Source organism: Leptospira brenneri, assembly GCF_002812125.1.
GTDB lineage: Bacteria > Spirochaetota > Leptospiria > Leptospirales > Leptospiraceae > Leptospira_A > Leptospira_A brenneri.
Genome location: NZ_NPDQ01000001.1, coordinates 57672 through 115124, shown reverse-complemented (window position 1 = coordinate 115124; position 57453 = coordinate 57672). Strand labels below are relative to the sequence as shown.

The 57453-nt window shown below is 37.4% G+C and carries 60 protein-coding genes (2 of these 60 running past the window's edge); 31 read left to right on the top strand and 29 right to left on the bottom strand.

Features of this window, described 5'->3' with window-relative positions; all coding sequences use genetic code 11:
* On the top strand, positions 1-23 hold the 3' portion of the coding sequence (locus CH361_RS00585) for a PilZ domain-containing protein (RefSeq protein ID WP_100788894.1). 361 nt of this gene lie to the left of the window's left edge; only the last 23 of its 384 coding nucleotides appear in the window; its start codon lies beyond the left edge, outside the window; the stop codon is at positions 21-23.
* A gap of 73 nt (positions 24-96) precedes the next feature.
* Here CH361_RS00585 and CH361_RS00580 read toward each other — a convergent pair whose 3' ends face one another.
* Entirely contained in the window at positions 97-678 is a 582-nt protein-coding gene (locus CH361_RS00580; RefSeq protein WP_100788893.1) for a lipoprotein LipL21, read from the bottom strand.
* Positions 679-807: 129 nt separating this feature from the next.
* Between CH361_RS00580 and CH361_RS00575 the strand changes: the two genes are divergently transcribed.
* Both CH361_RS00575 and CH361_RS00570 read left to right on the top strand, forming a co-directional pair.
* Positions 808-2385 carry an LIC10012 family protein gene (locus tag CH361_RS00575; protein ID WP_100788892.1) on the top strand — a complete coding sequence of 526 codons (1578 nt, stop codon included), beginning with the start codon at positions 808-810 and terminating at the stop codon, positions 2383-2385.
* The gene (locus CH361_RS00570; protein ID WP_100788891.1) at positions 2366-3253 is read left to right on the top strand and encodes a helix-turn-helix domain-containing protein; all 888 of its coding nucleotides are present in this window, start codon (positions 2366-2368) and stop codon (positions 3251-3253) included. The genes CH361_RS00575 and CH361_RS00570 overlap by 20 nt, the downstream gene beginning before the upstream one ends.
* On the opposite strand, the gene holA is transcribed toward CH361_RS00570, so the two are convergent.
* A complete protein-coding gene (gene holA / locus CH361_RS00565) occupies positions 3232-4341 on the bottom strand; it encodes a DNA polymerase III subunit delta (RefSeq protein ID WP_100788890.1) in 1110 nt (369 codons plus the stop codon). The two genes, CH361_RS00570 and holA, sit on opposite strands and share 22 nt — an antisense overlap.
* A 51-nt stretch (positions 4342-4392) precedes the next feature.
* On the opposite strand from holA, the gene CH361_RS00560 reads away from it, so the two are divergent.
* The gene (locus CH361_RS00560) at positions 4393-4623 is read left to right on the top strand and encodes a hypothetical protein (RefSeq protein ID WP_100788889.1); all 231 of its coding nucleotides are present in this window, start codon (positions 4393-4395) and stop codon (positions 4621-4623) included.
* Here the strand turns inward: CH361_RS00560 and CH361_RS00555 are convergent.
* Positions 4607-5182, bottom strand: a complete 576-nt coding sequence (locus tag CH361_RS00555; protein ID WP_100788888.1) for a Maf family protein — start codon at positions 5180-5182, stop codon at positions 4607-4609. The two genes, CH361_RS00560 and CH361_RS00555, sit on opposite strands and share 17 nt — an antisense overlap.
* A 39-nt stretch (positions 5183-5221) precedes the next feature.
* Here CH361_RS00555 and CH361_RS00550 point away from each other — a divergent pair, with 39 nt between their 5' ends.
* From CH361_RS00550 to CH361_RS00540, 3 genes are read left to right on the top strand one after another with little or no spacing between them, the layout of a single operon-like run.
* Positions 5222-5464: a hypothetical protein gene (locus CH361_RS00550; RefSeq protein WP_208861357.1), complete on the top strand. Its 243-nt coding sequence runs from the start codon at positions 5222-5224 to the stop codon at positions 5462-5464.
* Positions 5461-6198: an SDR family NAD(P)-dependent oxidoreductase gene (locus CH361_RS00545; RefSeq protein ID WP_100788887.1), complete on the top strand. Its 738-nt coding sequence runs from the start codon at positions 5461-5463 to the stop codon at positions 6196-6198. The genes CH361_RS00550 and CH361_RS00545 overlap by 4 nt, the downstream gene beginning before the upstream one ends.
* Before the next feature lie 15 nt (positions 6199-6213).
* Entirely contained in the window at positions 6214-6840 is a 627-nt protein-coding gene (locus tag CH361_RS00540) for an L-threonylcarbamoyladenylate synthase (protein ID WP_100788886.1), read from the top strand.
* A 69-nt stretch (positions 6841-6909) separates the two neighbouring features.
* On the opposite strand, the gene CH361_RS00535 is transcribed toward CH361_RS00540, so the two are convergent.
* Positions 6910-7998: a CapA family protein gene (locus CH361_RS00535; protein ID WP_100788885.1), complete on the bottom strand. Its 1089-nt coding sequence runs from the start codon at positions 7996-7998 to the stop codon at positions 6910-6912.
* On the opposite strand from CH361_RS00535, the gene CH361_RS00530 reads away from it, so the two are divergent.
* The gene (locus CH361_RS00530; RefSeq protein WP_208861355.1) at positions 7958-9664 is read left to right on the top strand and encodes an alkaline phosphatase family protein; all 1707 of its coding nucleotides are present in this window, start codon (positions 7958-7960) and stop codon (positions 9662-9664) included. The genes CH361_RS00535 and CH361_RS00530 overlap by 41 nt on opposite strands.
* Before the next feature lie 20 nt (positions 9665-9684).
* On the opposite strand, the gene CH361_RS00525 is transcribed toward CH361_RS00530, so the two are convergent.
* From CH361_RS00525 to CH361_RS00510, 4 genes are read right to left on the bottom strand one after another with little or no spacing between them, the layout of a single operon-like run.
* Complete coding sequence (locus tag CH361_RS00525; RefSeq protein ID WP_100788884.1) at positions 9685-11877, bottom strand: ribonuclease R family protein; 2193 nt, start codon at positions 11875-11877, stop codon at positions 9685-9687.
* Between the two features lie 4 nt (positions 11878-11881).
* Positions 11882-12553, bottom strand: a complete 672-nt coding sequence (gene tsaB / locus CH361_RS00520) for a tRNA (adenosine(37)-N6)-threonylcarbamoyltransferase complex dimerization subunit type 1 TsaB (protein WP_100788883.1) — start codon at positions 12551-12553, stop codon at positions 11882-11884.
* Positions 12550-13008: a tRNA (adenosine(37)-N6)-threonylcarbamoyltransferase complex ATPase subunit type 1 TsaE gene (gene tsaE, locus CH361_RS00515; RefSeq protein ID WP_100788882.1), complete on the bottom strand. Its 459-nt coding sequence runs from the start codon at positions 13006-13008 to the stop codon at positions 12550-12552. Before tsaE ends, tsaB begins: the two co-directional genes overlap by 4 nt.
* Positions 13005-13859, bottom strand: a complete 855-nt coding sequence (locus CH361_RS00510; protein WP_100788881.1) for an Hsp33 family molecular chaperone HslO — start codon at positions 13857-13859, stop codon at positions 13005-13007. The genes tsaE and CH361_RS00510 overlap by 4 nt, the downstream gene beginning before the upstream one ends.
* Before the next feature lie 75 nt (positions 13860-13934).
* Between CH361_RS00510 and CH361_RS00505 the strand changes: the two genes are divergently transcribed.
* The 6 genes from CH361_RS00505 (at position 13935) to CH361_RS00480 (ending at position 20516) form a co-directional block, all read left to right on the top strand.
* Positions 13935-15917 (top strand): beta-galactosidase, encoded by a 1983-nt coding sequence (locus CH361_RS00505; RefSeq protein ID WP_100788880.1) that lies wholly within the window; start codon positions 13935-13937, stop codon positions 15915-15917.
* Between the two features lie 23 nt (positions 15918-15940).
* Positions 15941-16831, top strand: coding sequence for an LIC_10030 family protein (locus CH361_RS00500; RefSeq protein ID WP_100788879.1), 891 nt, complete (start codon positions 15941-15943; stop codon positions 16829-16831).
* Between the two features lie 12 nt (positions 16832-16843).
* Positions 16844-17686, top strand: a complete 843-nt coding sequence (locus CH361_RS00495; RefSeq protein WP_100788878.1) for an inositol monophosphatase family protein — start codon at positions 16844-16846, stop codon at positions 17684-17686.
* A gap of 108 nt (positions 17687-17794) precedes the next feature.
* Positions 17795-18370 carry a superoxide dismutase gene (locus tag CH361_RS00490; protein ID WP_100788877.1) on the top strand — a complete coding sequence of 192 codons (576 nt, stop codon included), beginning with the start codon at positions 17795-17797 and terminating at the stop codon, positions 18368-18370.
* A 112-nt stretch (positions 18371-18482) separates the two neighbouring features.
* A complete protein-coding gene (locus tag CH361_RS00485) occupies positions 18483-19865 on the top strand; it encodes an anthranilate synthase component I family protein (RefSeq protein ID WP_100788876.1) in 1383 nt (460 codons plus the stop codon).
* A gap of 45 nt (positions 19866-19910) precedes the next feature.
* Complete coding sequence (locus tag CH361_RS00480) at positions 19911-20516, top strand: anthranilate synthase component II (RefSeq protein ID WP_100788875.1); 606 nt, start codon at positions 19911-19913, stop codon at positions 20514-20516.
* Positions 20517-20579: 63 nt separating this feature from the next.
* Here CH361_RS00480 and CH361_RS00475 read toward each other — a convergent pair whose 3' ends face one another.
* Positions 20580-21803, bottom strand: a complete 1224-nt coding sequence (locus CH361_RS00475) for an LIC10025 family lipoprotein (protein WP_100788874.1) — start codon at positions 21801-21803, stop codon at positions 20580-20582.
* Complete coding sequence (locus CH361_RS00470) at positions 21778-22206, bottom strand: hypothetical protein (protein WP_100788873.1); 429 nt, start codon at positions 22204-22206, stop codon at positions 21778-21780. Before CH361_RS00470 ends, CH361_RS00475 begins: the two co-directional genes overlap by 26 nt.
* Here CH361_RS00470 and CH361_RS00465 point away from each other — a divergent pair.
* Positions 22205-23116 (top strand): SHOCT domain-containing protein, encoded by a 912-nt coding sequence (locus CH361_RS00465; RefSeq protein WP_244279439.1) that lies wholly within the window; start codon positions 22205-22207, stop codon positions 23114-23116. The genes CH361_RS00470 and CH361_RS00465 overlap by 2 nt on opposite strands.
* Here the strand turns inward: CH361_RS00465 and cysE are convergent.
* Positions 23113-23829 (bottom strand): serine O-acetyltransferase, encoded by a 717-nt coding sequence (cysE, locus tag CH361_RS00460; protein WP_100788872.1) that lies wholly within the window; start codon positions 23827-23829, stop codon positions 23113-23115. The two genes, CH361_RS00465 and cysE, sit on opposite strands and share 4 nt — an antisense overlap.
* A 362-nt stretch (positions 23830-24191) precedes the next feature.
* On the opposite strand from cysE, the gene CH361_RS00455 reads away from it, so the two are divergent.
* The 3 genes from CH361_RS00455 (at position 24192) to CH361_RS00445 (ending at position 27290) form a co-directional block, all read left to right on the top strand.
* A complete protein-coding gene (locus CH361_RS00455) occupies positions 24192-25121 on the top strand; it encodes a site-2 protease family protein (protein ID WP_208861354.1) in 930 nt (309 codons plus the stop codon).
* A complete protein-coding gene (locus CH361_RS00450; RefSeq protein ID WP_100788871.1) occupies positions 25118-26515 on the top strand; it encodes an NHL repeat-containing protein in 1398 nt (465 codons plus the stop codon). The genes CH361_RS00455 and CH361_RS00450 overlap by 4 nt, the downstream gene beginning before the upstream one ends.
* Positions 26516-26738: 223 nt before the next feature.
* Positions 26739-27290 carry a hypothetical protein gene (locus tag CH361_RS00445; RefSeq protein WP_244279437.1) on the top strand — a complete coding sequence of 184 codons (552 nt, stop codon included), beginning with the start codon at positions 26739-26741 and terminating at the stop codon, positions 27288-27290.
* Positions 27291-27297: 7 nt separating this feature from the next.
* Here the strand turns inward: CH361_RS00445 and CH361_RS00440 are convergent, their stop codons facing one another.
* Positions 27298-28491: a DegT/DnrJ/EryC1/StrS family aminotransferase gene (locus CH361_RS00440; protein ID WP_100788870.1), complete on the bottom strand. Its 1194-nt coding sequence runs from the start codon at positions 28489-28491 to the stop codon at positions 27298-27300.
* A 156-nt stretch (positions 28492-28647) separates the two neighbouring features.
* Here CH361_RS00440 and add point away from each other — a divergent pair, with 156 nt between their 5' ends.
* Positions 28648-30000 (top strand): adenosine deaminase, encoded by a 1353-nt coding sequence (add, locus tag CH361_RS00435; protein WP_100788869.1) that lies wholly within the window; start codon positions 28648-28650, stop codon positions 29998-30000.
* The gene (locus tag CH361_RS19645) at positions 29997-31079 is read left to right on the top strand and encodes a hypothetical protein (RefSeq protein WP_244279435.1); all 1083 of its coding nucleotides are present in this window, start codon (positions 29997-29999) and stop codon (positions 31077-31079) included. Before add ends, CH361_RS19645 begins: the two co-directional genes overlap by 4 nt.
* Positions 31080-31114: 35 nt before the next feature.
* On the opposite strand, the gene CH361_RS00425 is transcribed toward CH361_RS19645, so the two are convergent.
* The 5 genes from CH361_RS00425 to CH361_RS00405 form a co-directional block, all read right to left on the bottom strand.
* A complete protein-coding gene (locus CH361_RS00425) occupies positions 31115-31630 on the bottom strand; it encodes a VOC family protein (protein WP_100788868.1) in 516 nt (171 codons plus the stop codon).
* Positions 31631-31829: 199 nt separating this feature from the next.
* Positions 31830-32189 (bottom strand): nuclear transport factor 2 family protein, encoded by a 360-nt coding sequence (locus tag CH361_RS00420; RefSeq protein ID WP_100788867.1) that lies wholly within the window; start codon positions 32187-32189, stop codon positions 31830-31832.
* A 32-nt stretch (positions 32190-32221) separates the two neighbouring features.
* The gene (locus CH361_RS00415) at positions 32222-32818 is read right to left on the bottom strand and encodes a dihydrofolate reductase family protein (RefSeq protein WP_100788866.1); all 597 of its coding nucleotides are present in this window, start codon (positions 32816-32818) and stop codon (positions 32222-32224) included.
* A 70-nt stretch (positions 32819-32888) separates the two neighbouring features.
* Positions 32889-33749 carry a nucleotidyltransferase domain-containing protein gene (locus tag CH361_RS00410; RefSeq protein ID WP_100788865.1) on the bottom strand — a complete coding sequence of 287 codons (861 nt, stop codon included), beginning with the start codon at positions 33747-33749 and terminating at the stop codon, positions 32889-32891.
* Between the two features lie 32 nt (positions 33750-33781).
* Positions 33782-34165 carry a hypothetical protein gene (locus tag CH361_RS00405; RefSeq protein ID WP_100788864.1) on the bottom strand — a complete coding sequence of 128 codons (384 nt, stop codon included), beginning with the start codon at positions 34163-34165 and terminating at the stop codon, positions 33782-33784.
* A 165-nt stretch (positions 34166-34330) separates the two neighbouring features.
* Here CH361_RS00405 and ygiD point away from each other — a divergent pair, with 165 nt between their 5' ends.
* Positions 34331-35164, top strand: a complete 834-nt coding sequence (gene ygiD / locus CH361_RS00400; RefSeq protein WP_100788863.1) for a 4,5-DOPA-extradiol-dioxygenase — start codon at positions 34331-34333, stop codon at positions 35162-35164.
* A gap of 13 nt (positions 35165-35177) precedes the next feature.
* Positions 35178-35834 (top strand): alpha/beta hydrolase, encoded by a 657-nt coding sequence (locus tag CH361_RS00395; RefSeq protein WP_100788862.1) that lies wholly within the window; start codon positions 35178-35180, stop codon positions 35832-35834.
* 382 nt (positions 35835-36216) lie between these two features.
* Here the strand turns inward: CH361_RS00395 and purB are convergent, their stop codons facing one another.
* Positions 36217-37521 carry an adenylosuccinate lyase gene (gene purB / locus CH361_RS00390; RefSeq protein WP_100788861.1) on the bottom strand — a complete coding sequence of 435 codons (1305 nt, stop codon included), beginning with the start codon at positions 37519-37521 and terminating at the stop codon, positions 36217-36219.
* 108 nt (positions 37522-37629) lie between these two features.
* Between purB and CH361_RS00385 the strand changes: the two genes are divergently transcribed.
* Entirely contained in the window at positions 37630-38397 is a 768-nt protein-coding gene (locus tag CH361_RS00385; protein WP_002972927.1) for a glucose 1-dehydrogenase, read from the top strand.
* Here CH361_RS00385 and CH361_RS00380 read toward each other — a convergent pair.
* From CH361_RS00380 to CH361_RS00365, 4 genes are all read right to left on the bottom strand, one after another.
* Positions 38384-40348: a M23 family metallopeptidase gene (locus CH361_RS00380; RefSeq protein WP_100788860.1), complete on the bottom strand. Its 1965-nt coding sequence runs from the start codon at positions 40346-40348 to the stop codon at positions 38384-38386. The two genes, CH361_RS00385 and CH361_RS00380, sit on opposite strands and share 14 nt — an antisense overlap.
* Before the next feature lie 90 nt (positions 40349-40438).
* Positions 40439-41221, bottom strand: coding sequence for an enoyl-CoA hydratase/isomerase family protein (locus CH361_RS00375; protein ID WP_100788859.1), 783 nt, complete (start codon positions 41219-41221; stop codon positions 40439-40441).
* Between the two features lie 31 nt (positions 41222-41252).
* Positions 41253-42209 carry a response regulator gene (locus CH361_RS00370; RefSeq protein WP_100789393.1) on the bottom strand — a complete coding sequence of 319 codons (957 nt, stop codon included), beginning with the start codon at positions 42207-42209 and terminating at the stop codon, positions 41253-41255.
* 20 nt (positions 42210-42229) lie between these two features.
* Positions 42230-43579 (bottom strand): EAL domain-containing protein, encoded by a 1350-nt coding sequence (locus CH361_RS00365; RefSeq protein ID WP_100788858.1) that lies wholly within the window; start codon positions 43577-43579, stop codon positions 42230-42232.
* An 88-nt stretch (positions 43580-43667) separates the two neighbouring features.
* Here CH361_RS00365 and CH361_RS00360 point away from each other — a divergent pair, with 88 nt between their 5' ends.
* A complete protein-coding gene (locus CH361_RS00360) occupies positions 43668-43913 on the top strand; it encodes a GlsB/YeaQ/YmgE family stress response membrane protein (RefSeq protein ID WP_100788857.1) in 246 nt (81 codons plus the stop codon).
* A gap of 102 nt (positions 43914-44015) precedes the next feature.
* Here CH361_RS00360 and CH361_RS00355 read toward each other — a convergent pair whose 3' ends face one another.
* Complete coding sequence (locus CH361_RS00355) at positions 44016-44759, bottom strand: YebC/PmpR family DNA-binding transcriptional regulator (protein ID WP_100788856.1); 744 nt, start codon at positions 44757-44759, stop codon at positions 44016-44018.
* Positions 44760-44882: 123 nt separating this feature from the next.
* Between CH361_RS00355 and CH361_RS00350 the strand changes: the two genes are divergently transcribed.
* The 4 genes from CH361_RS00350 to CH361_RS00335 are packed head-to-tail and all read left to right on the top strand — an operon-like array spanning position 44883 to position 48964.
* Positions 44883-46049, top strand: coding sequence for an acyl-CoA dehydrogenase family protein (locus tag CH361_RS00350; protein WP_100788855.1), 1167 nt, complete (start codon positions 44883-44885; stop codon positions 46047-46049).
* Positions 46050-46104: 55 nt separating this feature from the next.
* Positions 46105-46674 carry an anthranilate synthase component II gene (locus CH361_RS00345; protein ID WP_100789392.1) on the top strand — a complete coding sequence of 190 codons (570 nt, stop codon included), beginning with the start codon at positions 46105-46107 and terminating at the stop codon, positions 46672-46674.
* Entirely contained in the window at positions 46671-48560 is a 1890-nt protein-coding gene (locus tag CH361_RS00340) for an ABC transporter ATP-binding protein (RefSeq protein WP_100788854.1), read from the top strand. Before CH361_RS00345 ends, CH361_RS00340 begins: the two co-directional genes overlap by 4 nt.
* 2 nt (positions 48561-48562) lie before the next feature.
* The gene (locus CH361_RS00335) at positions 48563-48964 is read left to right on the top strand and encodes a response regulator (protein WP_100788853.1); all 402 of its coding nucleotides are present in this window, start codon (positions 48563-48565) and stop codon (positions 48962-48964) included.
* Here the strand turns inward: CH361_RS00335 and CH361_RS00330 are convergent.
* Positions 48951-50828 (bottom strand): HEAT repeat domain-containing protein, encoded by a 1878-nt coding sequence (locus CH361_RS00330; RefSeq protein ID WP_208861371.1) that lies wholly within the window; start codon positions 50826-50828, stop codon positions 48951-48953. The genes CH361_RS00335 and CH361_RS00330 overlap by 14 nt on opposite strands.
* 143 nt (positions 50829-50971) lie before the next feature.
* Between CH361_RS00330 and hflX the strand changes: the two genes are divergently transcribed.
* Positions 50972-52534 carry a GTPase HflX gene (hflX, locus tag CH361_RS00325; protein WP_100788852.1) on the top strand — a complete coding sequence of 521 codons (1563 nt, stop codon included), beginning with the start codon at positions 50972-50974 and terminating at the stop codon, positions 52532-52534.
* Here hflX and CH361_RS00320 read toward each other — a convergent pair.
* Positions 52518-52889 (bottom strand): STAS domain-containing protein, encoded by a 372-nt coding sequence (locus CH361_RS00320; protein WP_100788851.1) that lies wholly within the window; start codon positions 52887-52889, stop codon positions 52518-52520. The two genes, hflX and CH361_RS00320, sit on opposite strands and share 17 nt — an antisense overlap.
* Positions 52890-52892: 3 nt before the next feature.
* Positions 52893-54176 (bottom strand): homoserine dehydrogenase, encoded by a 1284-nt coding sequence (locus tag CH361_RS00315; RefSeq protein WP_100788850.1) that lies wholly within the window; start codon positions 54174-54176, stop codon positions 52893-52895.
* Between the two features lie 144 nt (positions 54177-54320).
* Here CH361_RS00315 and CH361_RS00310 point away from each other — a divergent pair, with 144 nt between their 5' ends.
* A complete protein-coding gene (locus CH361_RS00310; protein WP_100788849.1) occupies positions 54321-54965 on the top strand; it encodes a hypothetical protein in 645 nt (214 codons plus the stop codon).
* A 3-nt stretch (positions 54966-54968) separates the two neighbouring features.
* On the opposite strand, the gene CH361_RS00305 is transcribed toward CH361_RS00310, so the two are convergent.
* Positions 54969-55580, bottom strand: a complete 612-nt coding sequence (locus tag CH361_RS00305; protein ID WP_100789390.1) for a hypothetical protein — start codon at positions 55578-55580, stop codon at positions 54969-54971.
* Positions 55581-55674: 94 nt separating this feature from the next.
* Here CH361_RS00305 and CH361_RS00300 point away from each other — a divergent pair, with 94 nt between their 5' ends.
* On the top strand, positions 55675-56943 hold the full coding sequence (locus tag CH361_RS00300) for a formylglycine-generating enzyme family protein (RefSeq protein ID WP_100788848.1): 1269 nt from the start codon (positions 55675-55677) through the stop codon (positions 56941-56943).
* A 1-nt stretch (position 56944) separates the two neighbouring features.
* Here CH361_RS00300 and CH361_RS00295 read toward each other — a convergent pair whose 3' ends face one another.
* Both CH361_RS00295 and CH361_RS00290 read right to left on the bottom strand, forming a co-directional pair.
* Positions 56945-57406 (bottom strand): MarR family winged helix-turn-helix transcriptional regulator, encoded by a 462-nt coding sequence (locus CH361_RS00295; RefSeq protein ID WP_100788847.1) that lies wholly within the window; start codon positions 57404-57406, stop codon positions 56945-56947.
* 37 nt (positions 57407-57443) lie between these two features.
* On the bottom strand, positions 57444-57453 hold the 3' portion of the coding sequence (locus tag CH361_RS00290) for a phytoene desaturase family protein (RefSeq protein WP_100788846.1). Its footprint extends 1577 nt past the window's final position; 10 of the gene's 1587 nt are visible here — the last part of the coding sequence; the start codon falls outside the window, past its right edge; it ends in the stop codon at positions 57444-57446.

The window sequence follows — 57453 nt, the reverse complement described above, 5'->3', positions numbered from 1 at the left end:
TTGATCCTAAGTTAAAAAAGTAAATTTGTCATTAGGACAAAAAAAAGCCCCCTGAAAAAGGAGGCTTTTTTTGAAGTTAAAGTTTAAACAGTCAGATTACTGAGCTGCAGTTGCTTTTGCTTCAAGAGCTTTTTGTCCACCCGCATAACGCAAGTATCCAACACACTGACATTCTTCCCAAGTCTCAGGTTCGCCAACATTTGCACAAATTCCTGTATCGTTGTTAAGTGAGCAGCAGTCATAAACTCCAACTCCTTTGATGATACCTTTTGATTCAGAAACAATTACGGAACCTGTGGATTGACCATCAGATACACCTGAAGCTTGTTCTAAGTATTCACCTAAGATTTTTTTCAAACCATCACCAGCAACTTGAAGACGAGCTGCTTCACGGCAAGTGGATTGTTTCATAGCAACTGAGTTAGCTTTGATTGCTTTGTCAGAAGCACGTGCAGAAAATTTCATGTAAAGATAATCGAATTCTTTCTCTTTCCCTTTGCAATATTCAGCAGGGCTTTCACCACGTTTTGCAGCAGCTGCATCAGGTGCACAAGCCCAACCTTCAAAAATCCAACCATTTTTACCTACGGTCGTAGCGTCTCTTCTGCCTCCATCATTGGATCCGCAAGATACAACAAATGCGATTAGAGAGGCACATACGATAAGCGATTTCTTCATAAAGAATCTACTCCTTTTCGGAAGAATTTGATCCCATAAAAACCCCTTGTCAATCTTTTCTCAAAGAAAACGAAGGATGATTGTAGGATAAAGATTTACATTTTCTCTCAGTGGACCGATTTTAATTTTATGTCTCGCCGACCATTCCGAATTCCCTATTTATGGGTTCTCCTTATATTTGCGTTCTTTCCCGAATTTATTTTTGCGAAAGAAATTTCTATCCTACCTGCTTATATTTCTGGCGAAGTTCCAGCGGTTCTAGGAACAAGGCGTGAGGCTGGATTTGAGTTGTCCCGCCTTTCACGACACTACCTAAAAAGAAATTTTTTTACTGAAATCACAGACCCAAAGGTTGTAGAAAATTTATTAAATGAATCAGAGTGGAACGAAGAGGGCGAACTAAAAGACCAAGATTTGTATTCTTATTGTAATGAATGGGATTCGCATTTTGTAGTACAGGACCAAATTGATTTCGGAAATCCAATTCTTGTAAAAACAATTATTTTCAATTGTAAAAATCAAACGAGACAAACAATCCAATCAAAACTTATTTCAAACTTTGTTTTGGCTTATGAAAAACATAATGAAAAAAGTTTCCGATTTTTGCCACCAAGGTTTTACGAAAAGAAAAACAAAGTAGCTCCTAATTATGAAATCAATGTTTTCATAGATATTAATTCTTCTTATGCTTACTACAAAAAAGATGTTTTAAAGAGCCTTAACTCTTTGTATGACCAAGATGGTTTGTTTTTAGGTGTGACTCTTATCAAAAAAGATAAAACCATTACGATCCCACCAACAAAAGATCATATTGAAATTAAAAAGTTAATGGAAGAGACCGGTTGGCAAGGTAACAACCAATCGGAATCAATTGTATCCGCTTTGCAAGGATTAAGATCAAAAATTGCTTCCGGAAAAAAAGAATCCAGAAAACTATTTTTACTTCTTTCTCCTAACACTAAAGACAAATCTGGGTCGATCATTATGGCGCTTAATGATCTAAGGCATATGGAAATTGAACCAGTGTTGTTGGTTCCTAACCATTCAGAACTGACAACGATTAGAGAATTACAACGTATTGGAAAAGCAAGTAATAGTCGAGTGGTAGGAATTACAGAATACCAGAAGATCGGTACTTCAGAAGGATATGAATACCTTTACCTAAATCAGTTTAATGTTTATTCCTCGATAGATGAGTTAGCAATGCCTTTCAATTGGAACCAGAACCAAGTTAAAAAATACGATGCATCCCTAGTGCGTGCAGCTGTGGATGTAATTACACCGTATAATCTTTATCTTGCTTATGAAAAGATTTCTGACAAACGTGTTTTGGAAAAAGAAGAAATCAAAACAGATTTGGAATATATATTACGAACAGAATCGAATACTGATCAAACGGAAAAAGATAGATTTCAAACGGTTCTTGTTGAATCAAAAGGCGAAGCTATTTGGATTCAACTACCTTATGATGTAGTCGTGACCAAGGGAAAAGAATATTTGATCCAAACTACATTTGTTTTAGATCCTCTCTCAACTTGGGGGGTTAAAAATGCACCGGCGGAGACAAACCTTCTAAAGATCAATACTACATATCCTAAAACATTAATGGTGAAACCTTCCCAGGCTAAAAAGTTTTTAGATATGAATAAGATTAGAGAGTTCAACGGTTATCTACAAGGGACAGTGAGTGTCATTAAAAAGAAATAAATCCGCTGTAGAATGGATTTGTAGCGGATCCGATATACAAAAGATTCGCAACCAATGGATAGAAACTTCCAACTCTCATTTACCAATGTTAATCATTGGGGAAAGAGGTGTTGGAAAAAGTTTTTGGATCCAAAGAAGTTTAGAACAAAGAAACGTCTCTCCAAATTCTATAATCAGTTTGGATTTTTCTTATCCGCTTTCACTTATTGATTCCTTAGAAAAAATTAAATCTTCAAAACAAATTGTTACCATATTAATTGATCGAATTACAAAGGCAAAACCTGAAGAGGTGTTGTTATTACAACAATGGTGGAAATCAGAAAAATACGAAGAAAAATCAAAAATATATTTATACTGGGAAATTCATTCTGATGAACTTGAAATTCTAAATCAAAAGAATGTGTATTCCGAGTTTTATGATCAATTAAAGTCTTTTCGTTTTGAACTTCCAAATTTTAAAAAAAGAATTTCTGAATTACCACAGTTTGTTTCTCAATTTATAGAAGAAGCAAATACAGAACTCGGTAAAAAGATTACGAACATTGAGGAAGATTTTTTTATCTTCTTTAAGAATAAAACATTTATTAGAAATCTTTCCGAATTACGAGATACGATCTTTGCGTTGGTTGGTTTCTCTTCTGGAAAACAACTACATTGGAAACAGATTCCGACTCATTTTTTTGATAACCAACTAAGTGAATTAGAGGTTAAACCCGGAATCAGTTTGGAAACTTATGAAAAAGAAATCATCAAGGCAAATTTGATTTATACAAAAGGAAATAGAGAAAAGGCCGCCAAGTTACTTGGCATTTCTGAAAGAAATTTGTATCGCAAATTACACGAATATCATTTGGAAGACCTTTCTTGAAGTAAGGAAAAGAGGTGCATAATTTTTTGTAAAAAATAATTTCTCCCTTCTTCATCCCGAAGACCTGATTTAAATTTGATATTCATTTCAATCACTTGGTCATAAAACAGATCTAATACTTTATCTGTAAATAAAGCAGAATCAGATATCAATTGCCTTCTCACAAAATTTTTTCTAGCATCAGAATAACTTCCGGTTTTTAAAAGTTCATCCATAATGGGTATGGGAACTTCGCCGTTGTGGCGCGCTCGAATGACTTTGATTTTACGAATTTCATCGAGTTTATAACTGAGTCTGGTTAAAAAACTGAGTATTTCAGAGTTTTGGTCGTTGAACTTTGTGAACTCTTTAAAAAAATCTATTTTTCGTTTTTGAACCAAAGTCTCTACAAGAACATTGGTATTCAGTTCATTTTGACTGAATAAAACAGAATTTACATCATCAATTGTGAATTTAGAACGATGGAGGTATTGTTTTAATTTTTTTACACTCTTAAGATATGCTCCCACATTTGCTGGAATTCGATGAATGAATTCATCTGCAGCATTTGGTTCAAAATGAACCTGCTCTTGGTCACAAACTTCTTTAAATACTTTTGGATAATCGCTCGGATAAAGAAACTTTGTTTTATAATAGTTTAAGGTTCCTTGAAAGAGTTGGACCAAACTTTGAGGGATGTCTTTTCCATCGTAATGAATTAAAAGAAATATTTCATCAGATACTGAAGTAATATTTTTGCGAAATCCGGATGCAAAGTCTTTCCATTCTTGTGTCGCTTTAGTATCCAGGATTGGTTTAAAAAGGGCGGCGGCCTGTTTCACAATGATTAACTTTCTTGGATAAAACATATCCGGAGTGAATAATTCTGCAAAAAGTTTTGCCTGTTCTCCAGATTCGGAAACAATCAAAATGATTTCATAAGCCCCTGATGATTTTGAAAGTGCTTCTTTGTAATGTTCGATGATCAGTTCAAACTCATAGGAGTCTTCACCAGAATAGGCAAAAAATTGAGGAAGGGTACTAGTCTGGGTTTTGAATAGTTGGAAAAGAGAGCTAAATTCTCTAGCTTGTGATTTTTTTGTTTCCATTTTCCTTAAACCGGTCTAATCTTTCGTTAGGATCGAGGCGATATTCATAGTATGGAAATCTCAAGTAATGTGGCAAGAGTTTCAGGACTAGGCGAACCGTATATGTATGTGTCTCCCGCATACAATACCCAAGCGGTAGAACAGGTGGAAGCGATCCAATCTCGTTCTTACCAGCCGAAGTATGTTTCAGGGGATACCGAAAAAAAAGCAGCCGAAGTCCAAACAAATCCAGAAGCAAAAGCGGCTTACAAACCTGGAAATTTAGTCAGCCTATACGCTTAAAAGACCTTTCCCAGAACGGCAACCACACGGAGGAACGAGCAAAAAAACTTCGAAGTGGAAATCCCATCACATTTGTATATGACCCAATTCGCGTCTGAACGGGTCCATCTTGGTCCTGAATTCCATAGGATCCAGCTTTATCAAAAGGTTTGTATTTTAGAATATAATCTTTGATTTCTAATTCGCTCCAGTTTTTAAATTGGATTACGGTTTCTTCATAAAAAAAATCGATTCCCGTTCCCAAACGGATCCCCGCACCCGAAAAAACCGAATGTTTCTTCCCTGAAAGAGTTTTTAGAATGCGAAAAGCATCTTCCAAATCCACAGGTTTGTGTAAAATTTCTTTCTCAAAAACGACAATGGTGTCGGCAGCCAAATAAAGATTCTTAACATCCCCGTCGGTTCCTAACTTTGAGTGGACCATTCGTTCTAAATAATGCAACGCCGACTCGTGATCGTTTTCAGACTCATCGATGTTTGCTGGTTCGACTTGGAATTGGAATCCAAGGTCGGTAAGGATTTGGATTCGTCTTGGTGAGGTCGATTTGAGTATAAACAAATTCTTGCTATTCCTTACGGGATATTGTTTCTTTTCATAATGATGAGTCCTCGACTTTTGGCTATTTTTTTATGGGCATTCGTTTTTGTTTTTGGATGTAAACGAGGTTATTCGGAAGACATTCAAGATTGTAATCCTGTAGCGGATTACTATGAAAAAGGAACACACTACATAAGAAGAGATTTGGTTCGGGACGATAACACTTTAGATTATAAAAAACTTTTGGAAGACACAAAACCTCAAGCTAGCGATTGTTATCCTTCCAATCACGAGGTAAAATGAGTTTATTTGACGTAAAAGGAAAATCGATTTTAATCACTGGTGCCAGCCGAGGTATCGGTAAAACCTTGGCTCTCGGATTCAGAGATGCAGGTGCCATTGTTTATGGAGCTGGTTCTAGACCAGAATCTATTGAATGGATGTCCAAAGAAGGAATCAACGGAGTGGTTCTGGATGTTCGTAACGAAGGGGCAGCCTATGAAGTCATTGGTCAAATCAAAGCAAAACATGGGAGACTTGATACACTCATCAATAATGCAGGAATTGCAACGAACACTCCGGCTTCTGGATTTAAAGAAGAGGAATTACAAAATATAGTCCAAACAAATTATGTGGGTGTGTTTCGTAACTGCCAGGCATATTATAAACATCATAAAAAGGATGGTGGAAACATTATTAATATTGCTTCGGTTTTAGGAATGGTAGGAAGTAAACTTGCTTCAGTATATTCCGGTACAAAAGGAGCTGTGATCACTTTATCTAAAGCACTCGCGATTGAGTGGTGTAATAATGGTTACCGAGTGAATGTAATCTGCCCTGGACTTATCGATACAGAAATGACCGATATGATCAAAGATAAAGAGTTTATCATGAAACAGGTGCTTGCTGGTATTCCGATGGGACGACTGGGAAAACCAGAAGAATTACTTGGAGCAGCGATTTATTTGGCTTCCGATACTTCTTCTTATATGACAGGACAATGTATTGTTTTAGATGGGGGACTCACGGCTCAGTAGTAGCAGTGAAAGTGTATGATTTTATACCTCCATCCAGAAAATCCAGAAATTCGAAAACTCAAACAGATTTCTGAAAAGTTGAAGGATGGAGCTGTTTATATTTTTCCGACAGACACAGTGTACGCGATTGTTGCCGACTCAAATTCTAAACTAGGAGTGGAAAAAATCTATTCCATTCGAAAACTTCCTAAAGACAAACCACTCTCTCTTATGTGTAAAGATATTTCAATGGCATCCAATTTTATTGAATACTTACCAAATTCGGCCTATCGTTTGATGAAACGAGTGACACCAGGTCCTTTCACTTTTGTCCTCAAAGCCAATAAAAATTTACCAAAACCATCAGTAGTTCATCATAAAGATAAACATATAGGAATTCGTATTCCAGATCATATTTACCTAACTGAACTTTTAAAAATTCACGATTCTCCCCTGACTTCCACTTCTGCATTTTGTGATGATGAGTTTATCATCGATATTGATGATTTAGAATCCATTTACGGAAATCAGGTGGATGGGATTATAGATGGTGGGATTGTAAAAATGGAACTTTCTACTATCTTACAAATCAATGATGATTCGGTTGATTTGATTCGCGAAGGGAAAGGATATGAACTTATCGCTGGCGAAATTTCAAATTAAAAATCTAAATTTTAAATTCTTCAAAAAACTATAGAATACTACTTAAAGTTTTCATTCGAAGAAGATCCATTAAAGGTTTAAACCCGGAATTTTTTTCAAATGTGCCTCGTATTGAAACATTCTTTTTTCTGAATGTTTAGGAATCTTTAACGAGATTTCGTTCCTTTTGTAGATCTGGATGGGAATAATTTTATAACCATGTGAGTACACCCAAACAGGATCGGTTGTGACATTTTTAATTCGTTTTCTATTTTCTGAATCCAATTCTAGTTCGAAGGTAAGGATGATTCCGCCATCGGTATTTTCTCTATTTTGTGCTGATAAAAAATTACCAAGAGAATAAGCAACAAGTTTATCCTCCCAATTTTTCTCTTCTTGGAATCGATCGATTCGTTGTACAACATGTGGATGTCCACCAATGATAATATCAGCACCAGCATCAATTCCGATGTTGACCCATTTCGTCTGGGAATTGTCAGGTTTTTCTTCGTACTCAGATCCGTAGTGATACCAAAGAATTACAAAGTGAATTCCATTTTCTTTTGCAAAACTTACATCTTCCTTAATTTGTTTTTCATTTAACAAACGAACCATTCTATCATTTTTTACAGGAATTCCGTTAGTTGAGTAAGTGTAGTTATAAATGGCAATTTTGATTCCGTTCAGTTCTAAAAAAAAATCTTTTCTCTCTAAATAGTCAGCATTCGTTTTGAAAGTACCGATGGGAACCATTCCATTTTTTATTACGGAATCAATGGTATTGTCGATTCCAAAAGGCCCTTTGTCAGCAGAATGATTGTTAGCTGTTGATAAAATATCAAATCCCGCATTTTTAATTCCTGTTAAATAACCGATTGGTGATCCAAATCTTGGGTAACCAGTAAATTCATTTGGGTCATTTGCAATGGTTGTTTCTAGATTTCCTAATGTTAAATCCGCATCTTGTAACAAATTTGAAACGTATTCGAAACTGCCACTGGAATCATAATCTTTTGTTTTTGGTCGATAATAAGTGGAGATTTGCGAGTTATGGCACATGAGATCTCCAACAACTCGAATTCGCACTTGCCTATTAAAGTAAACATTAGGTAAAGTGTAGCAAGACAGGAAGGAAATCGTGATAAACCAAAAAAATAATAAACGAATAAATATACTCATACTTGGTTTGTTGGTGCTTCTTTTTAATTGTGGTTGGGAAAAGGATTATAAACGAGCTGCATTTTTATCCATGCAGCCCGATACAGATTTAATATTAGCCCCATTTCCATTCAATATTTTTGATAGAGAGGCAAGGGACGCAATCACTCTTTCCCATTATTCAAAGGAAGAGATTAAAAATATTTTAGAAGACCATGATTTGTCTTGGGATGAGTTAAGGGACCAGTGGCAATTAGACGCTGAGGAAGAAAATTTTTCCAAAGAAGTAAATTATACATCTCACTATACACAATATTTTTATGATACTGAAATTCCCATTTGGATTTATGGCCCAAAATGGATCCGTAACGGTCAGTATTCTGATGAAATCAACCAACAACATATCCCATCTATTTATGGAGAAATTTTAGATTTTAAATTTAAAAATTCTATCGATGTAACTTATTTAAAAAAGATATTTCAAAACCAGGTTCAAAAACCAGAAATCATTGTAACAGTTGTGGTAGATCAAGGCGGAAGACAATTATATAAAGCTCACAAAGGTTCTTATCCATTTTTAGAAAATCTGAAAAACAACACTGCTTATTTTAAAAAAGCAAAAGTAGGCCATTTAGAATCACATACAGCTGTAGGCCATATGGCAATCGGTACAGGTGCCTTTCCCAAAGATTCAAAAATTTTCTCCAATGAAATTTATACCTATGTTGATGGGAAGGTTCTTCATAGACCTGTGTACCAAGGTGCCAATAAAGATTGGGATTTGAGTGAATTAGCGGTTCCCAGTTTTTCCGATGAATGGGATCTATTCAAAAATAACGAACCTGTAATTGTTAGTCAGTGTTATGCGGCAAGAGCTGCTGTTGGTATGGCTGGTCATGGAAAACAATTTAATTTAAAGACATCAGATAAAAATCCAATTTTATCAGACGCTGATTATGTGTATTGGCAAGATGTTAAAAATTTATCTTGGTCTTCCTATTCCAATGCCTTTCTTACACCAAAATCTGTACAAAACTATAATCTTTATCAATTCTATGTTGATAACAAAAAACAAATCTCAACACATTTTGAAGCGAAAGATCCTTTAGACTTGATAGCAAAAATTCACCATTTTCAAGGATCTGAATTTCAAGTCAAAATGGACGGGGGATTGTTTCGAGACACCATTACAGAAACCATTTTGAAAACGAATAAAGCTCAAGATGGAATTACAGATCTTGCTTACGTAACCTTAAAAGCAACAGATGCTGTTGGGCATTTGTATGGTTGGGAATCCAAAGAGGCTGAACAGGTTTTAAGAGCTACAGACAAAGAAATAGAAACTATCTTCGAATTTTTAAAAACCAATTTTGGAGATAACTTTATCATGGTGGTTACTGCTGATCATGGTGCAGCCCCTATGCCAGAAATCTCCAATGGTCTATTTCTAAGCCATGAAGAATTTTTTGCTAAGGTAAATGAATTGTTACCAGAAGAGGAGCGTAACAAACATTCTCTTGTGAAATGGGTGGCTCATTCTCAAGTATCATTAAATCGGGATTTAATGAAAACTTTTCAAATTTCGGAAGAAGAGATTATCAAAAAGCTCATGTCGATTCAAATAAATGATCGGCAATTTTTTAGAAAAATTTGGAAACGGGAAGAGATTCCGAATCTATCTTTATAAAATAGATTCGGAAGTTTAGTTTATTTTTTCTTAGTTGTCGGTTCGTCTTTTTTAAAATCAGTCAGTTTTAGAAAGACTTTGATTTCTTCAAAATCAATACGATCAAGACTTACGGATACTGGATCTCCAATAAAAAAGATTTTGGAATATTTTTTAGAATAAAAAGAGAAGTCGTTTTTAATCACAACTTCAAACTCATCCGTAAATTCTGATTTATCCAAAACCCCTTCCAAATTGGAAATGTCCAACTCGACAAAAATTTGTGAAGGCCTAATCCCAACAATAAAACCTTTGAACTCTTTAATTCCAGTAGATTCCAAATACCGAAACGATTTGATTTTGACAATATCTCGTTCAGCATCTGCGGCTCTTCTTTCTTCCTCGGAACAATGAAGACCCATTACTGCAATTTCATTTTCTGAGTAAACTCTCTCTGTTTCCAAAAGAGTCGCTTGCAAAACTCGGTGAACAATTAAATCCGGATAACGTCTGATTGGTGAAGTAAAGTGACAATAGTCTTTAAATCCAAGTCCCCAGTGGCCGAGTGGATCGGCTCCATAGTAAGCTTGCATAAAACTTCGCAACAGTAAATAATTGAAAATTTTTCCTACGGAATTGTCTTCAATTTCTTTTACTGCCTTCATAATCTCTGCATACGTTGTATCTTTGATTTGGATATTGTATCCGTTCAGTTGAAGAAAATGATTTAAGGTTTCTAATTTTTCTTCGTCCATGGCTTCGTGGATACGATGTAAGGAAGGAACTTTTTTCTTTCGTAAAAATTCATCTACTTTCAAATTTGCAGATAACATTAATTCCTCAATTAAGAGGTGGCTTGTTAGGCGTTCTCGGTTTTCAATTCCAACCGGTTCCTTTTGCTGGTTCCAAGTGATTGTTGTCTCTCGTAAATTTAAATCAATTCTTCCAGCTTCCATTCTACGTTTGCGTAAAGCTTCCGTGAATAAAGAAACTTGATACATCCAATTCTTTGGATCTTTGGCTTTGATTTCTTCTTCGGCCATTTCATAAGTGTAACGAGTATTGACTTTGATGACTGATTTGTAAAACTTAGCATTGTATATTTCGCCTGTTTTACTAGCTTCCATTTCAACGGTGAAGGCAAGTCGATTGGTATTCGCAACTAGACTACAGAGACTTTCGGATAGAATGGGTGGTAACATAGGAACCACTCGGTTTGCTAAATATACGGATGTAGCTCTTTCGTAGGCTTCCTTATCTAAGGCAGAACCTTTTTCTACATAGTAAGAAACATCAGCGATATGTATCCATATTCTTAATCTGTTTCCTTCATCAACAAAACTGATGGCATCATCAAAGTCTTTTGCGGTAATTCCATCAATCGTTACAGCATACAGATCACGTAAGTCAGTTCTTTGGTTCCAGTCACTGACAGTTTTTTCAGAAACTTCGTCAGGAAAATCTAAAGGAATAAAATCGGGATGCACCGGATCATAATTGTATTTCATTAAAATCCGTTGTAAGTCGCTGTCTTCTTTGGTATCCGATTCAAATCGAATGAAACTCACATCATATAAATTATCTTGTGGAGGCGCTCCCTCTTTGAATTTTACGATGAGAATATCGTTTATGTTAATCGAATCAAAAGTATCTTTTAAAATGGATTTAACATGAAGAACACCTTCCTTGTTATCTCCCAGCATATCCAAAAAATTTCCAAAAACAAATTTGTTCGTTTTCTCTTTCACCCGCATTCGGTAAAGAACACGGCCTCTTTTGAGGAGATTGGTCACTTCTGCTTCGAGCCGATCTTTTTTTCCAATTCCTAAGGGAATGACTTCTACTTTATCACCAGTGATGGCGGAATTAGTCATCGGTCCAGGGACGAAGATTTCGTTTTTAGAAGGTAGGGAGATAAACCCATCTCCCCTTCTAGAAATTGAGATTCTGCCTGTTAGGCGAAAGGGACTAGCTACAGTTAAGTACTTTTTATTTGGTATTAACAATCCTTCTGCTTCCAACAAATTGATAAGTTGGTCGATAAGGAATTCGATTTCTTTTCTAGGAACTTTTTCCTTTCGTTTAAAGGATTTTACCTTTTTTGTTTTTGGGTCGGGTCGTTTGAATTCACTTGATTCGGTAAATTTTTTTTTGATCTCTTGTCTTGTGATGTCCTTTCCAGACTTTTGATCCAGAAATTCTATGATTTTTCTTTGTATTTTATAGGTATCCATAAATTCATTTTTGATCTACGTAGGTCCCGCGGATGTAATTGGGCAGGAGAGATAAATAGTCGTTTTTATTCTGTTCGGTATTGAAGTATTGTTCCAAACTATACTGTAGTATAGACGAAAGATTAAGCTTTGTCGCTTCAATTTTTATAGCTGTCTCTGGATAAAACTTAGGCAAAGCTCCAGTATAGTACCAATTGTTAGGTGTCCATTCATTGGATTTGATTTTTGATTCAATCGATTCTGGGGTAAGGTCAAAAGATTCGGAAAAACCAATCGGTGTAGAATATTTTGTATAATATTTTCCTTGTTTTCCATCTAAACAGAGAAGGGAAGAACCTGGACTACTATTCTTTTCCTCTAAACCAATCAAATAGGCTTCCAAACTATCGATTCCAAAAACAGGAATTTGCCAAAGTTGTGATAAGTCTCTCGCAGTCGTCACTGTTATGCGAATACCTGTAAAAGATCCGGGTCCATTGGCTACCACGATCAAATCAGGTTTTGTGATATTTGCCTTTTCTAAGGAAATTCGAATCAGTTCTACAAGTTTGTAAGAAGACTCTTTAGGAGTGGTTTCTGTTAGTTCTGATAAAGTTTTTAAACCCAATTCTTTAGAATGACTGGCTACTAAAACCTGAATCCAATCTTGCGTGGTATCAAAATATAGAAGATTCATAAGACCTCAGTTTCTGACCATTCCAAGGTATAGGATCGAAACTCGATGGAGTCAGATTCAATGGATAATAAAATGCGATTGGTTTTCGGTAGATAGGAATCGGCAATCTGCCACCATTCAATCGCTGAAACTCCCTCTTTTCCCCAAATTTCTTCAAATCCTAACTCATCCAGTTCTTGAGCTAATTTGATTCGATATAAGTCAAAATGATACAAGCGAAAGTTAGGCGAATCGTAAATATTGTATAAAGAAAATGTAGGTGAGTTGATGGAACTTTCTGTTCCCATGCGGCTAAACCATTCACGGATAAAGGTGGTTTTACCTGCTCCCATTTCCCCGGATACTAGGATCATAGGGAATTGTTTTTTTTTTAAGAAAGCATTTACCAACTGATCTAAACTTATAAAAACTGGGCCTAACTCGGATTCTCTCAGGGATAGAAAATTTGCCTTCATTGGTTAAAGAATTTCTCCACATCAAAGGAATCAAATTGGTATGCGGTTCGGCAAAACTCACAAGTAATTTCAATTTTTCCAAACTCATCGATGATAGAATCTGCTTCTTGTTTTCCAAGAGAAGCAATGATATCTGCAACTTTATGTCTGGAACAATCACATAAAAATTCTGGGGATTCGTTACTTAAAATTTCTAATTCCGATCCAATTTCTGTTTGTAAGGATTGAAACATTTCATCCAATCCCAAAGCCCAAAACGCTTCCTTTTTCACTAAGGATTGAATTTTAGAATTTAGAAATTGAAAACTTTCCTCTGGTGCATCTGGTAGAGCTTCAAAGAAAATACCTTTCGCAGAAAAATCATTTCCGGGAAAATCAAAAGGAAACACTTCCATACCAACGATCGCTTTAATTTGTTCCGATTCTGTTAGGTATTTGATAAAATTTACTTCAAAGGTATCTTCGACAAGATTGGTATAAGACTGGTAAGTATCAGAATCATAATCCCAACGAATCACTTTCATGATTCCTTGGCCGAGAATGAATTCGTTTCGGATATCTCCTTCTTCAAGGTTTGCAGAATATGCAACTGACTTCATTTTACCATAACGATCACTATAGGCTAATGCTTGTTTATTGGAATCGTCCTTCCATTGGATGCTAACCTTTTGTTGGTTTTTCGTCATCTCTGCAAGAAATAACGAACCCATCATGGTTTTGGAAAGGAATACAGACATTTCTTTATTAAGAGAATGCAGAAACATCGCTTCTTTGGCGGTTTCTGTAAGATCGACTAGAGTAAATCGATAGTGGTGGGTGTTGGATATACCTAAAATAACTTTGTCAGACATTATTTGATTGAAAGGGGTGTTTTCTGATTCAGTCTGTGTCACAAACTAGATTCTGCAATCGCAAAAAGGAAAAATATGATCTTTGGTGCCTGTTATTACCCCGAACATTGGAACCCTGAGGACTGGGATGAAGACCTAAAAATTATGAAAGAAATGGGTCTTTCTTCAGTAAGGCTTGCAGAGTTTGCTTGGGGGATCATGGAACCGAAAGAAGGAAAGTTCGACTTTTCTTTGTTCGATGCTGTTTTGAAGAAAGTCCAGGAACATGGGATGACCGCCATTTTGGGAACTCCCACAGCCACTTTCCCACCTTGGTTGTACAAAAAATTTCCAGAAATTGTTCAGGTTTCCAAAGACGGAATCATTCGAGGGATTGGAACAAGACGCCAAGCTTGTTTCTCTTCCCCTGCTTATAAAAAGGCAACAGAACGAATCGTTACCGCAATGGCCAAACATTTTGGCAATCACCCAGCGGTTGTGGGTTGGCAGATCGACAACGAACCGGGGCATGAAGGGTCGGATTTGGATTATTCACCTCTTGCCTTAAAAAATTTTCGTGTTTGGCTGAAAAACAAATACAAAACATTAGATTCGCTTAACAAACGTTGGGGGAATGTATTTTGGGGAGTTATCTATTCCGACTGGAATGAAATTCCAGTACCAGCAGCCCATGTATCCAGTGATTTTAATCCGGCAATGATCCAGGATTATTATAGATTCCAATCAGATGAGTTAGTTTCCTACATCCATTTCCAAGCAGACATTTTACGTAAATATAGTAAAAACAAACCTCTGACAACAAACCTCTATCCTTCTCCATTTTTACCGGTGACAGATATGTCTGAATTATTTTCCAAATTGGATTATGTGTCTTGGGACAATTATCCTGTTTGGGGGAACCAACAAGAACCATACCCTCATCCTTTGGTTTCTGCGACCCAACAATACTCGCGTGGTTTAAAAAACAAACCTTACACGGTAATGGAACAATTCTCAGGAGTACAGGGACATACTACTTTAGGTTATCTTCCACCCCCTGGTCAAATTGGACTTTGGTTGACCCAAGCCATTGTGAATGGAGCCGATCAAATTTATTTCTTTCGTTACCGCACAGCTCGTTTTGGCCAGGAACAACTTTGTTACGGAATTTTGGATCATGGAAAAAGAAAAACCGCCAAATACTTTGAATTACAAAAAACCATTCAAGATATCAGTGAGTTTGCGAACGATGTAGCAGATTCGCCTTACAAAGCAGAGGTGGCAATTCTCCATGATATTGACAATTCTAGAAATTATAAACACCAGCCGTTAAGTGATGGTTTAAAATTCGAACCGGTACCTTTTGCACAAGTCGGTTATGATATTGAGGTTGCTACTTGGTTTGCCGGAACCAATGTTTTAAATGTAAATACACATTCCTTATCTGTGAATGCAAATAATGATTGGTCGGACTATAAAGTTCTTACCCTTCCTTTATATACAATGTTCGATCCCAAAATCGTAGATAAACTAAAGTCTTATGTGGCAAATGGCGGAACTTTGGTTTTGGGATATCGGGCTGGAATTAAAGACAAAGACCACTGGATGGTAGAAGAGCCAGTTCCTGGCGTGTTTGGAGAACTCGCTGGGGTGGAGGTGTTTCAGTTTGAAGCGCCGGCAACAGATAAGGTCGGAATTCGTATGGGAATTTTACCACTCAAAGGTTCCAAATTTTGCGAAATTCTAGAACCGACCACAGCTAAGGTTGTGGCAAAATATAATGATTCCAAAAAGTTTTACTCGGGAAAAGCAGCGGTTACGGTGAATTCCTATGGAAAAGGAAAAGTTTATTATGTGGGAACTTCTTTAACTCCTGAAAGTTTTATCCTTTTGTACCGAAAGATATTAAAAGAGGCCGGTGTAAAATTTGGTTTTCTTGGCGGAACGATAGAACGCCATTATCGCGAAGGAAAACAGTTTAATTACGAAATTACAATGAACCACTCTCCGAAACATAAATTGGCAGGACTTTCGATTTTAAAACCTTTTGGTTATAAAATCAAAAGAATACAAAAATAGAATTTCTTATTTGAAAATCAAAAATGAAAGTACAAGATTATCAATCAATCAATCGGATTCTGAACGAAACATCCGCCAAAAATAAACCAGGTGAAATTTATGTGGATAACTTACATTCACCATACATCCAGTTTCCAGATCGATTTGTAATCCCGGGGTCTTCTGTCACACAACCAGAGTTTGGTGATATTAAAGACTTTGTGCAAACAGTTCTCAAATATATTCCAGAAGCCATAGAGGGAACTTGTCTGTTACCGGAACCGAGACCGAAAAGAGAAACAGGAAAATTGTTTTTTGTAAGGCCTATGATTTTTGGGTCTTCTCGGTTTTTATATGTTTTTTCAGTAGATATGTTGTATTTGGGTGGGGCCAAGTCAGAAGAAATCAAAAAACCTGGTTCCCAAAATATGACACCGTCTATCATTACGGATCGTTTGTATTTCCAAGTCAAAATCATCCATCTTCATTCCACTTTGGAAGAGGGGGAGAATATCACAGACTTTCAAGCAAAACGATTCCAAGGCGGAATTTTTCGTGTTGAATCGGAGAAGGATTCAAACAAACCCATTCGTAGGTTTTCTGAAATTTTTGATGAAATTGATTTTTCAGAAACGGAATCTAAAATCCGAGAGGAACTGGGAATCACTCCTGAAATTTGGAAATTGGGAAGAATTTATAGTCCGATTGGTATTGATTATTTGTCTTTATCTTTGCGGTTTTTAATTCCTAGTCTGCCAAAAACCATTAAGCAGTTTCGAAACTTTTATCCCATTCTCACGGAAACTGACGCGGGAATTCCAGAGGAAACTTTAAATAAGTATCACGAGTATCTTTCCTCATTTGAAGTGGAAAGAACACAGTCGAAGTCCGGAAATATTTTATGGAAAATCATTCAAAAATCTTCTGACAATTAAAAAGTAGGTAATATGGGCATATCTTCACCAACCATTAGTTTCCCCATTGATGAAACCATCAAACGGATCGAATACGTAAAAGCCAATGCTATGGGAATCATCCATGAAGCAAAAAAAATCCAAAGGGAAGTATCTTCCGTTCGTTCGGAAACAGATGCTGATGAAAAAGAAAGGATCGATTCTGCCGATGGTAAGTTAGGTGACATACTCATTCGATTTTTGCAAAAGTCTTTTCCAAAAGACGGGATTATTTGCGAAGACAAACCAACCATTGACGGTGGAGATTTTAAATGGGTTTTGGATCCAGTGGATGGGTCTATGAATTTTGTGCGCGGCCTTCCTTTGTATGCCATTTCCTTTGGATTAGAACACAGGGAAACACCGGTGGGCGGAGTTGTCATCGTCCCCCCACAAGAGTCTGTTTATTCTGCTGTGATGGGCGAAGGTGCTTATAAAAACGGAGAACAAATCCGAACTTCTCGAATTTCGGAACTCAATCGTGCGATCTTTTCACCGAACCTTCCCACAAAACGAGCTCATATGATCCAAGAAATTATGGCAGACCTTTCTGGATTTTTAACTTATGCAAGATCCTTTCGCAGAACTGGCTCCTTTGTTTTGGATGCTTGTTTCATTGCGGAAGGTGTGATGGATGCCATTTGGGAGAAAACTGTCAAACATTGGGACGTTTCAGCCATTTCTGTGATTTTAACGGAAGCGGGTGGGAAATTGACTGATTTAAATGGAGTTCATTATTATACAGGACTTCCGGAGTTAGTGGCTTCTAACGGAGTTTTACATTCGGAAATTTTAAATTTATTAAAGACAGTTCGTTCTACAGTCAGTCGAAATTAATAGAGGGGAACGGTTAGAATCGTTCTACTTTTTTAGTTTACGATTTGCTTTTGCGATCCATACTAGATAGAAAATACAATTACACTGAAATCCATCAGGAGACCAACCATGGAACATAAACTCCCAGAACTTCCTTATGCAAAGGATGCACTTCTTCCCCATATTTCACCGGAAACTTTAGAGTTTCATTATGGAAAGCACCACCAAACTTACGTTACAAACTTAAATAACCTAATCAAAGGTACTGAGTTTGAAAACTCTAGCTTAGAAGAAATTGTAAAAAAATCTTCCGGCGGGATTTTTAACAATGCGGCACAAATTTGGAACCATACTTTCTACTGGCATTCCCTTTCCCCAAAAGGTGGCGGGGCTCCTACTGGTGCTGTGGCTGATCTCATCACAAAGTCTTTTGGATCTTTTGATGCTTTTAAGGAAAAATTTTCGCAATCGGCAATTACCAATTTTGGATCTGGATGGACTTGGCTTGTCAAAAAAGGTGACGGTGTTGAAATCGTGAACACAAGCAATGCTGGAAGCCCTTTAAAAGACGGACTCCAATCTTTGTTAACGATTGATGTGTGGGAACATGCTTATTATATCGATTTCCGTAATGCTCGACCAAAATATGTAGAAGCATTCTGGAATTTAGTAAACTGGGATTTCGCAAATCAAAATCTAAAGTAATTACGGATCCAAAACGGGTACCACGAAAGGCAGGCTCCGGAATCCGGTCCCTGCCTTTTTTATTTCATTAAAAGATTCAAAATGAATCTTGGTAACTAATACAGAGTTTTTTATGAGCCAAACACTTCCGAAAATCAAGATCCCGAAAAAACCCAATTACACTTCCTTAGTTTTGCCAGAAGGAGTAGAGTTTTGGGAGCTCTTTCGGGTCATTGAGGCAAAATACGAAAACTGTTTTTTACTCGAATCCGCTGGTGATAACCAATACGATTCGCGGTATTCCGTGATCGGTTTCCAACCTTCCCATCTCATTTTGGGAGAACCGGGTGTTTTAGAAATTGATGGAAAAAAATATTCCGTTGAGAATCCATATTTTGCTTTAAGAGAACTTACTGATTACAATTCGCTAAGCATTAGTTATGCGGGTGGATTTGTAGGATACTTGGGGTATCAAAGTATGCAATTCTTTGAACCCAAATTGAAACTAGAACCCCATCCTGATTTTCCGGCAATGATTTTCGGACTGTATTTGGATGGACTCATTTACGATAAATTTACAGGTGAATTGATTTATTTTGATAACGGAACCAATCGTAGCGAAGAAGTGAATCAAATCTTAAGTCTTGCACAAGGCCAAAAATCAGAGAAACCAAAAGTAAAGGTTTCTTTATTACAAGCAGGGTTATCCAAAGAAGTTCATAAACAAATGGTGGAAGAGGCTTTGGAAGAAGTCAAAGCAGGAAATACCTTCCAATGCCAAATTGGATTTGAAGAAGTTTACAGTGTAGACGGAAACCCACTAGCCATTTACGAAACTTTACGAGAAATCAATCCATCGCCTCATATGTATTATGTGAAGTTTGGAACTCGAGCCATTTTGGGTGCAAGTCCAGAGTTACTCTTTCGATTGCGACAAGGAGAAATGGAATCTTTTCCATTGGCTGGAACTACAAGACGAGGAGCAGATGCAAAAGAAGATACACTCCTTGCTCGTAAATTATTAACAGATCCCAAAGAAATTGCGGAACACAATATGCTCATAGATCTTCATCGCAATGATGTGGGACGAGTTGCAAAATTTGGAACAGTCAAAGTAAGAAGACGTTTTGATGTAAAAAGATTTTCACATGTCCAACATATCTCCAGTGAAGTGGTGGGAATTCTTTCTTCCAAAGAAGATATGTTTTCGGGACTTGCTTCTTCCTTTCCTGCGGGAACCCTTTCTGGGGCACCAAAAATTGAATCGATGAAAATCATTGAACGAATCGAGAAATCACCACGTGGTCCTTATGGGGGAGCTGTGGGGAGTTTTGGTTTGAATGGTGATTGTACTTTTGCAATTCCCATTCGTAGTTTTTTTGTAAATGGAAACAAAGGTTTTGTTCGAGCTTCTGGCGGGATTGTTTTTGATTCCAAACCAGAGGATGAATACCAAGAAATCATCAACAAAATGGCATCTGTTCGCAAAGCATTGGATTTACACCAATCATCCTAACGGATTGGAAACAAAACATTCACCGAAAAAGGAGACCAAAACATTATGAAAGTTCTCATCTTAGATAATTATGATTCATTTACCTTCAATCTGTACCAAATTGTGGGAGAAATTTTAGAGGAAAGGGAAGAACCATTCCAATTAGATGTCATCCGAAATGATGAAAAATCTTTTGAAGTCATCAAATCAGCTAACTATGATAAGATTATTATTTCTCCAGGTCCTGGTCATCCGGCAGATCCTGCTTATTTTGGAGTGAGTGCTGATATTCTAAAAGAACTTGGTAAAACGACTCCGGTGCTTGGAATCTGTCTTGGTATGCAAGGAATGGCAACAGTGTTTGGTGGGGAAGTGGTTCGTGCGAATGTTGCCATGCACGGAAAACTCTCTCCTATCGAACATGATGGAAAAGGTGTTTTTCAAGGTCTCACTCAAGGAATTGAAATTATGCGATACCATTCACTTGTGGCAAAAGAAAGTTCTCTTCCCAAAGACTTAGAAATTACGGCACGAGTTTTCTCGGGAGAAGGGAAGGGAGAAATTATGGGACTACGACATAAAACCTTCAAAATTGAAGGGGTCCAGTTTCATCCTGAATCTTTTGGATCAGAAGAGGGGAAAGATCTACTTAGAAATTTTATTAATTCCTAATCCAATTCTGTTTATCGTTGCAATCAATCCAACCTAGATCAGAAAAATCTAGGTTTTTGCACATTATTTTAAATCTCTTAACATAGCCTCTTCCCAAGAGGCAAAAAAATCAAAGTCGTTACTGGCTTTTTGAGAATCATCACCACCAAACAGAGAAAAACGTTTTCTTTTGGTTTCGTTATAGGTGGTGATTGTATTGATTTGTCCGTTTGCTTTTTTTTTAAAAGTAGCGTGAATTTGGGAACCACCTCTACCTTGTGTTCCTTGGATGAGTAAGATAAAAAACTCATTAAAGTATTCATCCATATTACCTGGAATAAAAAAGTTTACAAAACCTTGTGGAATGACATAGAAAAAATTTCCATTAATTTCTTTTTTTCCAATCCGTACAAATTGTCCGTCGAGTGTATCTGTTTGTTTTTCAAAGTTTGTTTTTAGTTTATATTCTAGGTTTTGGATTTTTACGGTGATTCCAAATGATCTGATTTCAACATCTCCTAAGAATCGAATTTCTTTCGGTGATTGAAAGTAATCTATTGGAGGATTCACAGGAAAATGAAATTGGATGGTTTTTCCTTGGTTTGTGATTTTTAATTTATGAGTTGGATTGAATTTATCCCAGATTTCCAGATTTAGTTTGGTTTTTTCTAAACGAGAACCTGTTCGTTGGTAAAAACCTGGAAATTTTGTTTTTGTGTCTTCATTGATCGTAAATTCTAAAGTATGCCATTCTGCATTTTCAGTCACATGGCATTGCATCGCAGCACAGAGAAATTGTAGATTTTCAGAAGATGATTTTAATGATTGATAGGCATTATGATCATTGATAGCTAAAGCAAAATCATGGAACCACTTAAAAAAGTCTCTCGGTTGGTAACCATTGAGTTTATGAATGATTTTTCTTTCCACTGCATAGATCTCACGTTCTTCCCAAAGTTTAGGAGTAAATGTTACTTTGGCTAAGTAATCATATTTGGTTGGGTCGGATTCGTTCCAATGAAGGTTCCAATTCTGTTGGTTGTCAATGTTACCTGATAGAGAAAGGAAGGGATAACCTTCTGGTGTTTTTTGTAATAGTGATTCGTTTTCTTCACTAAGACTTCCGGCAAGCGCTGAAAAATAAACGTCATTTTTGGAAGTGGATTTAATCGAACGTTGGAGGTGGTCGTAACCTTTCCAAAATTGATAATAATTTTCATTTTTCTGAAAACAATTAGAAATGCTAATAAAGATAAATGTAAAAAAGAAAATTCTTTCTAACTTATAATTCTTTTTTAAGAATGCCATATATTTCTTGGATGAGATCTTCATTCATTTCTTCCTGATAGGATGAAGAAATCATTTTGCCTGATTTGTTAAATATTCGTAAATAAGACTCGCCTTTGTTTAGACCTAGGGATAGGTTCCCTTTGCGGTCTAAAAGAATACTTTCGTATTGTTTTGTTTTGGATTCTTCCAAATAATCTTCTACGAGTTTGTTTGTTTCACGAAAATCTAGATACAGAAGGAAATGGACTTTGGAACTGTCTTTCCAGAGCAAATTTTGCATTTTCCAATAAAGTTTTCGGCCCTGTTTGCGGCAAAGTTCTAGGTCACGAAGAAAACAACCCATAAGCACAACAGGTTTTCCTTTGACCGACTCATCAGAATACGATTGCCCATATTGATCCTTCATGTGAAACTGTGGCATGGACTCTGCTTTCCACTCTTCTGTGGATAAAAAGACTAATGCCACTAGAAAGAATACTACTGGGTACACGTTTTTTAACGTATTCATAATTTCATTAACGGCAATTTCGAAATATTCCTTTCTTCTCATTCTCTTTTTTATTTCTAATTGTGGCAGTTTTACTAACAAAATCAAACTCATTGATTCTTCTGCATCACTAGCATTTTTTGAAGTGGAGGAAGAGGAGTGGAGAACAATTTTTCCAAATGAAATTTCCAAACTTACTATCAATTCAAAAAATTTTATAGAACTACCAAATGTTTTAAAATCCATTCAATACAAACGAGGTGTCCTTGCTTATGAAGATTGGGACGTTCTTGTTCCTGATTCTTATCTTCCAGAAATAGAAAAGTTTGCCGAAAAGGTCAGTATAAGCAAAGAATCTAAAGTTTATCTTTGTATCTTTAAGTTGGATGATATTCTGTCCCCAAATGTCAAAATTTTAAAAACTAGTTTTTACATTTTAAGCACTGAAGATGGTTTGGTTTTATTATTTCATGAGATAAATACAAACATCAGTTTTCAAACGCAGTATTCTTTTGAAGACTGGGTGATTTTTCATCCTACAGCGATTAAACCGATTTATAGGCCTGAACTTTTGCTGAGAGACAAACAACATACGAGTTTGTTTAAAGATAAATTGGCAACGAAGAATATTATTTATGGCAATGTGGTTGTGTTTGATATTCCTAGTTTGATTCCAAACCCTCCATTATTTCGATACCCTAAAGAGGATGAAATTTCTGCGCCAACCGAACAGTGGAAATCAGTTCCAGAAAAATTAAAAGCTTTAGAAGAAATGCGGAAAAACAAACTGATCACCGATGAAGAATACAATCGGAAAAAAACAGAACTACTGAAAGAATTTTAAATTCCATCTCCGTGGATGAATTCCTGGATGAAACGATCATCTTCGGGAATGTCCGTTGAAGATTTTTCCATCAGTTGTTGTTTCTCATATAGTTTGTTTATGAGCTGTTGTTGGGTTTCCACCTTCTCTAACAATACAGAAAAAACTTTCGCAATTGGATCTGGCATTTGGTTGTGTTCTAACATTTGTTCCATACTGTCCGAAGCCACATCACCTGCTTTGACCACTTTACCAGGAATTCCAACAACTGTACAACCAGCGGGAACGTTTCGCATAACAACGGATCCAGCTCCAACTCGAACATGATCCTCAACGGTGATGTTTCCAAGAATTTTTGCACCGGCTCCAATCACCACATTTTTGCCGATCGTTGGGTGGCGTTTGCCTGATTCCTTTCCGGTTCCGCCAAGGGTGACTCCTTGAAAGATAAGAGAACCAGATCCTACAATGGCTGTTTCTCCAATCACAACCCCCGATCCATGATCAATAAAAACACCTGGAGCAATTTTGGCACCCGGATGGATGTCGATTCCTGTTAAAAATCGGCTAATGTAATTCACAAGCCTAGGGATGATAGGTAATCTAAGTTTATAGAGTAAATGTGCGAATTTATGAAGCCATAATGCATGCAAACCAGGATAACAAAGAATAATTTCCAAATAGGATTTGGCTGCTGGGTCAAACTTTTTGATGATTTTAATATTTTCGAACATTGATTAGCTGGTTTTCTGTTTAATGATTAGACGAGTTAATTTTTCTAAGAGTTAGGAAAGATGCAAAGGGAAATGAGACAATTTCTCCGTACAAAAAATCCACTTGTTCAATGGATTCTGAAGACCGATTCCAAAGGAAGAAAATTTTAATCAATCGACCTTTCTAAATAGATATGATCTTGGCTAAAATGATCGGAAATGACACAGAATTTCCAAAGGAAATTCAGGAAGGAACGAGTGTCTGAATGAAGTTCAGATGTTATGAACGAATCAAATTTCCTTTCAGGACTTACTTTCTAATTGATCCCAAAGTTAGGTTCCATAATCTTTCAAGTAGAAATAAATTTCTAGGCTCTCCTACTTTGGAATCAAAAAAAAAAATACATATCTTATTATTCCTTCTTACTTTTTTTACTTTAACATATTCGGATATATTTTTGAATCCGCAAGTTCCACAGACATTAGAGAATTATAAACTAATGTTTTTTGAAAACTGGCCCTATTCTACTTCTTTGTTATTCATTCTTTTGGCCCATGAAATGGGGCATTATTTGCCTGCTAGGTACTATGGAGTCAGAGCTACTTTGCCTTATTTCATTCCGTTGCCAGTGGGTCCCATTGGAACTATGGGTGCGGTCATTCAAATCAAAGAACCAATTCCAGATAAAAAGATACTTTTTGACATTGGTGTTGGGGGCCCTGCAGCAAGTTTGTTTTTGTCTGTAATTGCTTGGTTAGTGGGAATTAGTCTTTCGAAAGTAATGGAAATACCTCCTGGTTTTGACCGGTCAGGTTTTTTGTTTTTTGGAGACAGTCTTTTTACATACCTTACCACTCAATGGATTCATGGACCCATTGATTTTTCTACTATGGATATCCAAGCTCATCCGCTTGCGAAAGCTGGTTGGGTAGGACTACTCATTACTGCAGTAAATTTATTACCTTTTGGTCAATTGGATGGTGGCCATGTCATTTATTCTATGTTTGGTGAAGGTTATAGAAAGTGGATCCATCGTTTGTTTGTATTGTTTTTAATATTCACCTTGATTCATTTTACATGGTTACTTTGGGGTTTTATCATTTACTTTGTGGTTAAGGTAGAACATCCATTTATACGAGATTCTATTTCAGGAATTGGAAAATTTCGTTTTTATTTTGGGCTTTCGATGTTAGTAACATTCCTAATTATTTTTGTTCCAAAGCCAATTATCTTGGGCTCAGAATTGAATGATTCCTCTTTACTGACGGATATTTTTCGTCTGATATCAGATAACATTAGGTTGGATTTATGATTCGTTTTTTAATTTTATTATTATTTTTATTATGTGGTTTGAGCGCGCAAGAGAGCAAAGAATACAAACTCACTGACAAAGCCTATGGTCTTGCTTGGGACGGAGTCAATTTCTGGTACATTGATACCAATCGCCGTGCTATCATCAAAATCAATGAAATTGGTGAGCAGGAAATATTTAACTTAGGTTTGGCGAATCTTCGTGGAATCAGTTTTGATTCTAGGGAAGGGAAACTCCTTGTTGTGGCCCCAAAACAAATTTTAAAATTGGATCCCAATTCTGGTGGTATCACTGACAAAATTCAAATTCCACTTTCGAATGTGGCTGGGATTGCCAGTGTCGGGAATTACTACTATATCCTGGATTTAGATTCAGGTAAGGTTCAAATTTACGACCAGTCTTCCTCTCTTTTGATCGGTGGTTTTTTTACTGATAGAACTCGTCCACGGGATATCTGTTATGGAAGGGACTCCTTATGGATTTCAGATTCAGCTGACAATAGTATCTATCGTTATGATACAAAAACAGGAAAAATTACCGGATCCATCAAAACAAATCTTCGTTCCGTGCGCGGAGTTTTACTGAGTGGCTCCAAACTGTGGGTAGTCGATCGCGAAAATAAAGAAATCAAAAATATTCCCTTCATTGAAACGGAACGTTTTATTGCTTCTGGTGAAGAAGAATATAATTTAGAAGTTTCTTTAAAATTTAAATTGGATTCAGTTTCTTTATCTAAAGCACAGATTGCCATCCTTCATCCCCCATCCAACGAACAACAGAGGATTCGATCGGTTAAATTTTCCGATACAGCCTACCAACCTTCCTTCATCCAAAGGAATCGAGTGCATTTAAAGAAATTATCCATTGAGGATTTACCGGGAGAACAAATTGTTAAGTATAAGTTTTCCTCGAAAAATCAATTTATTAAATATTATGTAAACGATGAATATCTAGATAAGGATGCAGTCTATCCGGGAGATGTAACTCCTTACTACGAAAAAGCTAATGAAGAATTAAAACTTCTACCTAGAGATTATTTGGATGCAATTTATCAGGGAAGACAAACAAGCATTAGTATTAACGATTTTAAAGATAAAATGAAAGAAATTGGTGTTCCGACCCAACCCTTCCGAATGATTCGTTTTGAAAAGGGAAAACCAAAATCCATTCAAGACTCTTTATCCATTTTTCTTTTGAGTTATGGCTGGATTCCTATTGCTGACTTGGGTCTTGGAACTAATACAGACAAACGGTATTTTGAAAAAAAAGAGTCAGATCTAATTTTATACCAAAGTTTAAACTTTAAATCTTCGGTTTCTCCGGTATACTTCCGTAAGGATGTTAATTCGGAATGGGAAAATTTACCTGCAGAAATTACTTATAAAATTAAGTAGAGTTTCGTTTCTATTTTTAATTGCTTGTTCGGCGTTTGATTATCAAACCCATTCTTGGATTGGTAACAAAACGATCGAACGAGAGAATAAACTGAAAAAATTGGTAGATTCTACTTGGGTCCATTTTCCAAAAATAGGATTGCACTGCGAAAATAAAATTTCTTATCATAGATTCTTTTGTAAAATTCAAACCATTTTAAGTTTTCGAAAACTTTCCGAGTATTTGGGTATTGAGATTTTTTTATCTGGTCCACACTCAAAATATTATTTAGAATTGAACTCTCAGTCTGAGTTCGGCCATTACAATCCAGAATTCCCCTTGAAACTACGAGAGTATCTTTTACCAGCCAAAACAAATCCATCGTTATATAAATTAACTTTACCAATTTATGAAAGTTTTATTCGGAACACAGCGCGTGAATTTTTTATTATTTATCAAAAACTGGATTCTAATCCAAAATTCTTTAGGAAAGAAGCAGATCGTTATTTATTGTTAGTGGAAGAAAATAGATTAGATCCTTATTATTTAGATCGATTTATTTTGTTTTTATATCCTGCTTTTACTGATAACGAAGATCCCGAGGAAGCTTCTCGATTTGTTTATAAAAAAGGAGATGAAACCATTGATGCACAGGTGGTGAAAGAACTTGTGGGTTTTTGGATTCGTAGAAAAGCAGACGGTACGGATACCGAATTTGTTTTGGGACTTGTTGAGTTGTTAAAATTATACGATTCGGAATTTTATCAAAACCGAATCGTTTCCAGATCGAATTAGTTAAGAGTTAACCAAGAATTTCTTTAACAGCATCAATTACATCTTTTTCATCGGATTTTGTCATACCGGCAAATAGAGGTAATGAAACCGACCTGTCATACATAGAACAAGCATTTGGATATTCCTTTCTATTGTATTGGAATGTCTTTTTGTAATAAGGATGTTCGAAGATAGGGATGAAATGAAGGCTTGTTCCTATGTTTCTTTCCTTTAATTCTTCTACTAAACTATCACGCCCGACTTTTGCAATTTTTGGATCCACTTCAATGCGATAGAGATGCCAACTATGGATTCCGTTTGTATCTTCTTTGGGAAGTTTGATTCCTTTGATAGGACTAAACTCTTGGTTGTAATGTTTGGCAATTTCTGTTCTGCGTTCCCAAAATCCATGAGATTCTTTTAATTGAACGACACCCAAAGCTGCAGCGATGTCTGTCATATTGTATTTATAACCTGCATCAACGACTTCATAGTACCAACCAGGTCGGTTAAACGCATCACGGTTAATTCCATGGAGTCGCATTTTTCGAATTCGTTCTGCGGCCTCTTTATGAGCAGTGGTGACCATCCCCCCTTCTCCTGTGGTAATTCCTTTTGTTGCGTAGAAACTAAATACGGTAAAATCACCCCAAGTTCCGATCATTTTGTTTTTATGAACTGCGGGGAATGCATGGGCGGCATCTTCAATTACATATAAATTGTATTCTTTCGCAATTGCCATCAGACCTTCCATATCACAAGTATAACCAGCTAAGTGAACCGGAAGGATGGCTTTGATTTGTTTGCCTGTTTTTTTACTTCTTAGTTCTTTCCCGTTCCATTTGCATTTGGATTCGATGGTTTGACGCAAGGTTTCCGGAGTCATCAAATTGTGAATGGGATCTACATCTGTAAGAATGGGTTCGGCCCCAAAATAACAAATCACTTCCGTGGTCGCGGTAAAGGTAATGGAACTGGTGATGGCGGCATCATTTGCAGTCATTCCAATTGCTTCTAAAGCTAAATGTAAGCCTGCCGTTGCTGAATTGACAGCAATGGTTTCTTTACTTCCCACAAAGTCACCAAACTCCATCTCGAATTGTTTGACTTTTGGGCCTGAGGTGACCCAGCCTGAGCGGAGGACTTGGGCTACTTCTTCAATCGCATCTTCCGAAATGGAAGGAAGCGCAAATGGTAGGAAAGTTTTGCGAGATGTGAGCATATTCATTTATACGACATAATTCGGAAAATATTTCCAGTCTTTTCCGCTCCCAAACTTCCTATCGACGGGATTTTTGAAAGCTGAATAGGGATTTTCACCAAAGCCTTAAAAATCTACTTGTAGACCCTTACGAAATTTTGCATCCTTTCCTGGAACATGGAAGTTCCTTTTTCTGAGATTTTAAATCGTATCGCTGTCATTGATCGCGACATTGCAGAGCTCAATCGATTGAAGAGCCGTCTGCCAGCTGACAGACCGTACTCGCCCACCATCCAACTTACTTTTGATAAACAAATCAATACTCTGTTAAACGAGAGAGTTTCTCTCATGGAGTTGCCGATCCTACACCCGCCACTTTGGTTGCTTTCCAAAGACGGATTAGAACCGGCTACCGAAACCCCTCTTCTCAAAGAAAGGAAATCCTTACTCGCTGGGGATTTATCGGTCCCTCATCCCAATGAGCAAGATGTCATTAATTTCATTCGAGAAATTCCAAAAACAGAAGTACATTTACACTTAGAAGCCTGTGTGAATAAAGAAACTCTCAAATTTTTGTACAAAAAGAACGGAATCGAAGTTACAGATAAAGAATTTGAAGATAAATACAATTTTAAAGATCTAAATGGTTTCATTCAGGTGTTTTTCTTTGTGCAAGGAGCTGTTAAGGAAGCTTCGGATCTCGGATATTTTATCGATAGTTTAGCGGATTATTTACGATCGAATAATATCATTTATTGTGAAGCCTTCTTTGCTCCTTCAAAGTTCATTCAAAATGGATTGGATTTTGATGAAATGGTGGAAGTGATGGTAAATCGAATTCGCCAAATTGAAGTTAAAGATGGAATTACTATCCGATTGTTAGTGGATGTATCTCGTTCCTTCGGCCCTGAGAATGCAATGAACAATCTCAAACGAGTTTTGGGATTAAAACATAAAGAAGTGATTGGGATTGGACTTGGTGGTGCTGAACTTATGGGCCCTGCAAAGGATTATTCTGAAGTTTTCAAAGTAGCACGAGAGTCTGGTTTAAGATGTGTAGCTCACTCTGGAGAAGATGATGGTCCTTGGGCCATTTGGGATGCGGTAAATCTTTGTAAGGCGGAAAGGATCGGTCACGGAACTTCTGCAATTCAAGATCCAGAACTTGTTCGTTACATGAAAGAAAACAGAATCCCAATTGAGATTTGTGTGACTTCGAATGTCTTTACAGGAAAGTATGTTCGCAAAGAACAAAACCATCCTGTGCGTTATTATTATGACCAAGGTCTCATGTTATGTATCAACACAGATGATCCTGATATTTTTAACGTGAATCTTACTTATGAATTCTTTAAACTCTATCGCTTTTTGGATTTTTCAATTGATGAGATCATTGATTTGGTAAGACAAGGTGTGCTTTGTACCTTTCATCCAGAAAAAGATTCTTTATGGAAGGCGATGGAAGAAAAAATCGATTTAATCAAATTAAAATATAACTTGGTTCCTGAAAAACAAGTAGCTGCTGTTTGAGAATTCGGTCTCATAAGTTTACAGTATCGTTAAAAATATTTTTTTCTTATATAACTATATTTTTGTTTTTCTTTCCTTTGTATTCGCAAACAGAGCAAGGAGAATCAGTTATTGTATCTGAAAAAGAAACTTCTTTAAAACCAGAACAAAATAAAAGAAAAATATTCAGTTGGTATAACGATCCAACAGGTCCAAGGTATTTTTCGATCAATCCTGGAGTTCAATTTCTAAGTTCTTCTTTAACGATCACAAGTCCATATGGTAAAGCATCAATGGCTGAAGAAAGAAATTCAGTTGATGAGAATACTAGTTTTTTGTATGATTTAAAGTCAAAAGAATGGCAGTTAGGCGAATATTGGGGTTTATTTATACTAAATAGAAATGCAAAGTTTCGGAATAGTAGACAAGTCATTCAACTTACCCCAGCGACTGAATCTAATGATGGTAGAGAAAATGTAGATTTAAAAACACAAACATTTGGTACTTATTCAATGCTTTTGCCTGTTTTATATTTAGGAAAGGAAGGAAATGATCGATTTCGCATAGGATTAGGAATGGGTATTGGAAGAGTCAATGTTCAAGGAACAGCAGATTTTAATGATGGTCTGGGATTATTTGCCAATTCTGTCGCTTTCAATTCTGGCAGAACCTTAGATGATCGAATCGATAATTTAGGTAGATATTCGCTGTTAACATCTGGAAATATTGACGGAGATCCTTATAGGGCTTATCTATTATCTAATCTTTCGGCCGGGAATAATTTAGAATTGTTAGGGGCTTATTCACTTTTAAAAGGAGATCTTTCTACAGGTTCCGTTGAACCCCTTAGTTATTTGATCTATGCTGCTGCTACCAATGGCCAGTTGAATGCACTTGAAATTTATGCGTTATCAAGTTTAGGCAAAGGAAGGATCAATTCTAAAACAAATTTAGCTAAAAGTTATTACTTTTTTTGGGAACTTCCTATAGGCCCTGTAACTTGGCGTTTGGGATTTGGTGGCCCATTTTATACCCAAAATCAATTTACTATTGAGATCCGGGGGTTTGAAATGTCTCTTTATACCCCCGTTGAATTTTAATTTAATAACTAAGCACTTTCGTTATATTTGGTTTTTTAACTTACTGCTTCTTTTAACGTTGCTATGTCTATTTTTTTCATTTTTAACATAGCATCTGTTGCACGTTTTGCTTTTTCTGGATCTTTATGTGAAATTAACTCTAAGAGAATTTTTGGTGTCACTTGCCAAAACATTCCGAATTGATCCTGAACCCAACCACACATCAGTTCTTTACCACCATTTGCCAAAAGACCGTTCCAGTAATAATCGACTTCTTTTTGAGTATCTACACTGATCATAAAGGAAACACCCCAAGTGAATTGGAATTCGGGTCCTCCGTTATAAGCAGAAAATTTCTGACCATTCAAAATGAACTGTCCTTGCATTGGGCTTGCAGTAATAATTTTGGATTTTTTGAAAATGGATACATAGAACTTTGCAACTTCTTCGATGTTTGCATTGAACATGAGAAATGGTGTGATGCTGTGGGAAGGGCTAGCTCGATAATCTAACTTTGGCTGATTGGATTTTGGCTTTGTTTTATTACTTTTCTTTTTCTTTGGTGCTGCCATGAGGATCTCCTGATGATTGAATTTGTTCGAATGAGTTTTGCAAAGAAATTTTACGATCCACTGAGTCAAAAACAGAAATATTCAAATGCATTGGGATAATCTTTCAAGTTTTTATTTCAATTTAGGAAGAATAATTAAAATTATTTATTGATAGATTTATAATTTATTAAAAAATTCTAACCTAGAATTTTTCAGCGGACTAAAACTTTGGTTCACCAATTAGAAACCAGGCATTCATTATCCTAACATCCTTGATTTCATAAATTGCTAACACATCTATTGTTCCTTTTCCTTCGGGAAAATTTCTTGTTACAACTTCTTGGTCTACAATTTTTCCATTAAAGGAAGTCCTTGATATCAAATTAGCAAAAAGGTCGGGTTCTTGAAATCGAACTAGGTGTCTTTCTTTAATTTGTTCGATACCTTCCGCTAACAATATATCTGGATGTAAAAATATTTTCGCATTTGTATCCCAACATTTTAAGAATAAATCAATGTCTTTGTTATTATAAGCTTTTAATTGAGTATCAATTAAATCTAAATTTGTTTCTTCATCCATGTGATTTTGTTTCGTATTTTACTTCAGACTTTTTAGAAACTTCCTGTCTGAATTTCTCCGGCACGTTTGTAATTTGCGATTATGATCCCCGTTTGCGAAATTTGGCTTTCAATCAGTTTGAAAGCAGCGGGGATGGTTCCCTCCATAAATAATTTTTTGCCGCTACCTAGTGTGATAGGATAAATCTTTAACCAGAACTCATCTATTAAATCATTTTGCATCAAAGTTTGTACAAGGTTGGCACTTCCATAAACATGTAAATTTGGACCATCTTCCAATTTAAGTTTTTGGATTTTCTCTACTATGTTTCCATTAAGAAATACAGAGGGTTTCCATGAGTGAGATGTGATTGTATTAGAAGCAACATACTTAGTGACTGACATGACTTTCGGCCAAATCTCCGAATGTTCTGGCCAGTATGGTGCCCAGATCTCAAAAGTTTTTCTACCCAGTAACAAATCAAACGACATATTCATTTGCTTTTCCATAACTTTGCCGATTAAATCATCAGAATAAGGAACTTGCCAGCCACCATAAACAAAACCGCCGCTCGTATCTTCTGTTGGCCCACCGCCAGCTTGTATCACTCCATCAAGAGTAAGAAATTCGAGTACAATTAATTTTCTCATGTAATGCTCCTTATCAATGATTTAAAATTCAGAGAATTTAATAAAAGTTAAATGTATAAATTTAAATGATTTAGAGTTTGAAATAAGGGTGGTAAGAATCCTTTGCAAATGATACGGTTTCTTCAAATAATTGTCTGAGTTCATTAGTCTTTGAAACTATATTTTGCTTATCTAGATTTACGATAACTTCAATTCGACTTTCTAGTTTTTCTGGTAATTTTGGTGCTCTTTTTAGAACTTCCATGGATTTTTTGTCTCCAATTGAATATAGTTCATTTATTGCGAGTAAGGCTTCTATTATGTTTTTCAGGGCTCTTGAAAAACATCCAACTGTATTATAAAAATCGAATTTCTTTGCAAACTTGTCTGCTTGCCAGAGCGTAAATTCAGCAGACCACAACGACTGTTGTGTAATGGTTTGTTTTAGTTTTTCTGGATACTGCTTAACTTCTTTTTTTAGATTTTGAATTATATTTTCTGGATCGAACAGTGGTACGCAATAGTATGTTTCAGCGAGATAGATTGTGGATGAAAATCCGTAAGGCGGTTGTTGTTCGAAATCATTTATATAAATCCCCTCTTTAGATTTTTCTATAGTGGACTTAACTTGTTCAATATTTCGATAAACAAAATCGACTTCCCCTGATTTTGTTTCTATCCATGCTCCTCCGTTTACCCAAGCACCCCATTGATAAAAGCTTGTGACTGTTGTTTCATCGCCAGAATTGTATTTATCAGCTATAGATTTTATACTTTCGATAGAAAATGGAGAAGATTCATGATAGTAAATTCCAATATCTAAATCAGAATTTTCATTAGCCATTCCCGTGGAATAGGAACCTCCCAGTACAATGGCTGTTACATTGTTTATTGATTTTAAATCGTTTACAATGCGATTAAGAGTTTCTTGTTTATCCTCTGAAATTTTCATTCAGCTGTTTTAATTTAGTATTTGGATTTTATTCATTTAATTTTTCGCTCAAGGATACTTCCCATCGCAATTGCAAAAAATAATAAAGAGAAATAACGAAATCCAATTTGGATAAAATATAGATCGATTGGCATTTTGGACATAGGGAGTAGAATTAAAATATCAAGGATCCAGTTGAAAGAAATCCAAGATAACCCAACGATAAATCCTTCTTTAAAAAATTGAGAATCAATATGTAAAAAATATTTATAAAGTAGAAAACAGCCGCTGAGTGATCCTACGACAACCATGATTGTTTTAAAAAGAAAGAGATCAATTTGTAGGGTGCCCTCTTTCGAGAAAAAGAAAATCGAAATGACAAAGGGAAGAAACCAACTTAAAAAACCATACCCTAAATTCCGTCGAATCGCTTTCATACACCTGATCCTTTCAATAAATGTTAGGACATTTGGTCAGAAATCCAATAGTAGGAAAAGAATAATTTTCCTTTTAGGCACTTAAGAATAGATTGACAATAAATAGTTTGATATTAAACTATCTAAATAGAGGTGCTGGAGACTCAAAAATCTCCAAAGAAATATATGAACCAATCAGCAACCCATGAAAATCTCGATTTTTTTCAAACTTCAGAAACGATGCCTTCCTATTTTTTGGGACATGGAAGTCCAATGAACGCCATTGAAGAAAATGAGTTTGTCGATGGTTTGCGTGCTCTTGGTAAAACCATTCCGAAACCAAAGGCAATTCTATGTATTTCTGCCCATTGGGTAACCGATGGGACTTTTGTCACAGCGATGGATCATCCACCAACCATCCATGATTTTGGTGGATTTCCGAAGGCATTGTTTGATGTACAATATCCAGCTCCGGGCAGTCCTGACCTCGCCAAATTAGTACAATCAATTGTGAAATCCCAGGATGTAAAACTAGATTATGAATGGGGTTTGGATCATGGCGCTTGGAGTGTCATCAAACATATTTATCCTAAAGCAGATGTACCTGTCGTTCAGTTGAGTATGGATTACAAGACGCCGCCAGAAAAACATTTTCAGTTAGCAAAGGAACTGGCTCCACTTCGAAACAAAGGGATACTGATCATCGCGAGTGGAAATATTGTGCATAATTTGCGTATGGTGGCTTGGGAAAGATTGAATGAAGTATATGGATTTGATTGGGCACTTGATGTGAATCAAAAAGTAAAGGACTGGATTACTAAAGAAGATAACGATTCATTAATTCAAATTCGAAATCATGGCAAAGAATTTGAATGGGCCATTCCTACTGCAGAACATTATTTACCGCTGCTTTATACCTTAGGAACGAAATTGGATACAGATGCGGTTTCATTTTTTAACGACAAACCAGTAGCGGGTGCCTTAACAATGACTTCCGTAAAATTGGAATCAAAACAATAGAGATAAAATTAAAATGGAAAAGCCATTAGAGTATTTAGTCCGCAAACCAAAAGTTTCTATAGAAAACCCACCACTTTTACTTTTATTACATGGGGTGGGTAGTAACGAAGAAGATTTGTTTTCCTTATCCAATTACCTTCCTGAATCCTTACTTGTTGTTTCTGTAAGAGGTCCTTTGATTTTAGGAACAGGGAGTTACGGATGGTATGAAGTATTATTTACGACAGGCCAACCTAAGATTAATTTAGAACAAGAAGCCGAAAGTAGAAAACTCTTACTTCAGTTTTTGGAATATCTAAAAACAAATTATCAATTTGATGAATCCAATGTTTGGATTGGTGGCTTTAGTCAAGGTGCTATCATGTCTTATTCGATTGGTTTACTCCACCCTGATAAAGTGAAAGGGATCATTGCACTCAGCGGACGATTGTTAGAAGAAAACAAAACGCAAGTAAAGGTCTCAGAAAAAGTTCTGGGTAAAAAAATATTTATTTCTCATGGTACTAATGACCGCGTGTTGCCTATAAATTATGCGAGATCAGTAAAGGAATATTTAGAATCGATAGGAGTTCATCCTCATTACCAAGAGTACGAAGAAGGCCATAGCATCAATCGTGAGATGTTAAAAGATTTGATAGAATGGTTGGATGCGGAATTGGGAAATCATTAGGAGAGATGGCAAAAGAGTAGACCGCAAATATACGAAATACAGAGATAATCCGTCAGGGGTTATATTCGTATTGCGTATATTTACAAACTCAAAGTAGGAGAAGACTCATCAATATTTCTAAAACTTATTGATGTGGTTCAAAAAGATTTGAGGGAGTTACTTGCATTGCATTTATCTCGCTACTTTCCGCTAAATAAACGCAAGTTGCCACGGTTAAATAGTGTTGAAGTGTATGCTATTTGCCGAGCGTATATCACGCAGAGATTTAAAAGCTAAGCGAATTAGCGAAACATCTTTCTTTAGAAAAAACAATCCAGAACCAGACTAAACTAATTCTAGATTGTTTTTGAATCAATTCCTGGATCTAAAATCTGTGAATAAACTAATCGATAATCCCCAATCGTTTGAAGATGAGCGGAATCCGCTCTAGATAAGGTTTGATTTGGAAAATTTCATCTAAATCACTCTCTTTCAGAATCGCAGAACACCTTGGATCTTGTTTCAAAAGGTCACGAAGATTTTTGGATTGGTCTCCCCAAACTGCCATGGCATTTTCTTGCACAATCAGGTAAGCATCTTCTCTCGTAATCCCACCCTTTTCGATAAGCCATAACAATACTTTTTGGGAAAAAATAAGTCCGCGCGTTACGTTTAATGTACGTTCGGTGGCATCTGGATAAACATGAAGTCCTTTTAAGACAAAGTTCATTTTTTCTAGAATATAATCGAGGGCAATGGTGGAATCGGGAAGTACAATTCGTTCGGCAGAAGAGTGAGAAATATCTCTTTCATGCCAAAGTCCCACGTTTTGTAATCCAACATTGACGTTGGAACGAATGACTCTGGAGATTCCAGAAATTCTTTCGCAAACTACCGGATTTCGTTTGTGAGGCATTGCCGAGGATCCTTTTTGACCTTTTGCAAATGGTTCTTCTACTTCGCGACCTTCTGTTTTTTGCAAAAGTCGGATTTCTGTTGCCATTCGATCCAAACTGGCGGCGACCACGCCAAGAACCGACATATAAAAAGCATGACGATCACGTGAGATCACTTGTGTGGCAATTGGATCCACAGTTAGTCCAAGTTTGGCTAAAACATATTCTTCGATTTCTAAATCAATATTGGAATAAGTTCCTACGGCTCCAGACAATTTACCTACGGCAACTTGAGCACGAGCATCTTTCATCCGTTCTAAGTTTCGAGTCATCTCTGCATAGAAGAGGGCAAACTTTAAACCTAAAGTCATTGGTTCTGCATGGATACCATGAGAACGTCCTATACAAGGAAGGTCTTTGTACTCTTTTGCTTTTTCTTTTGTCGTTTGCAAAAGGGTTTCGGTTCTTTGGATGAGGAGATCCATTGCTTGTACCATTTGTACACAAAGTGCTGTATCTCCTACGTCACTCGAAGTCAGTCCAAAGTGAACATGACGGCCTGCTGGTCCAATATAGGAATTTAGGTTAGTCAAATAGGCAATAACATCATGGTGAACCTTCGATTCAATTTCTAGAATTTCATCTACATTGAATTTTGCTTTCTGTTTGATGGTTTCGAGGTCTTCTTTGGGAACTTCTCCGCGATTGGCACGAGCTTCGCAGGCATAAATTTCAATATCTGTCCAAATCTTAAATTTGTTCTCTAATTCCCAGATGGCAGAAATCTCTGGGTGGCTGTATCGATCGATCATAAGGGCAGTCTTTCATTAGAAACTTCTGTTTCAACTGGGAATTTTACGATTGCCGAACGATGTTCTAAATTCAAGTTTAGAATCTAGTAATAAATCCTAGGGGGGCATATGTCCAAAGAATTCGAAGGAAAAGTAGCACTGGTAACAGGAGCTGCCTCTCCCATTGGTTTGGGAAGAGCAATCGCAAACCGTATCGCATCGCATGGTGCAAGTTTGGTGCTTGTTGACTTGAATCAGGAAAAAATTGAAGAAGCTGCAAGAGAAGTGGAAGCAAAATTTGGTGTTAAGGCAATTGGTGTTGCTTGTAACGTAACAAAACCTGAAGATTGTGATGCTGCCATCAGCAAAACAAAAGAAGCGTTTGGAAAATTAGACTTTCTTGTAAACAACGCAGGGGTTTTGAAAGACAACCTTCTCATCCGTATGTCTGAACAAGAATACGATTTCGTAATGGATGTGAATTGTAAGGGAGTTTTCCTTATGACTAAATCTGCAAGTAAACTCATTCTTAAATCCGACTCTGGTAGAATTGTAAATATCTCTTCAGTTTCTGGACTTACTGGACAACCTGGCCAAGCAAACTACTCCACTTCTAAAGCTGGTGTGATTGCTTTAACAAAAGTTTCCGCTCGTGAATTTTCTGGAAGAAACGTTCTTGTGAATGCAGTTTGCCCTGGATACGTTCAAACAGAAATGACAGGAACTCTTTCGAAAGAAGTGCAAGACAAGTTAACAGATCCTTCTGTGATCCCACTCAAACGACCGGGAAAACAAGAAGAGATTGCATCGGCAGTTAAGTTTTTCTTAAGCAACGATGCATCTTACATTACTGGAACTTACCTCCGTGTAGACGGTGGTGCTGCTATCGGGATGTAGATTTTTTATCCTTTGCCTTGGGTGCGATTGTAATTGGTTTAACCGCCTTTTGCACCTTAGGCGAAGATGGTTTGGTTTTTGTTTCTTTTGTATTTTTTTTATCTTTTGCAGTATCTATGTTTTGATTTTCTATAGTTGGTTTTTTCTTTTCTTCTATGACCGGTGGTGTTTGGATTTCATAATCGTAACGAACGGTTGAGCTCCAATTTCCTGCAAAATCCCTAACACTTGCAAGCACGGTATGTTTTCCCGGTTCGTATAAAATCTCTGGTTCAAAAATTTCCAATCGGCCATCTTTTGGAAAATATTCAGCCTTTCCCGGAATTCCATCCACGGTGATATCAAATCCATCTGGCATAATTCCTGATCCCACATCAACGGCTTTTAAATACAAAGCAAAGTCTTCTCTTGGATAAACAGTTTTGTTCATTAACTCATGTAAGTAAATTGCTGGAGGAGTTTGGTCTGATAAGACAACAAAAAGTCCTGTTTTACGAAGTCTCACTTTGAAAAACTGACCCCAGGAACTAAAAGAAGATCCATTCACTTTTTTTACATTCCCATCGGCTAACACTTCATATAAGTCTGCCGAATTAATATCTTTCGTTTTAGGAACTTTTACATAAAGATCATAACCTAAATTAAAATCTTTAAAATCAGGACCGATTTTGTATACACTGGATAGTTGGTTTAAACCTTTCGTATTAATTTGAATTTGTTCTTGGGCTTCGATTTCAAAAAAAGCTTTAGAATACACGGCATTTACAGGGAAAAATAATTCTACTTTTGTATCTTTAGATTTAAATGTAGTGTAACGATCATAGTAAACATTGTATTTCCACTCTTTGGTAACGATATGGCTGTAATCACCTTGGTCTTTTAGAATATAAAAAGATGCAAAAGACATTTGTCCGCCCATTCCTGTGGCGCGGATGGTAATTTCTTTTGGCTCACCCAGACGCATTTGTTCGCTATCAAGAAGACCTTGTTCTCGACCATTACTTCTCATACCGAGTAAATCATTCCCATCACGAGTATGTAGATAATAGGAAAATGGATTTCCATTTGGTTTACTTACGGAACTATCATAAAGTAAAACATTTTTACGAGTATGTTCTTTTAAAATCTTTGAAAGTTGAAAACCTTGTAGAATGTTTTCACCAATTAACATATCTAAGGTGAATATTCCTAAACGATTATTATTGGATTTTTGGTGGATGGCAACTTGTATTCCTACTTTCCCTTGGATGAATAAAGTTGGAGATTCGGATAATTCAAATCGATTTCCACTAGTTTCGTAGAATGGAATTTCTACCGTTTCGTTTCGGCCATTGATAAAAGTACGAGGTGTTTGTGGAGTGATTCGTATCGTATTGAACACAATCGGTTCTGCCACATTATATCCCAAACCATAATGCATGGGATTATAATATACGTTATCCTTAAATAGTTCAAAATGAAGGTGAGGAGGACCAACTCCTGTATCACCAGAGAATGCAATGGTTTCTCCCGCTTCTACTTCAACGGCTTCTGGAAGTGCAATGTCAAAGTCGGTTCTGTCTTTGTAACGTTTGGCTTGTTTTGATTTTAAGATTTGTTTGATGATTTTTTGTGAAAATTTATGTAAGTGACCGTAACGAGAAGTCATTCCATCATCATGTTGTAGAAATAACGCATAACCAATGCTAGTCCATCTTCTTTGGACTCGTATTACTTTTCCTTTAGCTACTGCAAGGATAGGAATACCGATTCTTCCACCAGTCGAAAAATCTTGTCCCATATGGAAATGACCCGTTCGAAATTCTCCAAAAGCACCAGTAATGGAATCATATCCTTTTACTGGCCAAAGGTAAGGGTTCTTTAAAACAAAACCAGGTGGGAAATCAGAGACAGATATTGCAGAGATAGGATAAAAAAAGAAGATAAGTACTAATACGAACGAACGCAACATCTGATTTCACTATAATTTTCGGCGCTTATGGTGAAAAGACTTATAAGAATCGAGGGGTTCTTGTAAATTTCCCCTCGATTGTACGAGATTTTATTTAAAAACGGGTCTGCGTTTTTCCTTGAGAGCCGTCATTGCTTCGAGTAAATTATCAACAACACCAGGTTGTTCAAAGGATTTAATCGTATCTTTTTTGTACTGTTCTAAATTTGCGAGTAGTGCTCCGTTTAGTGTATTCTTAGTAGAGCGATAGGCAGCAGAAGGAACTTTAGAAAGCGTTTCTAATTTCTTGAGAGCAATCTTTCTTATGTCTTCTGGTGTGGGAGCAATTTCATCAATCAGTCCAATTTTTTTGGCTTCCGCACCTTTGTAGGTAGTTCCTTCCAAACATACCTCTGCCCAATATCTTGGATCCACGCACATACGAATGCGATCAATAAAACTTCCTGGAAGTGGAAGTCCTACGTTTACTTCTGTAAATCCAATCCTTCCTTTTCCATCGAGCATATATTTAAAATCGGATGCCACAGTGATGACGGCACCACCACCCATTGCATGTCCAGTAACTTCGGTAATCAAAGGTTTATCAAACTTAACAAGTTCACCAAAAAGGACAACGATTCCACCTACTTCATCAATGAGTTTGTCTCTACTTGTTGAGAGTAGGTTTTCTGCATCGAGTCCATTACAAAAAAACTTCGGATTGTCAGTTGTTAATATAACTCCTCGTTTTGTATTGTCGGCTTTGATTTCATTTAAGATCTCACCGAGGTCTTTCATGTTTTGACCTGTTAATGAGTTTTGATCATTCATTTGAAAGCGAATGATTTCGCCTTTGCCGTTGGGAATGTCGATGACTTCGCGTTTGTAATTCATTGGTTACTCTTTTGTGATTAGATTTGAAAATTTATGATTGAGGAGGATTTTCTGATGAATCCGTCTTCGTTGGTGTTTCTGAAGAAACATTAGAAGTGTTTGGATCTTCTGGTAATGTTGGAAGTGCAGCACCACCCAAGGGAATTTCTATCTTAACTTCACCTAAATTTGTAGGAGGAGGTGGCGGACTTTCTTTTCCGCTTTCTTTTGCATATTTTTCTTTTTTCTCTTTTTTACGTTGTTCTTCTACTTTTTGTTCTTCCAGTTTTATATATTCATCAAATTCGTTGGGTGCCATAAACACTAACATTTTTTCATCGTCTGATGCATGTTCAATGAATGCTCCCATGTGGCGACCAGCAATAAACACAACTTTTTCATGGCCTACAAATAATTTCAAAACTCGTTCAAATACTTCTACTTCTTCTTTGCCAAGTTCCGGTACTACGCGAACATCAAAACAAATCCATTCAGTCAGAATGGATTTCAAAAAATTAGGAGTGAATATTTTTTTGAATTCAGGAAATACATATCTTTTGAGATTGGCCCGACATTGAAACAACACCCGTCCATGACCTCGGTCCACAACAATGAAAGACATATTGTCTCTTGTTTTTGAAGACTCGCTGAATTTATATTCTTCAATATGGGAATGGATTCGATCAAGTAGTGGTTGTTTCGCCAAAGGTTTTATCATATAATCGGTAAAACCAAGGGCTTTTTGGTTTGCAATGAAGTTAGTATCTTCTTTCGGAATCATTGCGAGGATTGGAATATTATGTGTAATTACATCTCGACGTAGTTCCAAAACAAATTCTAATTCTTTTTTATCCTTAAAGGTCAATCCCATAAGAATGATGTCTGGGTTAGCGGATTTTACATACTCCTGGACTGTTTGAGAAAATTTTGTTATGACAACTCGTTGGCGTAAACCAAGGAAGATGTTTTCTAAATCCTGTGCGGAGTTTAGATCGTTTTCTATCGCCATGATAAAATGCATAATTAATTTTAAATTAAACCCGCCTCTGATGCAACTCGAAACAAATTCCCAACTTTCTTTTGTTTTTCTGACAAAATTTTATCTGTCAATACTTCTTTCACAACATCTTCATGAATGGAATGAAGAAGGTCAAAATCTCTTTTATAATCGGATACTGTCATTTTTCCAAAAAGGATATTGGCTTGGAATTGATAAATTTGGTGTTCCATTAGAAATCGTAAAGTATCGTAATCTTCTACAGCTTCTGCGGTAATCACGGCCTCTCTGTTGTCAGCAAGACGTTTGCAATAATCAATAAATGCTAAGTTGTCCAAAAATTTAATTTGGTCTTCTTCGATTTTAAATTTAAAACTGATTGGATCCAATTTAAATTCTTTGATCATAATCCCAAGATCCAAAACAATTTGGTGAGACTGGCTTTTAACACCGAAGTCATCTGCGGCAAAACTCATTCCGTGAGAATAGAATGCATGGCAGACATCCTTTAAAGGAAAATGTGAATCATCATAAGGTTTTTCTACGAGTTCAAATCTTATGTTTTCAGGAAGTAAATCTTTGTTTTGGATGAGTCGTTGTAACCTGTCCACACGATCAATATGGGAAAAGGTATCAATCAACGATTGAGGAGAAATATTAAACTTTAATAATCCTGGTGCGCTTTCGCAGGCAATGATTAGTTTTTCCAAAATTAAAAGTTCGATACGATTTAGATCTTGGTCAGATGGTATGTCATTGATTAGATCTTTATAACCAATGTAAGCGCCACCACCAAGAAATACTTCCCCACCTTTTACTGAATATGTTTTGTCTTTCGGATTAAAAATAACAGTCGGTTGGATCATGGCTTCATGAACCGATCCAGAAATATATGTGTTGGCTTTGTTGTAGTAAGTCCAACTCCAACGAACTAAGTTATCATTAAGATTTTTTTCTGATGATTTAAAAAGTTCGTTATAAATCTCTTCACTGTCGGAAATAAAATTGGACTGGGTTCTAGAAACTCCGAAATGAAAGGAAACAGTTTTATTTTGTAAACATTGTTGTTGGAATTTACCAACGGAATTTTCGATATTGGGAAATCGTTCGATATCCCATTCAAAAAGTGGAGAAATTCCCATCAGTAAAATATCTTGTTTTTCTATGTAATGAAAACCGAAAGATATGTCTTCTAAATCCAAACAGGAATAAAACTCGGTTCGCAGTAGATCTAGGAAATCAGTCAGCTCGGTGCCGGCAATATTTTCGAAACGAATGAGGAAAAGAGGTTTCCCTTGGTTTTCTTGGATGAAATATTTTTTGAACACATCCAAGTCCTTCATACCAAAATAATAGGGACCAGTTAAAAGTTGATTTTTCAAATGTAGCCTTCGTATATGAATTGATTCTCTAACGACTTCTTGTAAATTTATGAGAATTCAAAGGAAAAGGCAACAAGGATAGTAACTTATGTTTAGTTTTATTTGGTTTTTACTGATTGGTCTTGCGGCAGGTTGGCTTGCAGGTCGTATTTTGCGTGGAAGAGGATTTGGCCTGATTGCCAACTTGGTGATCGGTGTGGTGGGATCCTTTTTGGGTGGGATTGTATTTGGACTTTTGGGTTTTCGTTCTTACGGACTAATCGCAGAACTCATTGTTGCCGTGATCGGAGCGATTTTGCTTATCTTCATCGCAGGGATCATTAAAAAAAGATAAATCTATCGATTGTGATTTTCTGTAAGAATCTACATTACAGAAAATCACCTTCAAAGTGAAAACAGGGAGACATAAATCATTCCTGTTTTGTCAGACAGGGAATTAGTCGAGCTCAACTCCATCACCTAACTCAAAGTTGGAACTGACACCTTGCACATCGTCATTCGCTTCCAAGTTATCAATTAACTTCATGATTTTTTCGGCAGTTTCCTTATCATTTACTTCCACAGTAGTCATCGGGACATATTTAATTTCGGATTCTTCCATATTCAGTCCCTTTGAAGAAAGCGCTGATTGCACCGCTTCATATTCTGCAGGAGCAGTGAGAACTGTATACATTCCATCATTGACTTGGATGTCTTCGGCACCGGCGCCCAGTGCTAAATCAAACAAAGCTTCTTCTGAAATTTGATCAGCTTTTAGAGTGAGTTGGCCTTTTCTTTCGAAAAGTCGAGACACAGCACCTGCATTGGCGAGGGAACCACCAAGTTTTGTTAGAATGCTTTTAATTTCTGGGGTTGTACGAGATTTTTTATCAGTGAGGACATCCACCATAACCGCAACACCACCAGGTGCGTAACATTCGTACAGACACTCTTCGTAGACCATACCTTCCAAACCACCGGTACCCTTTTTGATGGCACGTTCGATATTGTCTTTAGGCATGTTGGCTGCTTTTGCTTTTGTGACAGCGAGGCGAAGTCTTGGATTTGCTTCTTGGTCTCCACCACCATCTTTGGCTGCTACGGAAATTTCTTTGGCAATCCTTGTGAAGATGGCGCCTCTTTTGGCGTCAATGGCTCCCTTTTTTCTTCGAATCGTCGCCCATTTCGAGTGTCCTGACATTGTTGTCTCCCAAGGCTAGGTTTTTGGGTTCAAAAGATTTTTCAACAGATTTAAGTCACCCTAGTTTCTTGACTCAGAGAGAAAATTCCAAAGTACTGTAAAAAAACCTCAATAAGGCACACTATGATCGACTTTTCTATCACCGATGAACAAAAAGCCCTCCGCGATTTAGCTAAAGATTTCGCCAAAAATGAAATGATTCCCAAAGCGGAACACCATGACCACACAGGTGAATATCCGAAAGAAATTTTAAAGAAAGCTTTTGACGTAGGTCTTATGAATATGCACATCCCGGCAGAATATGGCGGGGCAGGCCTTGGTGTCCTAGACGAACTCATTGCCTCTGAAGAGTTGTTTTATGGTTGTTCGGGAATGGCCACTGCCATCCTAGCAAACAACCTTGCATTAGCACCTGTACTACTCGGTGCTGATGACTACGTAATGAAAAAATTCATCCAACCAATGACAGAAACTTTCACATTGGCAGCTTACGCGGTAACGGAACCAGGTGCAGGTTCTGACGTAGCTGGAATTCGAACCACAGCAAAACGAGTTGGTGATGAATACATCATCAATGGATCCAAAATGTGGATCACTAACGCAGGTCATGCGGATTGGTTTTTTGTTTTAGCAAAGACAGATCCAAATGCTGGTCATAAAGGTATGACTGGATTCATCGTAGATGCAAAATCCCCTGGAATCATCATCGGTAAAAAAGAAAAGAATATGGGACAACGTTGTTCCGACACTCGTGGTGTTACTTTTGAAGATGTAAAAGTTCCTAAAGAAAACATGATCGGAAAAGAGGGAGAAGGTTTTAAAATTGCAATGGGTGCTTTTGATAAAACTCGCCCAGCAGTTGCCATTGGTGCTGTGGGTGTCGCTCGTGCAGCCCTTGACCATTCCATCCGTTATGCGAACACTCGTAATGCGTTTGGAAAACCAATTTCTGTAAACCAAGGTGTGAGTTTTTTAATCGCAGAAATGGCTCGTGACATCGAAGCAGGAAGACTACTTTGTTGGCAGTCTGCTTGGCTTATCGATAATGGATTTAGAAATACATACCAAGCATCGATTGCAAAAGTATTTTGTGCTGATATGGCAATGCGTGTGACAACCGATGCAGTTCAAATTTTTGGCGGTTACGGATTCAACGAAGAATACCCTGTAGAAAAATTGATGCGTGATGCAAAGATTTTCCAAATCTACGAAGGTACTTCACAAATCCAACGTGTGATCATTTCCAAATTTCTCAATGACGGGGTTGGGATCGAAACTCCTAACGCTTAAGATTGGATTTACGGACAGGTGGATCATTTGATGGTTTCACTTGTCCTCTCCTAGTATGTTCCTTCTCATCGACAATTACGACTCGTTTACTTATATTCTGTACCAATACCTGAACCAAATCATACCAACAACAGTCATCCGGCATAATGAAGATCTGCCAGCGGACTTATATGAAAAATACAAAGCGGTTATTTTGTCTCCCGGTCCGGGCCTTCCTAAAACTTCTGGAAAACTCCTTTCACATTTACAATCGGTATACCAATCTTTACCAGTTTTAGGAATTTGTCTCGGCCATCAGGCCATTGCAGAAGTTGCTGGTGCGAGTTTGGAACAAACACCAGAGATCTTTCACGGGCGCCCTTCTGAGATCCAACATAATGGGATGGGTCTTTTTAAAAACATTCCTAATGGATTTTTAGCCAATCGATATCATTCTTGGGCCGTATCAAAAGTTTCTTTGCCGCAGGAATTGGAAGTGACAGCTGAAACAAAAGATGGGGTGATCATGGGAATCCGTCACAGAAAATGGAATAAGGTTTTTGGGGTGCAGTTTCATCCTGAATCCATCCTTACAGAACATGGGGAAACCTTACTTCGTAACTTCTATGAGGAAGTCATTACATGAAATATTTTTTACGACTCCTGTCTTATTCTGTGCATTACCGAGAACGATTTGTTTTGGGTTTGGTATTTGCACTACTAACAGCTGTCCTCAATGGTATTTCTCTTACTGCGCTCATTCCGCTTTTTGATTCCTTAGGTGGTGATAAAAACAATCGTTTTCATTTGGATTTGACCCTTCCTGAAAAAACGATTTTAGTCCAAGAAGTTCTTTTAGGTGAAGAAAGTTTGGATGGTTTGGAACGCCTGAAACGCCTCATCATCTCTGCAAAACTCCAAATCAACCAATTCACAGAAGATATGGAACCGAAGGAAGTGGTCTGGGCTGTTTGTATTGCTGTTTTTCCGCTCTATCTTTTGAAACTCGGAACTTATCTTTTATCTGTCTTTTGTATTGCGACGGCCGGTTATAAAGCCGTAAGAGATATTCGCCAGGAGTTATTCCAAAAAGTACAAAGGCTTCCTTTAACTTATTTTTATAAAGAAAAAACAGGACTCATTATGAGTCGTGTGATTAACGATGCCGAAATTGTTGCGGCCGTCATTTCGAGTAACCTCCGTGATGCGGTAATAAATTTCTTTTATGTTGTGACTCACTTAATGATTCTCATTTATCTCAATTCTGAATTATTACTTTTGGCTTGCCTTACCATTCCTGTTGTCATTTTACCAGTAACACTTTTTACGCGAAAAATTTCATCTTCTACGGCTCGGTTTCAGGAGAAACTTGCAGATCTAAACAGTCATATCCAAGAATTCATTTCTGGGATTAAAGTCATTCGTACGTTCCGCCAAGAGAAACAAGATCTTAAAAAATTTGATCATATCAATTATAGGGTATATCGTCGTACTTTTAAGGGACAGTTTTACCTACAAATGGCCCCAAGCCTTGTGGAACTTACTTCTTCCATTGTGGTGCTTGGATACTTTGCAATGGGTGCTAAGTTCATTTATTCGGGTACGTTTACACAAGGGGAGTTTATGGCCTTTCTCCTCACCTTGTTATTTTTACTTCGTCCTCTTACCCAACTTTCACAGATGGTAGGAAAAATCACTCAAGCCAATTCGGCAGGGAAACGAATTTTTGAAATCATCGATCGTGATTCAGAAGTAGTGGAACATGGAGATGAAACTGTTCTCGAGAAAATCGAGAAGGGAATTCAATTTGATGACATTCATTTTTCTTATCCAGGAACCAACCAAGAAGTTCTCAAAGGAATCAACTTAGACATCAAACTTGGTGAAACTTATGCCTTTGTTGGTACCAGTGGATCCGGTAAATCGACTCTTATGGATTTAATTCCTAGGTTCTTTGACCCTACTGCTGGAAAGATTCGCATTGATGGAACTGATATTCGTAACTACTCACTCAACTCCCTTCGTAAAAAAATTGGAATTGTCACTCAGGAAATTTTTCTATTTCACGGAACGATTGCAGATAACATTGCTTATGGGACTGGTGCTGCAACACGGAAAGAAGTGGTTCGTGCGGCTCGTCTTGCCAATGCTCACGACTTCATTACCAATATGGAAAATGGATATGATACCGTTATTGGTGTTCGTGGACTGGACCTCAGTGGGGGACAAAGGCAACGACTTGTGATTGCTCGTGCTTTATTACGAAATGCGGAGATTATGATTCTGGATGAGGCAACGAGTGCTCTGGATGCAGAATCGGAAAGACTTGTAAGTCGCGCTTTGGAACGACTTTTTAAAAATAGAACTACCTTTATCATTGCCCATCGACTCTCTACAGTGCGCCGAGTGAAAAACATTGTGGTGATTGAAGAAGGGGAAATCAAAGAACAAGGGGATCATGATTCTCTTCTTCTTCAAAACGGAATTTATAAAAAATTATACGAAAGTCAGTTTGCCGATGCGGAGATCTAAATATGAAAAGAGTTTTAATTGTTGATGATAATGATCGTTATGCGAATAATTTAAAATCATATTTTGACTCTAAAAATATCCCGTCCGACCGGGCTATCGATGCTAAAGAAGGACTTGTCCTTTTTTCTAAAAATCCAAATTACGATATGATTGTTTCAGATGTGACCATGGAAACTCAGACCTCTGGGCTTTGGATGATGCGTAAAATTTATAAAGCAGGTTACAAAGGGATTCTTGTGATTGCTTCTACTGGATTTGATGTATTGGGAGTGATGCCCTTTTCTTCTCTATTTTTACCTTGGTTTTGTGGACTTCACTGGATGATTCCGAAAGTCCCACTCAAACAAGGAACGGTGGAGTGGGTCCCCACCGCTCTTTCAAAAGGAAAATCTAATCCTTTTTAGGAACTTTAATCTCTTCGATAGGATCAAAGAGATTGTTGTGTTTTCCTTTTTTGAGATTGGAATACTTTCCTGATTTTCCATCACTTCCAAGTGATTTCACCTCAATGATGTCTAATTTTGGATAGAATACCCAACCTGTTACAAAAGCAGATTGAGCACCAGGGAGGGTAGATTCCATTTTTACTTGGATGTATTTATCCGTAAGGATATCATCACCAATTCGAACTGCAAATTCCTTTTTGGTTTCGGAAAGGACAAACCCAATCTCTTTATTTTTGATATAAGATACCGGTCTAGAACGTTCATTCGGTTCTGCTCGAAGATAATCATCCTCAATCAGAATGATAGCATACTTTCCGAATGCTTTGCGTCGTAATAAAGATTCACCAATCCGTTTGTTTATTTTTTCGTCGGTTTGAGATTCGTTCAATCGAATGAGGGCAAAGGTTGCGGATAAAGATGGATTTTTGCTAATTTCATCAATGGTCCTCAGAGCAAGATTTGGTTCTTCTGTTACAAATTTTTCTAAAATACGCAAACTTTCGCGACTTCCGTGAATGGCAAGGGCTTCAAGTGTAGCTTCTTTAATCTCTTGTTCGTTTGATTTTAAAAATTTATCAAACACTTCCACATCAGCATCTAATTTATGATAAGCGAGTCCACGTAGAGCTCCCGAAACAATGACAACATATTCAGAAGCAAGCCCTGTGGTGAGAATCATTTCTCGTCCGGCAGGATCTTTTGTTTTTCCAAGACCTTCATAACTCACAGCAATTACTTCCGGATCTTCTGCTTTAGTTCCTGCAATAAAGTAGGAAAGAGAACGTTTGTCTCCAATATCAGATAATGCTTTATAGGCTGCGGGTCTTACTTGGTATCCATCTTTATCAATGGCATTTTGTAAACTCACACGACCTGCTTTCAATCGACCAAGAGCGAGAGCAGCTGCGGAACGTACACGGGGAATTGGATGAGTGGCTAATATCTTTTCTAAATTTTGAGGTCTTCTGTAGTATTCCCATTGAAAAACTTGAACAAGTCCGTTACGAATTTGGTCCGTATATTCCCTGTCTTTTTTTTCTTCATCAGAGAGAACTTCTTCCTCTTCCTTTTTTACCAGTTCATTGATTTGTTCAGTGGCTTTTACTTTTCCCGTAACTTTTGTTTTGCGATTGAGACGTTTGATGGAAATTTTAGAGCTATTTTCTTCTTTTTTAAGAATGATTTTTTCTGGTTTTTTCTTTGTTTCCACTTCTGGAATAATGATGGGATCTTCTACGACAGGTTTGATTTCTGCATCCGCAATGTCTTTCCCTTGGTTGTAGTTATTGGAATCAGACCGGATATTACGGATGGCATTTTGAATTCCTATGGCTTTGGGACTATATTGTTTTAAGGAATCTAAAATATTTCCTAATGCATAAGTGACACGACCAATGGCAGGACCATCAAAGTCATTCGGTGTGCTATCAATCAAATCTTGGTTGGTTTGGAGAAGGCCAGGAAGTTTGGTTACAACCTGTGGGAGATCTTCTTCTAAATAAGCGGCAGCTTGCATTTCTTGGTTGGCTGGTTCTCCAACTGTTTTTTTGCTATCAGCTCGAAGGGCAACATTTTCGCCAAATTCTAAAAGGGCAATTGCCTTATGTGCCTCTTGAATGAATTCATCATACTTGCGATTGTTTGTTACCGGAATCAATACTTCCTTAGTTTTATGAGGATCTAAATCGGTTCCTTGGTATTCTTTATACTTTGGTGAAACGTCTGTTAATTGGTATGGTCTTGAACTGGAACAACCTATCAACAGAACAAGGACCACCCATAAACTGCTCTTCCAAATTATGTCTTGACCCTTTTGAAACATCTGATAGCCTACTTCCATACTTTGAATATCGGATACGTACTATAAGTAAAATTAGCGGCAATCTCGCTGGTCTCAAGCCAAACCAGTTAAAAAAGTTAAAATCTCTCTCCGAAAGGCGTCTTAGAGAGGATTCTATCATCTCTATGGACCTTGCAAGGCTTGTCGGTGAGATTTCGGTAGAAATTGGCAGGCAGGTTGGGCTTCTCATTGAAAGGACAGGTTATGTCACACATCTCATTGTTGGCAATGACCACTCCATTGAAATCCCACATTTGGACCGGTACCGGGTGGCTCACTCAAGACTCCGGGGCTTACGACTTTTTCACACACATCTCAAAGAACATCCGTTAAACCAAGAAGATTTAATGGACCTTGTCCTCAACCGATTTGATTCCATCACAGCTGCTTGTGTGGGTTCTGATGGAATTCCCAAATTCTTTTTTTCAGCATTTATCAATCCAGATCCAGATGCGAAAGAACCTTGGATTCTCTCTCCCAAACAATATCCAGGCCAAATCAAGTATGGATACTTGGAACAAGTGGAAGCACTCGAATCCGAATTCACAAAAAAAACTTCCAACCTCAAAGAATCACAAAAAGAAAACCGTGCCTTCCTTGTGGGTGTCTATGATGTCCGTAAAATGAAACGTTCGCCAGACCATTCGATGGCGGAACTCAAAGAACTTTGTCGTACAGCCGGAGTCCATGTTGTAGATACCTATGTTCAAAAAAGAGATCCCGATCCCAGAACTGTTGTAGGGAAAGGAAAGTTACAAGAAATCATTTTAACGTCAGTTCATAAAGACATAGAACATTTGATTTTTGATTTGGAACTCACTCCTTCGCAGGCAAAAAAAATCTCCGATGCTAGTGATTTAAAAATCATCGATCGTACCCAACTCATTTTAGATATATTCTCTAAAAATGCAAAATCAAGAGATGGAAAACTCCAGGTAGAACTGGCTCAACTTAAATATTTAAAAAATCGACTTTCAGAACTCGATGACAATATGAGTCGCCTAACGGGTGGTATTGGTGGAAGAGGACCGGGGGAAACCAAACTAGAAATTGGAAACAGGCGAGTGGAAGAAAAAATCACTCGTTTGGAAAACGAACTAAGAGACCTAAAACGCCGACGCGAACTGAACCGAAAAGCTCGTTCTAGGAATGAGATCCCCATTGTGGGAATTGTTGGTTATACAAATGCCGGAAAATCAACCCTTCTCAATGCCCTTACCAATTCTACCGTCATTGCTGAAGACAAACTATTTGCTACTTTAGATCCTACAACTCGAAGGATTCGGTTCCCTGAAGAACGAGAAATCATCATCTCTGACACGGTTGGATTCATTCATGACCTTCCGCCAGATCTATCTCAGGCTTTCAAAGCCACGCTGGAGGAATTGGGAGACGCCGACCTACTTTTGCATGTAGTTGATTCCACAAACTCTAATTATGCGGAGCAAATGGAAGCGGTAGACACAATTCTCAATTCCTTACAGTTAAATGAAATCCCGAGAATGGTGGTTTTTAACAAAGCCGATGGTTTGGATGAAGAAACTAGAGCCTCTTTTGAAAAAAACGAAACTTTACTGGTTTCTGCTGTTACCAGAGAAGGTCTCTCTCATCTTTTGGATTTGATTGAAGAAGAACTTTGGAAAAAGAAGGAGATAAACCAAACTCTGGTGGCTATTCCCAGTGAGTGATGGCTTCCTGCTTTGTATTGAAAATTTGCACCTTACGTGGTAAATCCATCAACCGAATTACATTTTCCAAAAAATGATTTAAACCACCGATTAGAATTTTTCCGTGATTGCTCTCTACGGTTTTGATGATACCGATGAGGGTCGCCACACCAATGCTATTGATATAGTCCAACTTAGTGAGTTCTAAAATGATATTGTAAACGGAATCTCGAAAGATCACCGAAATGTTACGATTGATCTCATACGCATTGGTATTTGTGATTTGGCCGACAAAAGAAACAACTAGAACCCGTTCGCCTTTGATTTCAACGAATTCCGTTTTTAGATTTAAGGATGGAAACTGTAAATCCGCCATGGGTTACAGTTTTTCCAGAAGTCGGATTGCCACAGTTTTTTGTTTGATGATGGAAGACATAGTATCAATTTCCTGAAGGGATTTCTGAAATTCTCCTTCCGTCGCTGCATGGGTGACAACAATCACGGATACGGGTTCGGATGTAGACTCCTTCTGTTGGACGGATGCAATTGAAATATTATGACGGCCGAGGACCCGAGAAATTTCCGCAAGGACCCCTGGTTGGTCTACGGTAGAAAAACGTAGGTAATACCGAACCAAATTATCAGGTTCTGGAAATACTTTGGCTTCGGGGAAAAAGTTATTTTCTTTCGCGACGTCTTTACTACCCAATCGGGATGCATAGTAGATGATGTCGGAAAGAACAGCACTTGCGGTTGGCATTCCACCAGCACCTTTTCCAGTAATCATTCCCGAATCAGCTTCTTTGGTTTTATAAAACACAGCATTGGATTCGTTCATGACATTTGCCAAAGGATGGTCGAGGGGAACAAGAGTCGGATGGACTTTGGTGAGAACACCCGCCGAACTTCGTTTAGAGATTCCTAAAAGTTTGATTCGGTAACCGAGAGAAAGGGCGGATTGGATGTCCAATGACTGTAAATCAGAAATTCCTTTTACCGATAAGGATGCGAACGAAACGTACTCACGGAAAGCAAGACTTGCCAGCAAACTAATTTTGTGACCAGCATCGATCCCTTCCACATCAAAGGTAGGGTCTGCTTCTGCAAATCCCAAGTCTTGTGCCTTTTTTAAAGCTGTGGAATAATCCCAGGCTTCCTGTTCCATTTTGGTTAAGATGAAATTAGTGGTCCCATTGAGAATGCCGCAGATGACTTCAAACTCGCAGGAAGAGAGCCCATCTCGTAAAGTGCGAATGATGGGAATGGAACCGGCAACCGCTGCTTCATATCCAAGTTCTGCTCCTGTTTTTGTGGCGATTGGATACAATTCTCGGCCTTTTTCGGATAACAACGCCTTATTGGCAGTAATGACTGTTTTGCCATTTTCTAATGCAGAATGAACGGCTTTATAGGCCATATCGGTTCCGCCTATCAATTCAACAATCAAGTCGATATCTGAACGTTTTGTAACCGACAGTACATCATCCGTTACTGGAACGTTCGTTTTACCTTGGAGTTTTCCCGGGCTACGGGTGGCAATCGCCGTTAGTTGTAAGTTGATTCCATAATGACGTTGGATTTTTTCTCGGTTTTTATCCAAGAGTTGGAGTAAGCTAGTGCCGACAACTCCGGCACCCAATAGACCAATACGAACTTCTTTCATCTAGGATCACGATTTCGTAGGAGAAAGGGAAACACACTTAAAAAAAATTTAAAAAAAAACAAATTTGAGAAGAAGTTCTTCAGCTTTTTTTGTTTTTATGTGATAACTATAATTAGAATTGTCTCGGCAATAAGGATTATCATTATGGCAACGAAAAAATCATCATCTGCCGCTAAGAAGAAGGCTGTTAAAAAAGCGGCTAAGAAAACAAATACGGTTAAGAAACAATCTACAAGAAACGAAAGTGCATCGCTTTTCAGAAACGATGAGTCCGCGCAAGTTTCTCTTCAATCCCCGGTATCTCATTCCGAAGGATCTTCTCAATCAAAAGAATCCGGAAATGGAGTGTATCTATTTTTGGTTCTAGCCGGAGTGCTTGCAATCGGGTATTTAGGATATGTGAAATACTTCAAAACAAAAGCACCAGCACCAGTGGCGACTGCTTCTGTTCCTGCTGATGCACAAACCAAACCAGTTCCAGAACCAGAGAAAAAAGCTGAAGAGACTCCTGTGGAAGAATCTACTGCTGGATTCCTAGTGGACAAAGTAGCTTCTAAAAAATGGACAGAAGCTTCTGCTTATTGTAAATCAGTGGGTGGAGTGGTTCCTTCTAAAGATGATCTCGTAAAATTTGCAGCAACTGCTCCAAAAGAGATCAAATCTAGCGAAGAGAAATATTGGACCAAAACAGAAGTGGATAAAAAATTAGGTCTTGCTTACCGTTTCTCTAATGGAAAAGCACCTAAGGTTGATAAAGCAACTTCCTTAAAGGTTCTTTGTAAAAATTAATCTCTAACGAGAGTTCGATTGGATCGGGGCTAGAATTTCTCTTCTGATTTTGTCCGCAAGGTCAGAAGAGGCAAACATCTTCCCCGATGCATCTGTTAAATAAAAACTGTCTTTGGCACGACCTGTTTCGAAGTCTGTTTCGATGGTTGCACTGCGAATATCGATTTGGTTCTGCATCAAAATCCGAGACACATAATACAACAAACCCCGCCCAGCACTACTTTCTAAATACAAACAGGTTTCGTTTCTCTCGGGAAGGTCACTGAAGATAAACTCTGGTGTCTCTCTAAAGAAAGTGGCGACCGCCGGTTCTTGGATTTGTAATTTCTCCAGGATTTCTTCAAATTTGGTATTTTTTGAAAATAAGGAATCCATCATCATTCCTAGTTTGAAAGCGGCTTGGGTGGTATCACCTCCATCTGCCTGTAAAATAAACGAATCGATTGTAAATTCGTGACCTTGTTCTATGACTGTGCTAAGTTCCCCGGAAAGGATGTCCATTTTGAGAGCATAAATGATCGTGGCGATTCGGTGGAAGGTACCGATTTGGGTAGAATCCGTTTTTAAGGAAATGAGGATATTTTCCTTCTCTCGTTTGTACTGAAACTCGATCAATCTGACATTTCCTTTTCCCACAGATTGTATACATGCACAGGAAATTTCAATCAAAAGGTTTCTGCAAAATACGCCGAAGATGATAAAAGACAGTATGAAAAATTTACTATTGATTCTATTCGTTTGGGGGATCGCTACCGCTCCTCTTATTTCACAAGAGGAACCTTCGGAAGAATCACCATTTGCATCGACTAAAAAGAAAGTCCAACTATGGAAAGGGGAAGTTGTTGGCGTTTATAAAAATAGGCTTTGGATCAAGGTTCGTATTTATCGCAACCAACGAATTTCTAAACTTTCCTTAAACGAAATTAAGTCATTATTTGCAGATACAAAAGAATTTCCTGTGTATCAAAAACTGACAGATCTCAAACAAGGAGTCCTTGTGGTTAGGGATACCGTTTGGGAAGAGAAAAACATAAGTAAAAAAAATCAATTCATAGAAGTTGTGTTAGTAGGTGATTATAAACCAGACCTAAACTCAAAAATGAAAGAGATCACAACCGATGCTTACATTTCTAGTTATATTGAAGAAGATTTTTTTACAGAACCAGATGCCTTTTTTAAAGGAAGATTTACCCCTCCTAGAAAAACTGTGTTTCATCCTAAAGACAGAAAGGAAATGGTTCTTGTTACAAGAGGTCTTTTTTTATACGGCCAAGGAACCGATCCTTCTAGTGATAGTTTCAATCCTTATTATTTAGAACCCAAACCTTCCAACCTAAAAGAAATTCCGTCCTTTTATATTGATAAGTTTGAAGTGACGAATGCTGAATACGCTTACTTTTTAAAACAAACTAATACGCAAAACCCACCCCATTGGATTGGGGGAAAATATCCAGAAGGAGAAGGAGATTTTCCTGTCATTCATCTAACTTACCGTGAAGTAGAACGTTATGCCAGTTGGGTGGGAAAACGAATTCCAAACGAATGGGAATGGGAAAAAGCTGCCAGAGGCCCTGGTGTGATCGAATTTACCAATCGAGATGAAACCTTGGGTTACCAAATCATTGCTACCAAATATCCATTTGGTGATGAGTATGATTCTTTGTATTGTAATACCAGAGAATCCAAACTGGGAAAAGCACAGTCCGTTTTTGAGTTATCCACGGAAGGGGCAAGTCCTTATGGTGCCATTGGAATGTGTGGGAATGCTCCGGAATGGACTTCCAGTGATTACCAACTTTACCCTGGCCACCATATCAAAAACTTTTCTTTTGGGAAAATTTACAAAGTGGTTCGTGGGGGTTCGTATTCTGATTCTGCTAAGAATTCTACAGCGAGTGCAAGATCATATGGTGGGATTCCCAACCTTTCGGAAGATAGGCGAGCGGGATTTCGTCTGGTGATGGATTACAGAGACTAAGTTACTTACAAAGCGCTTCTGTTTTTTTTCCAAGTTTTTTACAGATCTTTCCAAGGACTTCTTGTTCTTCTGGAGACAATACTGCAAATTCAGAAGTGATCCGTTTTACATGGTCAGGGAAAATTTGTTCGATGAGTTTTTTTCCTTCAGCTGTTAGGTGAACGGAAATAAACCGTCTGTCTTCCACACCACGTACCCTTTCTACCAGGTTTCTTTTTTCCAGGTTGTCGATCACAAGTGTGATATTCCCTGTACTTTTGAGGATTTTGTCCCCGAGGTCTTTTTGGCAAAGAGGTCCCAAATGGTACAAAGTCTCCAAAACCCCGAATTGGCTCTCTGAGATACTCCATTTGGTAAACTCAGAAATCAGACGAGAAGACAGAGATTCGGCAGCACGTTTCAACTTAATGAAAGCATCCAGCGCTTGTACTTCTTTTTTGGTTCCTTTAAATTTTGTTCCCATCAATTTAATATCAAACTATCGAATCTTAAACCATTTGTCAACCGGTT

What these genes read in the sequence shown, in the direction of transcription:
- CH361_RS00415 (WP_100788866.1), bottom strand. Translation starts at nt 32,818, where the DNA reads ATGAGAAAATTAATTGTACTCGAATTTCTTACTCTTGATGGAGTGATA.
- CH361_RS00300 (WP_100788848.1), top strand. Translation starts at nt 55,675, where the DNA reads ATGAAAAATTTACTATTGATTCTATTCGTTTGGGGGATCGCTACCGCT.
- CH361_RS00450 (WP_100788871.1), top strand. Translation starts at nt 25,118, where the DNA reads ATGATTCGTTTTTTAATTTTATTATTATTTTTATTATGTGGTTTGAGC.
- CH361_RS00580 (WP_100788893.1), bottom strand. Translation starts at nt 678, where the DNA reads ATGAAGAAATCGCTTATCGTATGTGCCTCTCTAATCGCATTTGTTGTA.
- CH361_RS00510 (WP_100788881.1), bottom strand. Translation starts at nt 13,859, where the DNA reads ATGTCTGACAAAGTTATTTTAGGTATATCCAACACCCACCACTATCGA.
- CH361_RS00385 (WP_002972927.1), top strand. Translation starts at nt 37,630, where the DNA reads ATGTCCAAAGAATTCGAAGGAAAAGTAGCACTGGTAACAGGAGCTGCC.
- CH361_RS00395 (WP_100788862.1), top strand. Translation starts at nt 35,178, where the DNA reads ATGGAAAAGCCATTAGAGTATTTAGTCCGCAAACCAAAAGTTTCTATA.
- CH361_RS00440 (WP_100788870.1), bottom strand. Translation starts at nt 28,491, where the DNA reads ATGCTCACATCTCGCAAAACTTTCCTACCATTTGCGCTTCCTTCCATT.
- CH361_RS00380 (WP_100788860.1), bottom strand. Translation starts at nt 40,348, where the DNA reads ATGTTGCGTTCGTTCGTATTAGTACTTATCTTCTTTTTTTATCCTATC.
- tsaE (WP_100788882.1), bottom strand. Translation starts at nt 13,008, where the DNA reads ATGAAGGCAAATTTTCTATCCCTGAGAGAATCCGAGTTAGGCCCAGTT.
- purB (WP_100788861.1), bottom strand. Translation starts at nt 37,521, where the DNA reads ATGATCGATCGATACAGCCACCCAGAGATTTCTGCCATCTGGGAATTA.
- CH361_RS00545 (WP_100788887.1), top strand. Translation starts at nt 5,461, where the DNA reads ATGAGTTTATTTGACGTAAAAGGAAAATCGATTTTAATCACTGGTGCC.
- CH361_RS00320 (WP_100788851.1), bottom strand. Translation starts at nt 52,889, where the DNA reads ATGGCGGATTTACAGTTTCCATCCTTAAATCTAAAAACGGAATTCGTT.
- CH361_RS00350 (WP_100788855.1), top strand. Translation starts at nt 44,883, where the DNA reads ATGATCGACTTTTCTATCACCGATGAACAAAAAGCCCTCCGCGATTTA.
- hflX (WP_100788852.1), top strand. Translation starts at nt 50,972, where the DNA reads ATGGACCTTGCAAGGCTTGTCGGTGAGATTTCGGTAGAAATTGGCAGG.
- CH361_RS00495 (WP_100788878.1), top strand. Translation starts at nt 16,844, where the DNA reads ATGGGCATATCTTCACCAACCATTAGTTTCCCCATTGATGAAACCATC.
- add (WP_100788869.1), top strand. Translation starts at nt 28,648, where the DNA reads ATGGAAGTTCCTTTTTCTGAGATTTTAAATCGTATCGCTGTCATTGAT.
- CH361_RS00475 (WP_100788874.1), bottom strand. Translation starts at nt 21,803, where the DNA reads ATGGCATTCTTAAAAAAGAATTATAAGTTAGAAAGAATTTTCTTTTTT.
- CH361_RS00575 (WP_100788892.1), top strand. Translation starts at nt 808, where the DNA reads ATGTCTCGCCGACCATTCCGAATTCCCTATTTATGGGTTCTCCTTATA.
- CH361_RS00560 (WP_100788889.1), top strand. Translation starts at nt 4,393, where the DNA reads ATGGAAATCTCAAGTAATGTGGCAAGAGTTTCAGGACTAGGCGAACCG.
- CH361_RS00345 (WP_100789392.1), top strand. Translation starts at nt 46,105, where the DNA reads ATGTTCCTTCTCATCGACAATTACGACTCGTTTACTTATATTCTGTAC.
- cysE (WP_100788872.1), bottom strand. Translation starts at nt 23,829, where the DNA reads ATGTTCGAAAATATTAAAATCATCAAAAAGTTTGACCCAGCAGCCAAA.
- CH361_RS00295 (WP_100788847.1), bottom strand. Translation starts at nt 57,406, where the DNA reads ATGGGAACAAAATTTAAAGGAACCAAAAAAGAAGTACAAGCGCTGGAT.
- holA (WP_100788890.1), bottom strand. Translation starts at nt 4,341, where the DNA reads ATGGAAACAAAAAAATCACAAGCTAGAGAATTTAGCTCTCTTTTCCAA.
- CH361_RS00465 (WP_244279439.1), top strand. Translation starts at nt 22,205, where the DNA reads ATGGACTCTGCTTTCCACTCTTCTGTGGATAAAAAGACTAATGCCACT.
- CH361_RS00330 (WP_208861371.1), bottom strand. Translation starts at nt 50,828, where the DNA reads ATGTTTCAAAAGGGTCAAGACATAATTTGGAAGAGCAGTTTATGGGTG.
- CH361_RS00485 (WP_100788876.1), top strand. Translation starts at nt 18,483, where the DNA reads ATGAGCCAAACACTTCCGAAAATCAAGATCCCGAAAAAACCCAATTAC.
- CH361_RS00535 (WP_100788885.1), bottom strand. Translation starts at nt 7,998, where the DNA reads ATGAGTATATTTATTCGTTTATTATTTTTTTGGTTTATCACGATTTCC.
- CH361_RS00340 (WP_100788854.1), top strand. Translation starts at nt 46,671, where the DNA reads ATGAAATATTTTTTACGACTCCTGTCTTATTCTGTGCATTACCGAGAA.
- CH361_RS00315 (WP_100788850.1), bottom strand. Translation starts at nt 54,176, where the DNA reads ATGAAAGAAGTTCGTATTGGTCTATTGGGTGCCGGAGTTGTCGGCACT.
- CH361_RS00420 (WP_100788867.1), bottom strand. Translation starts at nt 32,189, where the DNA reads ATGGATGAAGAAACAAATTTAGATTTAATTGATACTCAATTAAAAGCT.
- CH361_RS00470 (WP_100788873.1), bottom strand. Translation starts at nt 22,206, where the DNA reads ATGCCACAGTTTCACATGAAGGATCAATATGGGCAATCGTATTCTGAT.
- CH361_RS00500 (WP_100788879.1), top strand. Translation starts at nt 15,941, where the DNA reads ATGAAAGTACAAGATTATCAATCAATCAATCGGATTCTGAACGAAACA.
- CH361_RS00525 (WP_100788884.1), bottom strand. Translation starts at nt 11,877, where the DNA reads ATGGATACCTATAAAATACAAAGAAAAATCATAGAATTTCTGGATCAA.
- CH361_RS00310 (WP_100788849.1), top strand. Translation starts at nt 54,321, where the DNA reads ATGGCAACGAAAAAATCATCATCTGCCGCTAAGAAGAAGGCTGTTAAA.
- ygiD (WP_100788863.1), top strand. Translation starts at nt 34,331, where the DNA reads ATGAACCAATCAGCAACCCATGAAAATCTCGATTTTTTTCAAACTTCA.
- CH361_RS00405 (WP_100788864.1), bottom strand. Translation starts at nt 34,165, where the DNA reads ATGAAAGCGATTCGACGGAATTTAGGGTATGGTTTTTTAAGTTGGTTT.
- CH361_RS00410 (WP_100788865.1), bottom strand. Translation starts at nt 33,749, where the DNA reads ATGAAAATTTCAGAGGATAAACAAGAAACTCTTAATCGCATTGTAAAC.
- CH361_RS00505 (WP_100788880.1), top strand. Translation starts at nt 13,935, where the DNA reads ATGATCTTTGGTGCCTGTTATTACCCCGAACATTGGAACCCTGAGGAC.
- CH361_RS00490 (WP_100788877.1), top strand. Translation starts at nt 17,795, where the DNA reads ATGGAACATAAACTCCCAGAACTTCCTTATGCAAAGGATGCACTTCTT.
- CH361_RS00335 (WP_100788853.1), top strand. Translation starts at nt 48,563, where the DNA reads ATGAAAAGAGTTTTAATTGTTGATGATAATGATCGTTATGCGAATAAT.
- CH361_RS00360 (WP_100788857.1), top strand. Translation starts at nt 43,668, where the DNA reads ATGTTTAGTTTTATTTGGTTTTTACTGATTGGTCTTGCGGCAGGTTGG.
- CH361_RS00370 (WP_100789393.1), bottom strand. Translation starts at nt 42,209, where the DNA reads ATGGCGATAGAAAACGATCTAAACTCCGCACAGGATTTAGAAAACATC.
- CH361_RS00550 (WP_208861357.1), top strand. Translation starts at nt 5,222, where the DNA reads ATGATGAGTCCTCGACTTTTGGCTATTTTTTTATGGGCATTCGTTTTT.
- CH361_RS00375 (WP_100788859.1), bottom strand. Translation starts at nt 41,221, where the DNA reads ATGAATTACAAACGCGAAGTCATCGACATTCCCAACGGCAAAGGCGAA.
- CH361_RS00480 (WP_100788875.1), top strand. Translation starts at nt 19,911, where the DNA reads ATGAAAGTTCTCATCTTAGATAATTATGATTCATTTACCTTCAATCTG.
- tsaB (WP_100788883.1), bottom strand. Translation starts at nt 12,553, where the DNA reads ATGAATCTTCTATATTTTGATACCACGCAAGATTGGATTCAGGTTTTA.
- CH361_RS00425 (WP_100788868.1), bottom strand. Translation starts at nt 31,630, where the DNA reads ATGGCAGCACCAAAGAAAAAGAAAAGTAATAAAACAAAGCCAAAATCC.
- CH361_RS00540 (WP_100788886.1), top strand. Translation starts at nt 6,214, where the DNA reads ATGATTTTATACCTCCATCCAGAAAATCCAGAAATTCGAAAACTCAAA.
- CH361_RS00355 (WP_100788856.1), bottom strand. Translation starts at nt 44,759, where the DNA reads ATGTCAGGACACTCGAAATGGGCGACGATTCGAAGAAAAAAGGGAGCC.